The organism is Occallatibacter sp. (genome assembly GCF_049510455.1).
Classification (GTDB): Bacteria; Acidobacteriota; Terriglobia; order Terriglobales; family Acidobacteriaceae; genus Telmatobacter.
This window is the reverse complement of the sequence record NZ_JBEKYX010000013.1, coordinates 1-51,666: the sequence shown is the minus strand read 5'-3', so window position 1 is coordinate 51,666 and position 51,666 is coordinate 1. Positions and strand designations below refer to the sequence as shown.

Below are 51,666 nucleotides of genomic sequence, written 5' to 3'. Positions count from 1 at the left end.
AGGGTGCTGGCGACTAGCTTGAGATTGGGATAGAGGCTGGCGACTTCGCGGAGCATCTCTTCGTAGGCGTGGACGGGAAGTTCTGCGAAGTCTTCCGAGACGCCTTTGAGATGCACGCCGAGCATGGCGGAGAAGTCTTCTTCATTGCCGAGCAGGATGTCGATTTTTTTGACGAGGGCGCGGTTAACTTCCTGCGCTTTGGCCTTGCCGCCGATGGCTTTCCATAGGGAGTCGCGGTAGTTGAGGTCGAAGGAGACTACTGTGCCGGCGGCTTGGGCTGCGGTCATGGCTTCAAGAGCGACTTCCGCTGTGGAGGGTGAGAGTGCTGCGAAGATGCCGCCTGTGTGCAAAGCACGCGCGCCGTTTTCCGGGCCGAGGATAGAGGTCCAATCCCAGTCGCCCGATTTGATCTGGCTGATGGCGGTGTGGCCGCGGTCGGATGTACCAGCAGCGGCGCGCAGGCCGAAGCCGCGCTCTGTAAAGTTGAGGCCGTTGCGCGTGGCGCGGCCTACGCCGTCATAGGGAACCCATTTGAGGAGCGAGGCATCGACGCCGCCCTGAAAGATGAAGTCTTCAACGAGGCGGCCTACGGAGTTATCCGCGAGCGCGGTGGCGATGGCGGTGTGGAGGCCGAAGCAGCGGCTCAGGCCGCGGGCTACGTTGTACTCGCCGCCGCCCTCCCATGCGGTGAACTGGCGCGCGGTATGCACGCGAACTGAGCCCGGATCGAGGCGGAGCATGACTTCGCCGAGCGAGAGAAGATCCCAGCGGCGTTGGGTGGGGATGACGATGGGTTCCATAAGACTTTTCCTGAATCAATGTAACGCATTGGGGGTGGGGATGCGTGAGGCCTTTAGTAAATCGACTTAGTGAAATTCGGTGGATGGGTGCGGATAAGTGTGACGGGGTTGCGGGGCATCCTGTAAAGTGTGCAATTGGGAACAGAGGAGCGGGATGGCAAAGAGCCTCTTTGATTTAAGCGGGCGCGTGGCCGTGGTGACGGGCGGAACAACGGGCCTGGGCTATGCGATTGCGATTGGGCTGGCTGAGGCCGGCGCGGATGTGGTGGCGAGCTCGCGGCGCGCTGAGCAGGTGGAGATGGTTGCGGGTGAAATTGAAGCGATGGGACGCAGAACGGTGCGCCTGACGAGCGATGTGACGGATCGCGGCTCGCTGGAGGCGTTGCGCAATGCGGTGGTGGCGGAATTTGGCAAAGTGAACATTCTTGTCAATGCGGCAGGTGTGACGCATAAGGCTCCAACGTTGGAAGAGACAGAGGCGGAGTGGGCGCGGGTGCTGGATACCAACCTGACGGGAACTCTGCGGGCTTGCCAGGTTTTTGCGCCAGGAATGGTGAAGGCGCGGTATGGGCGGATTATCAACATTGCCTCGTTGAGCACCTTTGTGGGGTTTAAGGAAGTGGCCGCGTATTGCGCGAGCAAGGCAGGGATTGGTTCACTGACGCAGGTGCTGGCAATTGAGCTTGCGACGCATGGCGTGAATGTGAATGCGATTGCGCCGGGGGTGTTTCCTACGCCGCTCAATCGCGCGATTGTGGAAGGCACGGCGCGTGGAGCGGAGCTGAAGATGCGCACGCCGATGGGGCGGTTTGGCGAGGCGAAGGAAGTGGCGGGTACGGCGGTGTATCTCGCTTCCGAGGCGGCGGGGTTTGTGACAGGCGAGATTATTGCGGTAGATGGCGGGTTTTTGGCCAGCGCAGTAAACCAGTGAGCGTAAATCAATGAGCCTAATTCGATGAGTACGGATTGAAGCGATGAAGATTACGAATGCGTATGTGAATATCACCTCGCCGGGGCGGAACTTTGTGACGCTGAAGGTGGAGACGGATGAGGGAATCTACGGGCTCGGCGATGGAACGCTGAACGGGCGCGAGATGTCTGTCGCCAGCTACCTGACGGAGCATGTGATTCCGTGCCTGATTGGGCGCGACCCTTTTCAGACCGAAGATATCTGGCAGTACCTGTATCGCGGGGTGTACTGGCGGCGCGGGCCAGTGACGATGAGTGCGATTGCCGCCGTGGACGTGGCGCTGTGGGACATCAAGGGCAAGGCGCTGAATACTCCGGTATATAACCTGCTGGGCGGCAAAAGCAGGGATGGCGTGATGGTGTATTGCCATGCTTTTGGCAAGGACACGGAAGCGGCGCTCGACGATGTGGCGGCGCATCAGGAGTTGGGATACAGAGCGATCCGGGTACAGAGCGGCGTGGCGGGGCTCAAGGGCACGTATGGCGTGTCCAAAGGCGGCGGACGCTATGAGCCTGCGGAGCGTGGGCTACCGAGCGAATATGAGTGGGCTACGGAGCCGTATCTTCGTGCCACTCCAAAGCTCTTCCAAAAGGTAAGAGAAAGATTTGGTGAGGATCTCCATCTGTTGCATGATTGCCACCACCGGCTGACGCCGATTGAGGCGGCGCGGCTGGGCAAGGAGCTGGAGCCATATCATCTCTTCTGGATTGAAGATCCTACGCCGGCAGAGTTGCAGGAGGGCTTTAAGTTAATCCGCGAGCATACAGTAACGCCGATTGCAGTGGGCGAGGTGTTGAATTCGATCTGGGATTCGCATGATCTGATTCGCAACCAGTGGATCGATTACATTCGTACGACGATTGTGCATGGCGGCGGGCTGACGGCGCTGAAGAAGCTGGCGGATTTTGCGGATCTGTATCACGTGCGGACTGGATGCCACGGTGCGACGGATCTCTCGCCGGTGACGATGGCTGCTGCTCTCCACTTTGGCCTGGCGATCCATAACTTTGGGATACAGGAGCACATGCCGCATACAGAGGAGACGGATGCTGTCTTTCCGCATGCGTACATGTATACGGATGGATATATGCACCCGGGCGAGAAGCCGGGGCTTGGTGTGGATCTGGATGAGGCGCTGGCTGCGAAGTATCCGTATCACAGGGCATATCTGCCGGTGAATCGAAAACTCGATGGAACGTTAACAGATTGGTAGGGCGATGACGACTGCACGGAAACTGAAGATGGGAATGGTCGGCGGTGGGCCGGGTGCATTTATCGGCCCGGTGCATCGGATGGCTGCTGAGCTGGATGGGCGGATTGAGTTGGTTGCCGGAGCGTTTTCTTCTTCAGCGGAGAAGTCGAAGGCTGCGGCTGCGATGTATCGGATTGATCCTGCGCGCGCTTATGCTAGCTGGGAAGAGATGCTGGCAAGCGAGAAGCAGCGTGAAGATGGCATCGACTTTGTAGTGATTGCTACGCCGAATCATCTGCATCTGCCGATTGCGAAGGCCGCGCTACAGGCGGGTTTTCCAGTAGTGAGCGACAAACCGGCGACAGCGACCTATGACGAAGTTCTGGAGTTGGAGGGAGTCGTCGCGGCATCGGGGTTGCCGTACGCGCTGACGCATACGTACGCGGGCTATTCGCTGGTACGCGAGGCGCGGGCAATCTGCGCCTCTGGCGCGCTGGGGAAAATTCGCAAGATCGCCGTAGATTATCTGCAGGGGTGGCTGAGCACAGCCTTTGAAGAGACGGGCAACAAGCAGGCGGAGTGGCGCGTGGACCCGGCGAAGAGTGGGCCGGGTGGGGCAATTGGCGACATCGGCACGCACGCGTTTCATCTGGTCGAGTATGTCACTGGTCTTTCAGTGACGGGTATTCACGCTTCGCTCCGCTCGGTGATTCCTACGCGGAAGGTGGATGATGATTGCACTGCGCTTCTGAAGCTGGATAACGGAGCGGAAGGCGTGCTGCTGGTTTCACAGATTGCCACGGGCGAGGGCAACAATCCGAGGCTGCGGGTGTATGGCGAGAAGGCTTCGCTGCACTGGGAGCAGGAAGATCCGAATCATCTGCGCATCTGGCCGGCGAGTGGGCCGGAAGAGATTCGCCATGCGGCCGGCGCGTATCTTAGCGCCGACGCGCGAGCTGTCACACGCCTGCCGGGTGGTCATCCGGAAGGCTATCTCGAAGCCTTTGCGGTGCTGTATCGCGAATTTGCGGATTGGCTTGAGGCTTGGCGTGAGAATAAAGCTGAGATTCCAGCCACGTTGCCGGGGATTCGCGCCGGTGTGCGCGGTATGCGGTTTATTGAGCGAGCTATTGCGAGCAATGCAAGTGGTGGTTGGGTGGAGTTTTGAGGGATGGCGATGAAGACGATTCAAGGGCCAGGGATATTTCTGGCGCAGTTTGCAGGCGATGAAGCGCCGTTCAATACGCTGGCGAATTTAGCGCAGTGGGCTGCGGATTTGGGTTTTGTGGGTGCGCAGATTCCCACTTGGGACAAGCGGTTGTTCGATCTGCAGCGCGCGGCGGAGAGCCAGGAGTACTGCGACGAGATTCTGGGCACAGTGCGCGCGGCAGGTCTCGAAGTGACGGAGCTGTCCACGCATCTGCAAGGACAGTTAGTTGCAAGCCATCCGGCATACGACACGATGCTGGATGGATTTGCGCCAGCGGGTCTCGATGCAAAGGCGCGCCAGACATGGGCCGTGCAGCAATTGCATTGGGCGGCGAAGGCAAGCCGGCGGATGGGACTGACTGCGCATGCGACGTTCTCTGGCGCACTGGCATGGCCGTTCTTTTATCCTTGGCCGCAGCGGCCTGCGGGGTTAATGGAAGAAGCCTTTGCGGAGTTGGGTCGGCGCTGGCTGCCGATTCTGAATGCGTTTGATGAGGCTGGTGTGGATGCGTGCTTCGAGTTGCATCCCGGCGAGGACCTGCACGATGGCGCGACCTTTGAGCGGTTCCTGGATGAGGTTGGCGGCCACAAGCGCGCGAACATTCTCTATGACCCGAGCCACATGGTGCTGCAGCAGATGAATTACCTGGAGTTTCTGGACCTGTATCACGAACGGGTAAGAGCTTTCCATGTAAAGGATGCGGAGTACAATCCAACTGGGAAGGCCGGCGTGTATGGCGGCTACCTGCCGTGGATCGAGAGGCCGGGAAGGTTTCGTTCGCTGGGCGATGGGCAGGTGGATTTCGGCGCAATCTTCTCCAAACTCGCCCAGTATGACTATCCGGGCTGGGCGGTACTGGAGTGGGAGTGCTGCATCAAGCATCCCGAACAGGGCGCGGCGGAAGGTGCGCCGTTTATCGAGAGCCATATCATTCGCGTGACGGAAAAAGCATTTGACGATTTTGCGAACGCGGGTTCAGATAAAGAAAAAAACAGAAAGATTCTGGGGTTGGATTAGAACGAATGGATACGTTGCAGTTGGATGGACAGCCGCTGAGCCTGGCGGAGATTGAAGCTGTGGCGCTGGATGGATGCCACGTTGAGATTGCCGCAGCGGCACACTTGCGAATGGCCGAAGGTCGCGCGCTGATCGAGCAGATTCTGGCGGCGGGGCAAACTGTGTACGGCGTCAACACCGGCTTTGGCAAGCTGGCCGATGTGCGCGTGCCTGCGGACAAGCTGGCGCAGTTGCAGACAAATCTGGTGCGCAGCCATGCGGGCGGAGTGGGAAATCCGCTCGCGGAAGGCGAAGCGCGTGCCATGTTGCTGCTGCGAGCCAATGTGCTGGCCAAGGGCTTCAGCGGAAACAGGCCGGAGATTGTGGAACTGCTGGCTGCGATGCTGAATGCAGGCGTGACGCCGGTGATTCCCGAACGCGGCTCAGTGGGCGCAAGCGGCGATCTGGCTCCTCTGGCACACTTGGCGCTGGTGGTGATTGGCGAGGGTGAGGCTTTCTACAAAAGCCAACGGCTTGCAGGCGGTGAAGCACTGCGGCAAGCAGGTCTAAAGCCGCTTCAATTGGCCGCCAAAGAAGGCCTGGCGCTGCTGAACGGCACACAAGCCATGACGGCTGTCGGTGCGCTGGCTGTGGCGCGTGCACAGCGGCTTGTGCGGCTGGCCGATGTGGCAGGCGCGATGAGCCTGGAATCGTTGATGGGCACGCCGGCTGCCTTCGATGCGCGGATTCATACGGCGCGGCCGCACGCAGGGCAGATTGCATCAGCGGCGCACCTGATTCAGTTGCTTGCGGGCTCAGAGATTCGAGAGTCGCACCGCACAGGCGATACGCGCGTGCAGGATGCGTATTGCCTGCGCTGCATGCCGCAGGTGCATGGAGCGGTGCGCGGCGTGCTGGACCATGTGACAGGCGTGCTTGAGACGGAGGCGGGCTCGGCTACCGATAATCCGCTGATTTTCCCGGATGGATCGCAGTTGGAAGAGAGCGTAATCTCTGGCGGAAATTTTCATGGCGCACCGCTGGCGTATGCGTTTGACTATGCTGCGGTGGCGCTCACAGATCTGGCGAGCATCACGGAGCGGCGCATCGATCGGCTGTTGAATCCGGATATCAATGAAGGATTGCCTGCGTTTCTCGCGGGCGATCCGGGGTTGTCTTCGGGATTCATGATGGCGCAGATTGTGGCGGCTGCGCTGATCAACGAATGCCAGGTGTTGGCCCACCCTTCTTCGACGGGGAGCATTCCTACAGACGGTGGCAAGGAGGATCATGTGTCGATGGGCATGACCGGTGCGCTGAAGCTGCGGCAGATTGTGGAGAATGCGGAGCGCGTGGTGGGCATTGAGCTGATGTGCGGAGCGCAAGCGCTGGAGTTCCGCAGGCCGTTGAAGTCGAGCGCTGCTGTTGAGGGCGCTTACAGTGCGGTGCGCGCGGTGGTGACGCGGCTCGGCGAAGACCGCGTGCTGTCCGGCGACATGGAGGCGATGGCGCGTGCGGTGCGGAATGGGGCTTTCCGTGAGTGGTGCTGATTAGCCGTGTGAAGCGAGGAAGGCATCCACTTCTTCGCGTGTGGGCATAGCGGCCTGAGCGCCGTTGCGCGTGACGGAGATGGCTGCGGCAGCGGAAGCGAAGCGCGCGGCCGCAGCAGATGAGCTGCCTTCGAGAAGTGAGACGGCGAAGGCGCCATTGAAGCAGTCTCCAGCACCAACAGTGTCGATGGCTTCGACGTGGAAGGCGGGAACCCATGTAGGTTCTTCGCCGGATGCGGCAACATAAACGCCTTCCGCGCCGCGCTTGAGTGCGACGCCGTGAACACCGCGTGCCAGCAATTGTTTGGCTGCGGTTTCTGGTGGAAATCCGCTACCTGTATAAAGTCCAAGCTCGGTTTCATTAGGCGTGAACCATGCGAGCTGAGGCCAGATGGCGTCTGGCAACGAGGCAGCAGGTGCGGGATCGAGGATGACAGGGACTTGTGCTGTGGCGCAGAGTTCGCATGCGGTCAGCACGGTATCGAGCGGGATTTCGAGCTGCAGCAGAACGATGCCTGCGGATTGGATGAGCTTGGTGTGTTGTCGAATGAGCTCAGGCGTAACTGCGCCATTGGCTCCCGGAACGACGACAATGCTGTTCTGCCCGTTGTCAGCGACCTGAATCTGCGCGACCCCAGAGGGTCCGGGAACGTGGGCGACAGCCCTGGTATCGACGGCGGCGTTTGCGAGATTGCTGTGCAAGGCTTCGCCGAAGACGTCATTGCCGACGGCTCCGATCATCTGCACATGAGGGCCGAGGCGCGCGGCTGCAACGGCCTGGTTTGCGCCCTTGCCGCCGGGAGTGGTGGAGAAATCCGTACCGGTGAGGGTTTGACCTGCGAGTGGAATGCGCGGCGTGCGGGCCACGAGATCCATGTTGATGCTGCCGATGACGACGATAGGTTTCGTGTGCATCTTGTGAACCTTTTAGTGGAGTGGCGCGAGCGCGATGGAGCCCAGACCGAGCAGGAAAAAGACAAACATGAAGAAGAGAAGAAGCTTCGCGGAGAACGGCGAGCCAGCGAATTCGCGCCAGATGAAGACACCCCAGAAGGCGGAAACCATAGTGGCGCCCTGGCCGATGGAGTAGGAGACGGCGGGGCCGACGAAGTGAGTTTGCGAGGCGACGAAGTTGGCAATGGCTCCGGTGGCCCAGATGGCTCCGCCGATCCAGCCTGCGGCGTGCCAGCCGAAGGGAGCGGACCAATAGCCGCTGAGTGACACGGGCGGCTTGCCGTCGAGCGGGCGGGCCATGAGCGCGAGATTGGCGGGGATGGTGCTGATGAGGACACCAATAGCAAAGAAGAGCGCAGTGGCGTAGGGGCCAGGGCTGAGGCCGGATTCCGGCGCACTCATGGCATGGGCTACAAGCGGGTAGAAGGATCCCATCAGCAGGCCGGCGATAAGCGAGAGCACAATGCCGCGCGTGGAGGTGGCTTTCAACCCCACGAACGAAGACCTGTCCGTGGGGACCCCGGTGGCGCTTTGCTCGCGGCGGCGATAGGCGGCTGCATCGAGCAGGATGGCTACGGTGACGAGCGCGACACCGCCGAAGAGTAGCAGAGGATTGGCGGCGGGGCGAACGATGTAGCTGGAGATTGTGCCAACGATGAGCGCAAGGCCGATGCCGACAGGGAAAGCGACTGCGAGTCCAGCGACATCGATGGCGGCAACGAGAAGCAGGTTGGCGATGTTGAAGATGACTCCGCCGGCGGCGGCCCAGAGGATACGACTTGCGCTTGTGTGCAGTACGTCCGACAGAAACGGAAGACCAGTGTGGCCAGCGCTGCCCGCAGTGAGACCCCAGGCGATGGCTCCGGCGGCGAGGCCGATCACGTAATCCCAGTAGAAGAGCTGAAAGCGAAAACCGGGTGCGAGCTTGAGCGTGTTCGCCCACGATCCCCAGCAGATCATGCTGAGGATCATGAGCAGAAGCGCGGCCTGGTAAGTCTCGGGAATGAACATGGCTTATTTCGCAGACTTAATGGCTTCCGTGAGTGCGGGAACGACTTCAAAAAGATCGCCAACGATGCCGTAATCTGCGACTTCGAAGATGGGCGCGTCAGGATCTTTATTGATGGCAACTATACACTGCGAAGCTTTCATGCCGACGAGGTGCTGGATGGCGCCGGAGATACCGACGGCGAGGTAGAGCTTGGGCGCAACGGTCTGGCCGCTGCTGCCAACCTGGCGTTCCATGGGAAGCCAGCCGTTGTCGCAGATGGGGCGCGATGCGGCAAGCTCCGCGCCAAGCGCCGTGGCGAGATCCTGCACCAGCGGGAGGTTGTCGGCTTCCTTGATGCCGCGGCCCACGCTGACGATGAGCGGGGCGGAGCCGAGATCGACGGTTTGCGCTGATGCGCGGAAAGGTTCGCCGGGCTTGGTGCGGATTTGCGGTTGCTCGATGGTTGGCGCGAAGGTGGCGATTTGTGCTGAGCCTGCGGCAATGGCATCTGCGCGAAATGCACCGGCTTGAACGGAGATGAAGCATGGGCCGTCGCCTGTTTGCTTGTAGCTGCCACTGAGGCGGCCTTGCAAAAGCTGACGTGCGAAGACAGGACCTGCGGAGATGCCGGTGATGTCACCGATGAGGACCTGATTCATGCGCGCGGCAAGCGCGGGCGCGTAGTCGCGGACCTGATAGGTGTGCGGGAAGACGATGTACGTTGCGGGATTAGCAGTTAGGAATTGATGTAGCGCGGCGGTCCAGCCGTCGGGCGTGTATTGCGCCAGCAGCGCGTGCTCAATCCGCGTGACTCCAGCGACTTGCTTTGCGGCTGCTTCTGCGGCGAGAGCTTCTGTAGATGCGCCGATGACAACGGCGTGCAGCGGAAGGCTGGTTTGCGTGGCGAGCGCGGCTCCTGCGGCGAGTGCTTCCCAACTGATGCGGCTGATCTGGCCGTTGTTCTCTTCGAGAATGACAAAAATAGCGCTCATATCACACGCACCTCGAACTTCAATTTTTCTACCAGTGCCGCGGCGGCTTCTTTCGCGCTGCCGGACAGGATTTGTGTGGAGCGCTGCTTGGACGGGAGCGCGATCTGTTCGAGTGTGACGGTTGGCGCGGATGATTGCCCGAGATCGGCGGCGCTGACGGCGCGCAATTCCTTGGTCTTGGCCTTCTTGATGCCCATCAGCGTGGCGTAGCGCAGCTTGTTGCCGCCGGATTGGATCGTCAGAACGGCGGGTGTGGGCAGCTCGATCTCCTGAAACCAGCCGGCTTCAAGCTCGCGCTTGACCTTGAGGCCGGAGCCGATGGCTTCGACGTGCAGGATGAGCGAGGCGTGGGGCAAATTGAGCAGCTCGGCAAGGATGACACCGGTCTGGCCGAGGCCAAGGTCTTCGGATTGCAGGCCGGTGAGGATAAGATCGGGTGATTCCGGCTTGATGGCTTCTGCGATTAGTTTTGCCACGCCGAGAGCATCGCGTGAGCCGAGATCGTCCGCGGTGATGTGGATGGCGCGGTCAGCGCCTTTGGCAAGAGCTTCGCGAATGGTGGTGCCGACTCGCTCGGGGCCTGCGCTGAGAACGATGACTTCGCCGCCGTGAGCTTCTTTGAGGCGTAGCGCTTCTTCCAGCGCGTAGGCGTCTGGTTCATTCATGGCGAACTGCAGGCCGGATTCTTCGATCCACTTGCCGGATGCATCGATGCGGACGGGTGCATCGCGATCGGGGACTTGTTTGATGGCTACGATGATTTTCATTGCTGCTGGGGCTCCGAATTATTAAGTTGTCTGGTCGGCCACTACGCAGAAACTAGCGCGAAAAGACCTACGATTTAGAGATTGGCCAAATGGTGTAGTGCATAGAACATAGAGTACTTTCCGATTGTCTGCCACACGTCAAACTGAACGACGAAGGATAGGAACATAACAAGCACTCCTATGCTGATGTATCCGGGCGCAGTGAAAAGCGGATGAACTCTTCTGTTTCCGACGGAAAGGTAAATCCCGGCAATACAACTTGTCATTCCGAGTAGAAACAAAGCCTCGCAGCACCAGACAATTGCCGTGCCGTGCCCGAGACGATGCAGTTCAGACTGCTCCTTGAAGAACGCGATCTGTGCGCATATGAAGACGAGGATCGTGGAAAAAATCGGGAAACTGTAGGCTCGGAATTTCTGTAACCACTGGATCATCTGTCTCGCTCCATTCTCCTACACAGGGGTGATTTGCTACCTACTTCGTGCTTGTCTCCGTAGGTTCAGATAGTCCACGCGCAACAAGCTGCGCTATATCGAGCAACTGCGGCGGCGTATCAGTTGCCGCAAGCGCATCGCGGAACATGGTGTTGCAAAAAGGACAGGCTGTGCCGACGGTTGTTGCCCCGGTGGCGACGAGTTCCTGCGCACGAACATGGCTGACGCGCTCGCCGGATTCCTCGCCCAGGAATGCAAGACCGCCGCCTGCGCCGCAGCAGAAGCTGCGCTCCTTGTGGCGCGGAGCTTCTACGAGTGTGCCACTGATCTGCACGAGCTGGCGCGGCTCTTCATAAACGTTGCGATAGCGGCCTAAATAACAGGGATCGTGATACACAATTTTTTCATCGCTGGATTTCTGCGGCAGCAGATGCGCAAAACGTGCCATGAACTCGCTGTGGTGTTCGATTTCAGGCGGTGTGCCGTAGGCTTTCCAATCTTCTTGTATGGTGCGGACGCAGTGCGGGCAGATGGCTACGATCTTTTTGACGTTGTTCTGCGCGAGGGTTTCGAGATTAGCTTCCGCGAGTTGTTGAAAGACGAGGTCGTTGCCGAGACGGCGAACGGGATCGCCGGTGCATTTTTCTTTTTTCAGCACGCCGTAGCTTGTGCCCAGGTGATTCATCACGCGAGCAAAGGCGGAGATGATCTCGCGTCCCTTGGGATCGTAGCCGCCCATACAACCAAGCCAGAGGCAATACTCTTGTGTGCCGTCGAAGATGGGAAACTGTTCCTTCTGGATGAACTTGTCGCGTTCGAGCGCAGAGATGCCGAGAGCATTGGAGCCGCGCTCCAACTGGTTAAACAGCTTGCCGCCGTAGTCGTTCTCCCACGCGCCGGTGTTCACAGCGCCGCGGCGCAGGCCGATGATGATGGGCAGATGTTCAATGCCGACAGGACACTGGAACTCGCATGCGCCGCAGGTGGTGCATTGGAAGACGGCTTCCTGCGAGTTGTATTTGCCGAGAAGAGGTTCCTCTGTCGTTGGGCCGATGTCGTTGAGATACGAGCGCAGGCCGAGAATAATTTCTTTTGGATTAAGGATCTTTCCCGTGTTATTGGCAGGGCAGTGTTCGGTGCAGCGGCCGCATTCCACGCACGAATATGCCTGCAGGCTGACGATCTTGGTCAGGTCCTGGCCGGCGACCAGGCCGAAGTCATCGTCATTGGCGAGCGGTGGAATGTCACTGAATTTTTCGCGCGAGAGAAAGACCGTGACAGGGCTGAGAACAAGATGCAGGTGCTTGGTATGCGGAATGAGCGGCAGAAAAATCAGCAGGGAAAGCGTGTGCAGCCACCAAAGCACTCGCGCCGTTGGCGATGCATCCGTGGTAAAGAATGCGCCCAGATACGTGACCATGAGCGCGAAGATGAGGAAAGCGATGAAGCCCGATTCGTAGGATAGCTTTTCGCCAAGCCATCGCGGGCGCACGAAGAAGCGACGGACAAAAAGACCGGCGATACTGACAGCGCACGTGAGCGCGAAAGCGGCGGCGAGGTAGAAGTAGAAGCGCCCGAACCATCCTGAAAATCCCCGGCCTGTCGGGTCAAGAAAGCCAATTCCAAGGCCCACAGCTGCGTGATTGAGGGTAACCAGCGCGAAGGCAAGAAAACCCCAGAAGACGAAGGCATGGGCGATGCCGGGGAGTGGTCGCTGCGCGATGACTTTGGATTGAAGGAGGACTTCGGAGAAGAATTCCCAGATGCGACGGCCGAGCGGCGCGAGATGAAAGCCGGGATCATTTTTAGACTTCAGGATTTTCCGAAGGATAGGATCGAAGCGCTGAAAGAAAAGTCCGCCGCTTGTGATGACCAGCGCGGCGAAGAGGAGCTTTTCGAGAAGTGAGAAGTGCTGCGGCTCAGCCAGCGTGGCATGAAGAGAAAACATAAGCGTCCGTGAACACGATACAGGGGACGAGGCAGGAGGGACAAGGGACGCGAAAGCAGGGGCTTCCATCAGACAACGCCGCGGACGATTTTATATTCCGTAGGCAGGTTTCAGAACTGCCGCGGCGCGCCTGACGATGCCGCCTTGTTCGTTCTTCAATGAGCGCGGATTGTAGTAGTAATACCAGGCGATTCCCGGATAGTAGTGCTTCAGCATGGGCGCGCACATGGCTGGACAAGGAGGGATGCGCTCGGAGAAGACCTGCAGCACCTGGAGGCCCCGCTGCTGACGGAACCATTTGGCGGCTAGCATCTCCGAGTGAAGACCGACTTCCGCATCAGGCGTTTCGGCACGACCGAATTCCTTAACGATCTCTTTGATGGTGACGTTGGGATTTACCTTTACGTTTGTCTGGCCATTCCGGTCACGAAAGAGCCACGCGGTGATGTTGATGCTGCCCAGCAGCAGATCGCTGGTGAGGCCTTCGCTGCGGCGGTATGCAAGCGCTTCAGCGGGCAGGCGAGGGTCGCAGGGCAAGACGTCATCCGGCCATGAAGACGGAGTTTTTGGCACTGCGAACCTCCGCGAGCGGAATCTTACTACTGAACTGTGTCAGCAGCGCACAATTTTCGACGAAACGATGCCTTTCGTCGCGTTGCGGGTGTCGATGACAAGCTGCGACTGCTCGACGATGGCCTTGTAGTCGTAGCTGGTGTGGTCGGTGACGATGAGAACCGCATCATACTGGCCAAGGTTATCGAGCGGCGTATTTGTCATGTTGAGGTCGTAGTGCCGTCCGCGGCCTACTTTGGCAAAGTAGGGATCGTTATAGCGGACGTGCGCGCCTTTTTCGCGGAGTAGCTCAATGATGGTGAGCGAAGGCGACTCGCGCAGATCGTCGATGTCGCGCTTATACGCCAGGCCGAGGACGAGAATCTTTGAGCCTTTGATCGCCTTCGAGTGCTCATTGAGCGCGCTGGCGGTCTGCTCAAGGACGAAGTACGGCATGTTGGTGTTGACTTCGCCAGCAAGCTCGATAAATCGCGTGCGGAAGTCGAATTCCCTGGCTTTCCATGAAAGATAGAAGGGATCGATGGGGATGCAGTGGCCGCCGAGTCCCGGTCCAGGATAGAAGGCCTGGAAGCCGAAGGGCTTGGTCTTTGCGGCGTCGATGACCTCGTGAATATCTATGCCCATGCGCATGCAGAGCTGCTTGAGCTCGTTGACCAGCGCGATGTTGACGCAGCGATAGATGTTTTCAAGCAGCTTGGTCATCTCTGCAACGGCGGGGCTCGAGACAGGCACGACATGGCGGAAGATGGAGCCGTAGAGCGCCGATGCCAGTTCTACAGCGGCGGGACCGCAGCCGCCTACGACCTTGGGAATATCGTGGCGGGCGACAGTGTCGTTGCCGGGGTCTTCACGCTCTGGCGAAAAGGCCACATGCACGCCGGAGCCTTCAGAGCAGGCAACTTTAATGCCGTGTTTGTTGCCTTTTTCAAGCAGCGGAACGACGATTTCCTCCGTGGTTCCGGGGTAGGTAGTGCTTTCAAGAATGATGAGCTGGCCCTCGTGGATCCAGGGCGCGATGGACTGAATGGTGCCGGTAACGTAACTCAGGTCCGGCTCATGGTACTCGTTGAGCGGCGTGGGTACGCAGATGATGACGGCGTCCATCCCGGCGATATGCGAGTAATCGGAGGTCGCGCAGAATCCGGATTTTTGCGCCTCTTGAATGGCCTCGGGCAGAATCCGGACGATGTAGGATCCGCCTGCATTGAGGGTTTCCACCTTATCCGCGGCAATATCGAAGCCGGTAACGCGAAAGCGCTCTGCGGAGAAGAGAAGGGCCAGCGGTAGACCAACGTAACCCATTCCAACAATCCCCACGCGGGCTTCGCGGGAGGTAATGCGTTGCTTGACGCCGGCAAGCGAGCCGGCCAGTGTTGTAGCCATACTTAATTGATTCTACGACCTGAGGAGTGTTATCAAATTAGGACCGCCTAATCAAAACGTATCCATTTAGAACATTTTCGAGTAATATCCTTTCATTACCCCAGTGCAGCATTGTTTCAATTACCCCGAGGAGGGGTTTGACTGTCTTGGCACGCTTTCTTGTGACGGGGGCCGCTGGCTTTATTGGCCGGTCGATTGTGGCGGATTTGTTGCGGCGCGGCGAAACGGTGCGCGGCATCGATAATTTTTTAACCGGAAAAAGGGAAAACCTGGTCGGTCTGGAAGGAATAGAATTCCTTGAGGGCGACCTTACGGACCCTTTTGTCTGCATGCGGGCTTGCGCGGGTGTGGAGATCGTGTTTCATGAGGCGGCGCTGGCCTCGGTTCCTCGATCTGTGGCGGACCCGGTGGGCACAAACCGTAACTGCGTGGATGTCACAGTGAATCTGCTGGAGGCGGCTCGCGAAATGGGCGTCCGGCGCGTGGTCTATGCAGGATCTTCTTCTGCATACGGAGACACGCCCACGCTGCCCAAGCACGAAGAAATGCCGGAGCATCCGCTTTCTCCGTATGGCGTCGCAAAGCTGGCGGGGGAGCACTACGTGCGGTCGTTCACGCGTGTGTATGGGCTTGAGACGGTTGTGCTGCGGTACTTCAATGTCTTTGGTCCGTATCAGGATCCAGCTTCCTATTACTCCGGCGTGCTGGCGGTATTCTGCCGCAAGATGCTGGCTGGAGAGCAGCCGACGATCTTTGGCGATGGCGAGCAGAGCCGTGACTTTACCTACATTGACAACGTGGTGCATGCCAATCTGCTGGCTGCCGAAGCGCCGGTGGAGCGCGTCTCCGGGCAGGTGATGAACACGGCCACGGGCTTCCGTAATACGTTGAATGAAACCTTCCGCATATTGCGTGAGCTGACCGGCTATCGCGGCGATCCGGCCTACGCCCCGGCACGTCCTGGAGACATACGCGACTCGCAGGCTGACATAAGCCGCGCCGTGGAATTGCTGGGCTATGCGCCGGTGGTGGATTTTCGCGAAGGGCTGCGGCGGACCGTGGAATGGTATCGCGCGAGCGGAATTGCAACGAAGAATTTAGTGCGGAGCAGGAAGCGTGTACGACGTGGGGCGAGCGCGGCACCGGCCTTGGCATGAAATGCCGGGCGGCGTAACGATGAATCGATGTTTTAGCTTGGAGAGTTTAGGAACTGAGGATTTTGGGATTGCCTGAGACCGCACAGCCACAAGGCGCTTCGCAGCCGGCGGCCAGCCGCGCGAGCCACTCGATGTCACTGCGCGCAGCCGTGGGGATCGTGAAGGCGCATCGTTGGTTTGTGCTGGGAGTGGTGGGCGGCCTGCTGCTGCTATGCCTGCTCTATTGCCTGATTGCGCCAAACCAATACGAGGCGAAGGCTCGCGTAGCGCTGCGCGTGGATGCCGGAGAAGTAATGAATGCGGGTGCAAGGGAGCAGGCGCCGTCCACTTCCGCACTGATGGGACTGGCCGAGGTGGAGACGCTGGGCCAGGTCTTTCGCAGCGATCAGCTTGCATGGCGTGTGATTCTGGAGCGCAAGCTGTACGCAGAGCCCGCATTTAGCGGATGGTTTGACCGGCGGTTTCCGCATTTCAATCCAGCCGCGCCCGACCCGGAGGCGCAGGCGTATCTGCTGGAGCGCTTTCAGCGCAGGCTGCATGTGGGTACGGTTCCGCGCACGCTGCTGGTGGAGATTCGTTTTCGCACGCACAACGCTGCGGTTTCCGCCGATGTGGTAAATGCGCTGATTCGCGCATTTACGCAGCAGGAGTCGGAGTCACGCCGGGCCGACACGGGGCAGGCTGCCGGATGGCTTGAAACGCAGCTTGCGGAGCTGAAGGCAAAGGCCGACGAACAGGACCAGAAGGTAGCGGAGTTTGAAAAGAAGAACGGGATTCTGATTGCGCCGGAAGACCCAGGCAAAGAGCAGTCCGGTCAGCATCTCTCTGCCATGACACAGGTGGATGAGCTGTCAAAGGAACTCGTGGCGGCGACTTCCGAGCGGATTTTGCGCGAGGCCGAGTACAGGGCTGCGATGCAGGGCGATCCCGAGCTGGCGCTGGCTTCTGACCCGCATCTTGAAAATGAAAACAGCAATCTCTCGGCTTCCATCTTCAGGCAGATTCGCGCACATCGCAGCGACCTTCAGCAGGAGATGGCGCAACTGAGCCTGGAGCATGGGCCGAACTATGGCAGAGTAGCGGAGATTCGCCAGCAGCTTGCGGACCTGGACAAACAGTTGCAGGCCGAGAACGCGAAGCTGCGCGAAAGCCTGCACGGCGCATGGCAAACGGCTATCGATCGCGAGCAGATGGTGAAGCGGAGTCTCGATGCGCAAACTGGAGAGGGTTTTTCAGCCGCTGCCGCAACGGCACAGTATGAGGCCATGCGGCATGAGGCCGACGCAACGCGCGAGCTATACATCGGCACAGAGCAGAAGGTGCGGCAGGCCGGCCTGGAAGCGGGCGCGCATCCGGCGGATATATGGGTGGTGGACCCCGCTCGTCCGCCGGCCAAGCCCGTCGCGCCGAATGTGCCGCTGTATATGGCCATCACGCTCTTTGTTGCTCTGTGGCTGGCATTTGGAGGCGCATTCCTGATGGAGTCCTGGAAATCGTCTGGTGCGGCGCGCGTAGTTGCGCTTCTGCTGGTTTGCATGGCGTGTTTTACAGCGCGCGCGCAGGGACCCACGCCCACCACCTCCGGACTGCCGCAGGGAGTGACGAAGATTTCTCAGAGTTCGGACACAAGGATTACGCCGAACCCGCAGGAAGCGCCTGCAGTGTGGAACGGCACCGGCACGAATGCAGGCCCTGCTCCGACGCAGCCCGGAATGGGCGCGGCTCCTGTGCCAGGGAAACTCGGGCCGGGCGATCTGCTGGAAGTGAGCGAATTTCACAGTCCTGAGTTTCATTCCACGGTACGTGTCTCGCAGGCCGGCACGGTGACACTGCCGATGATCGGCGAGATCAAGTTGGGCGGCCTCACTGAAGCGGATGCCTCAAAGGCAATCGCCGCTGTGCTGGTGGAGAAGGGAATGCTGCTGCATCCCCAGGTCTTCATCCTGGTCACGCAGTACGCAGCGCAGGATGTGAGCGTGCTGGGCGAGGTGACGCGTCCGGGTGTCTATCCATACACGGCGCACCACCGGATGCTGGACCTGATTGCGGCAGCCTCCGGAGTGAGCCCGGCCGCAGGCAGCGTAGTGGCTATCTACAAGCGAGACACGCCTGATACGCCTCAGCTTGTGGCTCTGATCCCGCAGACGGAAGATAAAAATGCCGCGCGCGCAGCAGAGCGCAATCCCGAGCTCGAACCCGGCGACACAATCCAAATAAGTCGCGCGCAGCTTGTGTATGTCGTGGGCGATGTGATCCGCCCAGGCGGTTTTACTGTCGATCCGGCACAGCAGTTAACGGTGCTGCAGGCGCTTACCCTGGCATGGGGGCCATCACAGAATGCGTCTACGCAGAAGGCGCTTCTCATTCGCGAACAGGCCGGCGGCGGACGCGCGGTGATGGAGTTGAACCTGAAGCGCATGTTGCGCGGACAGGACCCGGATCAGCCGATACAGGAGCGCGACATTCTCTTCGTTCCGGATTCGATGGCGAAGAATATCTTGAACCGGTCGCTGGAATCCATGGTGCAGTCGGCTGTCGGCGTCAGCATTTATGCGGGTCTTGTGTACTCGCAGAGGTTCTAGGCATGCGCAGGGCGGCGTGGGCGCTGATGGTGATCTTCACCTTTGCCGTTCCATGGGAGTATTCGCTTGATCTCGGTGAGCCCATCGGCAATGTAGCGCGAGTGGCTGGAGTACTGCTGCTCTTCTTTATGATTCCCGCGGCAATGCAGGCAGGGCGTATACGCACGCCTGGCGCGTTGCAGTGGCTGGTGATGGCTCTGTTTCTCTGGTGGAGCTGTTCGTCGATGTGGAGCATCGACGTGGATGCCACGCTGGACCGGCTTCGCGGCGCATTCCAGGTAGTGATGCCGGTCTGGCTTCTATGGGAGCTGGTGGAAAACCCCGAAGATTTGCGCGTGCTGATGCGTGCTTACATTGCGGGAGCATGCGTTCTGGCCGCGTTGACGCTGGCGAACTTCGCATCGCCCGACGCAGCGGATCAGGCGCGCTTTGTAGCCGATGGACAGGATCCGAATGATGTGGCACGCTTTCTCGATCTAGGTTTGCCGATTGCCGCTCTGCTCCTGAACTCAGAGCGTCGCCGGTGGGCAAGGCTGCTTGCGCTAAGCTATCTTCCGCTGGGATTTCTGAGCGTGTTGTTGACCGGTTCGCGTGAGGGGCTGTTGGCGGGCTTGCTGGCATTGGCCGGAAGCGCTGTGGTGCTCTTTCGTCGCAGGCCGGAGCGTCTGATGCCCGCGCTCTTTGGCGTGCCGCTTCTCATTGCATTGATCTGGGCCGTGGTGCCTGCGGCAACTTTTGATCGCCTTGCCACGATTCCAGAACAGTTTCAGGGAGGCGATCTGAATCAGCGGCTCAATATCTGGACAGCAGGGTGGCAGGCGTTTGTACGCAGGCCCCTCTTCGGATCAGGCGCGGGCACCTTCGTTGCAGCTTCAGGTCTCGCGCCCATTGATACTGCGCATAACACGTTGCTTTCGCTCGTGGTCGAGGGCGGCATCGTTGAGCTGACTATCTGTGCAGCCATCGTGGTGGCATGCGCGTGGAGCGTGCGACGCATGGCGGGCGCATTGAAGAGCGGTATGGGCACAGCGCTTGCCGTATGGTGTCTCACGCTTCTCGCCGCCACCGTGGAACAGAACCGCACCACGTGGATTCTCCTTGGGCTAATCGCCTGCGCTGGGCGGCTCGCCGTGGAGGCGCCCGATGAGACGGCACGCTGCTTTTCCGCGGAGACTGAAGTACACTCCGCGCATGTGTTGGTGGAACCGGCATGAGCGAGGCGATCATGCCGCCGCAACACCAGATCGGCACATTCCGCCGCGTATTTCATGCGGCAACCACGGTTGCGGTCTTCAGCATGGCGGTGAAGTTGGCGGCAACGGCCAAGGAGTTTGTGCTGGCTGGTGTATATGGCCGCTCGGACGCGATGGATGCGTATCTCATCGCCTCCATGATTCCGAATCTGCTGATCAATCTCTTTGCGGAATCCATGAATCAGGCGTTGATTCCCACGCTTGTCCGCGTGCGGATACAGGAAGGCGCGGAGCAAGCGCAAAAGCTGCTGGCGCATACCATGATGCGACTGGTTTTATTGCTGGTGGGCGCTTCCATTGCGATGGCGCTTCTGGCTCCGGTGGCGTTTCCTCTCATCGCGTCAAACTTCGCCGCGTCAAAACTGGAGTCTTCGATTCATATCTTCTGGATGCTGCTGCCGGTGGTGCTGCTTGCAGGCGTTGCCAGCAACTGCACGGCGGTTCTGAACACAATGGATCGCTTTGCCATCCCAGCGCTGGCTCCAGCACTGATGCCACTGGGCATTATTGCGTCCGCGCTCCTCTTCGGACGCCAATACGGAGTGTGGGCAGTAATCTGCGGAAACCTGCTCGGAGTCGCGGCCTACGCGACGTTCATGGCATGGATCATGAACGGACACGGCTACCGGTTTGCGCTGAGCCGGGGCGGGGAATCGCAGGCCGCGCGCGAGGTAGCGCGGCAATATGGACCGGTATTGCTCAGTTCCGTGGTGGCATCAGGCGGCCTTCTGGCGGATCAGGCAATGGCCGCAATGCTCCCTCCAGGCAGCGTCTCTGCGCTCGTCTATGCCGGGAGATTTGCCTCTGTAGCGGTGACGCTTCTGGCCGGCGCGTTGGCTTCGGCCCTTACGCCGCACTTCTCCGTTCTGGTTGCCGATGCGGACTGGAGCGGCTGCCGCAGGTCTCTGCGTCACTGGGCGGGCATCACAGCGCTGGTTTCCGTGCCCATTGCGATTGCGCTGATTGCAGGCGCGCCGTTCTTGGTGCGGCTCACACTACAGCATGGTGTATTTACAGCGCGTGATACCGCTGCTGTGGCTCCCGTGATGGCCATGTACGCCCTGCAGATTCCATTCTTCGCCGTAAGCCGCGTCTATTACCGGTTTGTACTTGCCATGCGTAGAACCGATCTGATTCTCTATTGCGGCATCATCAACCTGGTGCTCGACATTGTGCTGAATATCGTGCTGATGCGCTGGATGGGACTCGCTGGAATTGCTCTGGCCACATCGTTGTGGACGGCTTCAACACTTGCCTTCCTGTGGTACTGGTCGTATCGGCTGCTCAACCAGCGCCTGCGTGTGACTGCACCGATAAGAAAGGACGGCATGGATCGTCGAGCATGACAAAAATTCCGCAACCCGCTCAATATCTGCTTCGCGTGGACGATCTCTGTCCCACGGTGCATGAGCGTCGATGGCGGCGGCTTGCGGCCATCATTCGCGAATTCGGTATCCATCCCATTCTCGCCGTGGTGCCTGACAATCAGGACTCTGAGCTGCGCAACTCCCCGCCCGATCCGGCCTTCTGGGCGCAGATGCGCGCAATGCAGGCTGCCGGAGCGGCCATTGCAATTCACGGGTACAGGCACCAGTGCGTGCAGCGGGGCAAAAGCATGCTTCCATTTCACAGCCATACCGAGTTCTCCGGCAGGCCAGCGGAAGAACAGCGCCAGATGCTGCGCATGGGACTCGAAATGTTGCGCGCCGAGGGATTGAATCCGCGTCTGTGGGTTGCGCCCCGCCACGGTTTTGACTCGAACACTCTGGCAGCTCTGCGCGAAGAAGGCATTGGATACCTGTCGGACGGCATGGCGCTCCGTCCATTTCTCCGTGAAGGCGTAGTGTGGATTCCGCAGCAGATATGGTCGCCCGTCGAACGGAAGAAGGGCCTATGGACCATCTGTCTGCACCCCGGCGCCACAACACGCCCGGTAGCAGAAGATCTCCGCGCCTTTCTCAGCCGCAACGCCGCGCATTTCACCTCATTTGACCGCGTGGTGAAGGACTACGAGGCCCACGAAATGAGCGCCAATGAACGAATCTATGAGGCCGCTGTTATGGGGCGTCTGCGGCTACGCCGTTCGGTGAAGAAGCTCGTTCGCCAATGGCAGGCGTAAAGACAGGCAAGCCTTTGCTCATCGAATGACGAGACCAGCGTGTTGCAACCGGATGCTCATCGAGCAGCCTTGCGTAAAGATCTTCCCATTGGCTCAGCACCGACTGGATGCTGTATCGCGCAAGGATGCTCTGCCGTGCGGCATTGCCCATTGCCAGCCGTTCGCTTGCGCTCATGGCCATCAGGCGGCGCATAGCTTCATTCAACTCATTCTGGTTTCCCTGGGGCACAAGAAGGCCGGTTTGTCCGTCGAGAATAATCTCTGTTGCCCCGGCAACCGCAGTCGAGACGCATGGCAGGCCGCAGGCTCCAGCCTCAAGCAGGCTCATGGGCAGGCCTTCCCAGCGCGAGGAGAGCGCAAAACCATCGGCGGCCTGCATCCAGCGCAGCAGATTGGATTGGTGACCGGGAAAGCGCACAGAGCTTTCGATCCCCAGGCTCCGAGCCAACGACCAGAGCGCTTCAGCCTGCGATCCGATTCCCGCAATTACCAGCCGCGCATGCTGTGGCAGCGTTGCGATGGCTTCGACAAGCGCAGGGAAGTTCTTGACTGCCTCCAGTCGTCCGGCCGCAAGCCACAGGAACTCATCACGCAGGCCAAGTTCGGCACGGAGCTCGGCACGCGCGGTGGAATCAGGCTTCCACATTTCGGTGTTGATGCCGTTAGGCAATATCTCCAGATGGTTCGCGCTGACCATGCGCGCTGCGGTCCAGGCCAGCCCCGCGCCCTCGCTCACCGCGGTGATCTGGTCCGTGAGCCAGTTACTGAGCCGGTAGCCAAGCTTGCGCCCTTGCGTGCCGATTCCCGCCGTATGGATTGTATCGACGACCACACGCACCGGTGCCGCAAGCCGCGACCAGCGCGCCAGCCACGCGGCATGCGGCAGGTGCGCATGGAGAATCTCCGGGCGTGCCTGCTTCAGCCATGCATTCAAGCGTATCCAGCCCTGTGGATCGGCCAGCCCCTTTCGCATGTGCAGGCTTAAAAACTCCACTCCCGCGGCATGCAGCTCTCCGCAGGCTTGGCCGCATGTGCCGGAGAGCGCCACGACCGTAACGCGCCAGCCGCGCGCTGCAAGGCCCGTGGCGAGCAGAACCACCTGCCGCTCGGCTCCGCCAATACGGTTCAATGTAGGAAGAAGAAATGCAATGTGCTTCATGCGCGCGCACCTGCCAGAACTTCGTTGATCAGGCTTTCGAATCGCGGAAGAGCGTTTTCCATGCGGTAGTCCTGAAGCCATGAATGTGAAAAGCGCTTACCCGGCGTGATGGATTCGAGCGCGAAGATCAAGGATTCTACGATTGCCTGAGTTGAAATCTCACGAGTGATCCATGCGCCAGGCTGGCTGCTCAGAAGCTCCGCTATGCCGCCCCGCGTTGGCGTAGTCACAATGGGCAGCCCGGCTGCCGCGGCTTCGAGCAGTGCGTTGGAGATGCCTTCATAACGTGAGGACATCACAAAGGCGGTTGCGCCGCCGAACCACGCATGAGAGTTCGTCACATAGCCGGCGAAATGCACCTGCTCTTCGATACCAAGCTCACGGCTCATCGCCTTTAACGCGGCATCCTCCGGTCCCTGGCCGAGAATCGCCAACTCGGCGGTAGGAAAGGATCGCTGCACTTGCAGAAACGCGGAAAGAAGCATGTCGAAGCCCTTCTCATGCGTCAACCGTCCCATCGCAAGAAGCCGCGGTCCGGGCCCGAGCCAAAGATTTTCGGAGACGGGAGCAAAAAATTTGTCTTGCTCGGGCGCGGACTTTGAAAGAACCGGATTGGGTAAAACCCGCAGATTTCGCGTTGTCCCAATCAAGGTACGCATCTCCTTTGCCATTGCCTCACTCTGGCACACTAGCTTGTCGGCGTGCGGATACAGCATGCGATACAAAGTGCGCGTGAAATTTCCCGTGCCGGTCTCCGGCGAGGTCATCTGATTCTGCCGGATGATGCACCGCGTGCGGCGCGGAAACAACGGACGCAGAAGCAGCACCAGAAAATTCACATGAAACATGTTCGAGAAGATCAGGTCGGGTTTCAGTTGCCACACCAGCCGAAGAAGTGGCCAAACAGCTGAGCGAACGCGCGTCGCTCCTAATGCGTGCATCGTAACGCGCGCGGGCAGTTCCGCAGCGCCTGAGGCCGCATGCGCAGCTAGCCCCGTCACCAGCCCGAGATGCACGCGAAAGCGGCTCTCCGGCAGGCCACAAGCAAGATTGGCCGTAACCCGTTCTGCTCCTCCTCCTCCCAGATGCGGAATGAGGAAAAGCACAGTTCTCTGAGTTGTCATGATATGCTATGTATCAAAATACACCACAGTAATAAGAAGTTGAAAGCTGTAGTAACTTTCTGGGGCAAACTTTGCCTCTGTTGTTCTGAATTTGCCTTTTCATCCCCGCCTGTTTGTTGGTTTATCTCTGAGCCAATGAGGGCAAATGGAAATTTTTGGTGGGAATGAGGCGGCGTCTCTCAATCGTCAGCCACTTATAGTCCTTGGTGTCACCCATCCACAGTCATGCCTGCTTCTCTCGGGCCGCGTGCGGGGATTGCTCCAGGCGGGTTTTCGAGTTCGTCTTGTCTCCAGCCCGGGCCGCATGCTGGACCGCTTTGCGGCAGTGGAGGGGATTGAAACAGACGCCGTGACGATGCGGCGCGGCATCTCTCCGCTGCTCGACCTGATCGCGCTCCTCCGCTTGTGGTGGCTGCTCGCCCGGCTGCGGCCGGATCTCACAGAATTCAGTACGCCGAAGGCCGGCCTGCTGGGCAATCTGGCGGCCCTGTTAGCGGGCGTACCGGCAAGGATCTATTTTCTGCGCGGCCTCAAGCTGGAAACCTCAAGCGGGCTGCGGCGGCGCATTCTGCTGGCCGCCGAACGACTGGCTTCGTGGAGCGCACATCATGTTCTCTGCAACAGTCCCAGCCTGCAAGCCAAAGCAGTAGCCATGCACCTGGCGCCAACGAAAAAATTCCGGCGTGTTGGAGACGGAAGCAGCAACGGCGTGGACACCCGGCGGTTTGCGCCGGGGCCATGCACGCTGCGGGAAAAAGTGAAAATAGCTCCGGACGCGCCTGTGATTGGATTCGTCGGCCGGCTTACACGCGATAAGGGCATTCCAGAGCTGATAGAGGCCTTTGAAAGCGTCCTGCGGTCGCATCCGCGCGCGCGGCTGTTGCTGGTGGGCTGGTTTGATACCTCAGAAGACGCGCTCGACCCCGAGATGCGGCGCGCAATTGAAAACCATCCGGCCATTGTCTGTACGGGGTTTGTGCCGGATGCCGCACCGTGGTATCGCGCCATGGACATGATGGTTCTGCCCACCCTGCGCGAAGGATTTCCGAATGCAGTGCTTGAAGCAGCCGCCTCCGGATTGCCGGTAATTACTACCCTCGCTACCGGCGCCCGCGATGCCGTGATTCCAGAGGTGACAGGATTACTGGTGCCACCCGGCTATCCGGAGGCAATTTGCGAGGCAATACTTCAGCTCATCGGCGATGAGCCGCGCCGGCGCACAATGGGAACTGCCGCGCGGCGATGGGCGATTGACCGATTCTCTGAAGAGCGCGTCATGAGCCTGACGGTAGCGCTGTATCGCGAGATCATGAGCGCGGATGCCGGGATCGTGCCCAGCGAGGCCGCGCTTGCGGAAATAGAGTAGTGAATCCTGCTTATTGCAGCGCGTGTGCCGCGTTTTCGGCAGCGCGCAGAATCGGCTCCGGCGCAATGCCAAGCCACAGCGTAGCTCCGACAGTGAAAAGCAGAGCAGCGCCAACAGCCACGCCAATCTGCGGCACCGGCAGAGCGGCCTGACTCATTCCGTTTTCTGGCTTCTGCGCAACGGTCACAGCAAGCCGCAGATAATATGCCGCCGCCACGCCGGAGTTCAAAAGGCCAATGATCGCCAGTATCACCGCGCCGCCACCCACGGCGGCAGAGAAGGAATAAAACTTTCCAAAGAAGCCGCCGGTAAACGGAATTCCGATGAGCGAAATCAGGAAGAAGATCAGCAGTGATCCAAGCAGCGGTGAGCGATACATCACGCCGCGGAAGTCCGCCACCAGCGGCAGGTGTTCGTCATAGCCGCTGATCAGCGTGACCACCGCGAAGATACCGACATTCATGGCCGCGTAAGCAGCAATGTAGAAAGCCGCCGCGGCAATTCCGTTGCTGGCAAGCCCGGCAAAGGCCGCAAGCAGATAACCCGCATGCGCAATGGACGAGTAAGCCAGCATGCGCTTCACATTCTGCTGGCGCAGCGCAGCCAGGTTGCCAATCGTCATGGACGCTGCAGCAACAACCCATAGCAGCGGCATCCACAGCGACCGCAGATCGGGCAGCATCTCATACAGCACACGCAGCAGCAGCGCAAAAGCGGCTGCCTTGGGAGCGGTGGAGAGCAGCGCAACCACAGGCGAAGGCGCGCCTTCGTATACATCCGGCGTCCACACATGGAAGGGCGCTGCAGAGACCTTGAACAAGATGCCGACCAGCATCAGCATCAGCGCCAGCACGATGAACGTGTGATTCTGCGCGGATGCAGCCTTGCGTGCGATTTCGTAAATCTGCGTGGTGCCTGTTGCGCCGAAAAGCAGTGCAATGCCGTAAAGCAGAAATCCCGTAGCAAAAGAGCCCAGCAGGAAGTATTTGATAGCCGCTTCCGGCCCTTTACCCGTGTGCTTGCGGTAGCCCGCAAGAATGTAAGTGGAGATGGACGAGATTTCGAGTGCGATGAAGACAACCAGCAGCTCCACTGCGCCTGTAAGTAAGCACATGCCGGACGCGCCAAAGAGAACCAGCGCATAGAACTCGCCCTGATGGTGGCTGTCACGGGGCAGAGTGTCATAAGCCAGCAGCAGCGCAACAAGCACAATGCCGCAGATCAGCACATGAAAGAAGATCGTAAATGGGCTTGTCTCCACCGCACCAAAGAAAGCTGTTCCGGGATCAAGACGAAGTTGAATCAGGCTGACCCAGAGCGCGAGCATCGTTCCCGGAGCAGCAACCCATATCAGCCCGCGCCGCTGTGCGCGTGGAGGCAGAGCTGCATCGATGAGCATGACGAGAATGCCGGCCACCACAAGGACAACTTCCGGAAGAATACGTAGCAGGTCAGTGTTCATCGCGCGGCCTCCTTGCTGTCATGGAACGTCACGGCGAGTTGTGGCAATGGGATTCGCTGCGAGGACGATGTCTGCTGAGTCGGAGCGAGCTTCATAGTACTTTCAATCGTTGGTAGCCAGAGTCCAGGCGCCAGTCCCATCACCAACATTAGAAAGGCAAGCGGCGCAAGGACGACCCACTCATTCCAGCGCAGATCCTCAGCTGGCTTTTCCGTAGCGAGCGCGCTCTCCGGTCCATAAAACACACGCTGCACGAGCCACAGCGTGTACGCCGCGCCAAGAATCACGCTGACGGTAGCCGCGGTGGCCCAGCCCTGACTGACGCCGATAAAGGTGCTCGAAAGAATCAGGAACTCGCCGACAAAGCCATTCAGCATAGGCAGGCCTACCATGGCGAGCGAGGTGATCACGAAGAAAACAGCCGTGCGCGGCAACTTGGCCGCCACGCCGCCGAATGCGGCAATCTGGCTGGATTCATACCGGGAATAAATCACGCCAAGCAGCACAAAAAGTGCGCCTTCCATCACGCCTTGGTTCAGCGTCTGGTATACAGCGCCGGTGCGGCCGGTAAGCGTAAGCCCATAGATGCCGAGCGTAGTAAGGCTGAAGTGGCCGACAGTTCCAAACGCGATGAGCCGCCAGAAATCGCGCTGCACCAGTGCAAGGCACGCGCCATACAAAATGCCGATGACAGTGAGCGCAATCAGAACCGGCGCAATATATTTTGCCTGAGCAGGGAAGAGCGCCACATGGAAGCGCAGCATGGAGTAAAGGCCAAGCTTGCCCGCGATAACCATGGCCAACGCAACCGGCGCTTCGCTGAATGCATCCGCCAGCCACCCGTGCAGCGGAAAGATCGGCACCTTGACCGCAAATGCAAAGAGGAATGCCAGCGCAACCCAGAAAAGTCCGTTTGCAGGCAGCGCGCCGCCCGCGATGGCGGATTGCAACTCCGCGAAATTAAAGGTCCCGGTCTTCGCATAGAGCCACAGAATGGCGACAAGCAGCGGTGCAGAAGGAATAAAGGTAAAGAGAAAGAATTTTGTCGCAGCCTTTGGACCTTCCTTGCGGCCATACATGGCAATCAAGATCGCCATTGGCACAAGCGAAAGCTCCCAGAAGCCGTAGTAAAGCATCAGATCCAGCGCGACAAAGACGCCGAACATCGCCGTCTGCTGCACCAGAAAGAGCGCATAAAAAATCTTGCTGCGCGTCTGGATGACATTCCAGCTTGCCAGCACGCCGACGGGCGCAAGCAGGCCCGTCAGCACCACAAGCCAAAGGCTCAGGCCGTCAATGCCCACGTGATAGTTGATAGCGGGGTTCGAGATCCACGGCTGACTCACTTCAAACTGGAAGCCCGGCTGACCCGCCAGAAAATGCGCAGGCAGATGCAGCGTCAGGCCAAAGCTCACAAGCGCAGTGAGCAGCGCGATCCCCGCTGAAAGCTTGCCTCGCTCCGGCAAAAGCGCAATGAGCAGCGCGCCGGCAAGCGGCACAAGCAGAATGAGCGTGAGGATGTAGTTGTCGATTGCGTTCATTTCCACCCCGCCCATTTAATGTCAATTCCATGCGCGCTGAGGTAATAAGGCAACAGCGCAAACAGCAATAGCGCAGCCGCACCCGCTGCAAGCCATGCAGCATACGAGCGCAGATTGCCCGACTGCCACTTCTGCAGAATCGCTCCGCTCAGCAGCGCAATGCCCCCAAGCAGCCATACGATGCCGCCGATGATGGCGAACTCAACGACCCACTCAAGCAGGAAGCGTGAAATCATCAACAGCGGCTTCACGATGAGCGTGTTGTAAATTTCATCAACGTAATACTTGTGTTCAAGAATGCTGGCGAAACCCGTCGGCTTGGCATTGATATTCTCAATCGCCTTCGAACCGGGCTTGTACATGACATGCGCGATGAGCCAGCCAATCAGTCCCATTGAAACCGCAATTACGCTGAATGCCCACTCAGGTATTCCGCCGGATGCTTCGACAGCACGAGAGCCAACCACCGGCGCAAGCCACGCGCCGAACTTCTCCATGCCAATCCAGCCGCCGCCAATCGAGAGCAGCGCGAGAATCACCAGCGGCCCCAGCATTGACCAGGGGCTCTCATGCGGATGCAGCTCCGGAGCTCGCTGCTTGCCAAAAAATGCAAGATACCAGAGCCGGAACATATAGAACGAAGTCAGCAGCGCAGTGAAGAGCCCAACCGCCGACAGCACTTTTCCCAGCGTCCCCTGCTGAAATGCCGCGTAGAGAATCGCGTCCTTCGAGTAAAAGGCCGATAGAAACGGCGCGCCAGCAATCGCAAAAACTCCCGCAGTCATCGTCCAGAAGGTAACAGGCAGCTTCTTCCTTAGTCCGCCCATCTTGCGCAAGTCCTGCTCGCCACCAATACCGTGAATCACCGAGCCCGCTGCAAGAAAGAGCAGCGCTTTGAAGAAGGCGTGCGTCATCAGGTGGAAGACGCCTGCTGAATACGCCATCACGCCGCAGCCAAGAAACATATAACCAAGCTGCGAGATGGTGGAGTAGGCCAACACGCGTTTGATATCCGTCTGAACCAGTCCCATCGTCGCCGCAAAGAGCGCCGTAGCCGCGCCGATGATGGCCACAACGCTGAGCGCAACCGGCGAGCGATCAAAGATGGCGTGCGAGCGGGCAATCATATACACACCCGCAGTGACCATGGTTGCCGCGTGAATCAGCGCGGAGACCGGCGTCGGACCTTCCATCGCATCCGGCAGCCAGACATACAGCGGAATCTGCGCGCTCTTGCCCGCAGCGCCAATGAAGAGGCAAATGGCGATGCATGTCAACACGCCGCCGGTCCACCCGGGGTTTTCAGCAATCTTCGCTGCAATCTCGCTGAAGGTCAGCGTGCCAAAGTTGGCAAGGAGCAGAAACATGCCAATGAGGAAGCCGAAGTCGCCAATGCGGTTAACGACGAATGCCTTCTTGCCCGCGTCCGCTGCGGATGTCTTCTGAAACCAGAAGCCGATAAGAAGGTATGAAGCCAGGCCCACGCCCTCCCAGCCGACGAACATCAGCAGTGCATTGCCGGCCAGAACAAGAACGATCATGAAGAACAGGAACAGGTTCAGGTAAGCGAAGTAGCGCCAGTAGCCTTTCTCATGTGCCATATAACCGGCGGAATAGATATGGATGAGAAAACCTACGCCGGTGATGATGCATAGCATCGTCAACGAAAGCTGATCGAGCACGAAGCCGAAATCGATGTGAAGTGAGCCGACACTGATCCATGTTGGCGCGCCGTGCTCAATAACCGGAAACGCAATTGCGCCGGACCAGAGCAAATAAGCCGCATGCGCGACGATCGCCAAAGATCCCAGCGGCGCCAGAAGCGCGATCACCGTGACCAGTGCCTTGGGCAGGCGGCTGCCAAAGAGCCCGTTCAGCAGGAAGCCCGCGAAAGGCAGCAGCGGAATAAGCGGTAAAAATAGCATTGGTCCGTTCATAGTTTCATCAGGTCGATTCTGTCGACGGCCAGCGTGGCGCGAGCGCGGAAGATAGCAATAATGATGGCCAGGCCCACGGCAGCCTCCGCCGCGGCAACCACCATCACAAAGAAAACGAAGATCTGTCCCTTCACCAGGTGCCACTGATGCGCAAAGGTGACAAAGGAGAGATTCACGCCGTTGAGCATGAGCTCAATCGACATGAAGATGGTGATCAGATTGCGCCGAACCAGAAACCCTACAATTCCCAGAGAGAAAAGCGTCGCGCTCAGCAGCAGGTACCACGATAAAGGGACCACAGAAAGCGATATCTGGTTCACTTGCCGGCCTCCTGATCTCCGTGCCCCTTGCGCGCCAGCGAGACTGCGCCAAGGATGGCGACGAGGATGAGCACGGATGTGACTTCAAAGGGCAACAGCAGCTCGTGAAAGAGCACGCGGCTCAACTCCTCTGTACTGGTGATGCCATCGCTGAGCGAAACCGAACCGAGGCCCTCCGCTTTAAGAATCACGGTTGCAATCACGGCAAGAATCGCAGCCACGGCAGGGAAGCCGAGCGCAATCGCTGCCTTGCTTCCAAGCGTGCGCTCTTCGCGGCCTGCGTTGAGCAGCATGATGACAAAAGTAAAGAGCACCATGATGGCGCCGGCATAGACAATAATCTGCGCCGCGGCCAGAAACTCCGCGCCGAGCAGCAGATACAGCACCGCCAGTGAAGTCATCACCACCACCAGCGAGAGCGCGCTGTTAATGGGATGCTTCTGGAGCAGGAGATTGAGTGCTCCCGCCAAACACAATCCGGCAAAAACAAGAAAGAGAATCAGGTGCATCGTTCCATCGCATCATGCAGCGGCTCCAAGATTGAGCCGGTCGAGGAAGAGAGGCAGCGAAGTAACTTCGTCGCAGTAAAAGTTCTCTCCGATTGTAAATGAGCATTACGCGCCAAAAACGCATCCTTCGCACGCAACGCTATTGCTTCAACGCAAGCCAGAGGCTTGTTCCCACAATGTTCAAAATTGCAAGCGGCAGCAGATAGCGCCACCCGAAGTTCATCAGTTGGTCGTAACGGAAGCGAGGCAGCGTGCCACGCACCCAGATGTAGAGAAACAGGAAGAAGAAAACCTTGATGACAAACCAGAAGAGGGGCAGCACTGCATTGAGAATCTGGTTTTCAAATGGTCCGATCAGATTCCCGAAAGGGCTGGTCCATCCACCAAAAAACATCAGCGTGGCCAAGCAACTCACCGTAATCATGTTCGCGTACTCGGCCATGAAGAAGGTGGCAAACTTCATCGAGCTGTATTCCGTGTGATAGCCGGCAGTCAGTTCGCTTTCCGCTTCCGGCAGGTCGAAGGGCGCGCGGTTGGTCTCCGCATACGCTGCCATTAGATAAATGAAGAACGCAACAAACTGGAATCCACCAAACATATTCCACGAGAGAATCCCGTGAGCAGCCTGGCTCTCCACAATCACGCGCAGGTTAAGCGATCCGGCCAGCATCACCACGCCGACAAGCGACAACCCCAGTGCCAGCTCATAGCTGATGAGCTGGGCCGAAGAGCGCAGCGAACCCATCAGCGAATACTTGTTGTTCGACGACCATCCAGCCAGCGCAATACCGTATACGCCAATCGAAGTGATCCCGAGAACGACGAGCAAGCCAATGTTGACGTCTGAAATCTGAAATATGTGAAAGCCCTGCGGCGCAATCTCCGGGTTGCCGAATGGAACGACGGCAATCGAGATCAGCGCGCAGCCAAGTGCAAGAACCGGAGCCAAAAGATACAGCGGCTTGTAGACATTTGTGGGTATCAGGTCTTCCTTCAGGAAGAGCTTTGCACCGTCCACCAGCGGCTGCAGCAGACCAAAGGGCCCAACGCGGCTGGGCCCCCAGCGGTTCTGGATGCGGCCGACGACCTTGCGCTCCAGAAGCACCGTGTACGCCACGGCGGTCAACAGCACCACCGTGACTACCAGTACCTTAAGAATGCTCCAAAGAACAAACCACCAGATCGTCACTTGACTTCAGCCTTTCGTCCTCAAAAACGTTTGGTTCAGTCCGCTGCGGTCTCAGCCAGCTCGCGGGATTCATATTGATTCAATTCGCTCAGGTACGTGCTATGTCTGCCAAGCTCACCGGAGGTGAATAACCCATCATGCGCAGGCGCAATCAGGTCTCCGCCGTTCGTCGTAATCGCAGAAACCGGCACAAAGCCCGGCTCAGTGGAAACATCATTCCCGGCAAAAAGATTCAGCCGGTCAAGCTTGTATGCAGGCACCAGCCGCTCGATCTCATCCAGCACAGCCAGCGGGTCAAACGGGCTGACCTTTGGCTCAAGACCATTCGCAGTAAGCCACACAGCGTGCCGGTCGGCCTCACCCGACTGCGCTCCGCGCGACTGACCAAAGTCTCCAACCGCGCCGCCCTTGCCAAAGGGAACAAGACTCTTCACGTCCACGCCCATACTGCCGGCCAGTCGAACCAGAATTTCAAAATCGGGCTTCGTCCCTGCAATATCCGCAGCCTTCTTCACCAGCTGCACATCACCAAAAGTATTCGTAACCGTGCCGGTCTTCTCATACAGGCTCGCTGCAGGGAAGACAACATCTGCCAGCGCCGTAGTCTCCGTCGTAAACAGATCAAACACGATCACAAACGCGCCATTCAGGTTTGCAGGATCAACGCCAGCCCTCTTCGCAGGGTTAGCGCCGACAACAAGCAGCGCACCAAGCTTGCCCTGTCGAGCCGCATCAAAGATTTCCGATTGCGACTTGCCAACCTTTGTTGGCAATCTGGGGTACTCAGCCGCAAAGGACCCGGCCTCGCTAACAGGTACATAGCCAGGAAGCAGATCCGGCAGCATGCCCATGTCCGCTGCACCGCGTGAGTTAGCATGATCGCCCAGATAGGCAAAACGCACATTCCCGCGATTCAATCCCCAGGCGACTAGAGACTTCAACTGCGCGCCCCGGAACTCCTGCCCGAAGATAACCAGCAGCGACTCCTCCGCCATCACAGCCTTGGCAAACTCGCTCTGCTGCTGATCCAGCAGCGCCGTCACATCCTTGTAGCCATTCGGCGGAACACCCTGCGAGGCCTTCGCCTGCCGCTCCAGCTTGATCGTCTCGTGATTCACAACATACAGCCGCGCATGATTGAGCCGCACATTGGTGCGAAGATTCCACGCCAGCAGTGGATGCTCCTCCGTCGGGTTGCCACCAATCAGCAGAACTGCTGGAGCCGTTGCCGTCTCGCGCAGTGTGGCAATCTTGCCCTCATGCCCGGCCAGTGCCTGCACAAAGCTCACATAATCGGTGGTGCGATCGTGATCAATATTGTTCGTGCCCAGAACCGTGCGCGCAAACTTCTGCAGCAGATAGTTCTCTTCATTTGTGCTGTAGTTGGAGCCGATCACACCAATCGCATCTCCACCCTTCGCATCGCGGACTTCCTTCAGCTTCGTCCCAGCCACACGCAGCGCATGCTCCCACGTCGTAGGCTCCAGCTTGCCCGCCGCATTGCGAACCATCGGCTTGGTCAAACGCTCCGTAGACTCGACAAAATCAAATCCAAACCGTCCCTTGGCGCAAAGAAAATCGCCATTGATGCCGCTCTTGTCGCGGTTATCCGCGCGCACAATCTCCGTGCCGTCATTCGACTGCTTTACGCCCAGCGTCACCTTGCATCCATCGCCGCAATGCGTGCAGACGGTTGAAATGTGATTCATCTCCCAAGGCCGCGTCTTGTAACGGTATGAGCCCGAAGTCAACGCACCCACCGGGCATGCATCAATGCACATGCCGCACTGCTCGCAATCCAGATGATCGCCGCCATTCGGCGCAATCACCGCACTCACGCCGCGGTTCTGAATACCAAGCGCCCACACATCCATGCCCTCGCCGCACATACGCACGCAGCGGTAGCAGAGAATGCAGCGCGGTCTGTCGAAATAAACAGCAGGGGACCACTTCTGCTCCTCGCGATGCTGCTTGGCCTCGACATACAGGCTCTCACCCGCGCCGTACTTGAACGTCATGTCCTGCAACTCGCACTCGCCGCCCGCATCGCACACCGGGCAGTCCAGCGGATGATTCCCAAGCAGCAGCTGAATCGTAGCCTTGCGCGCCTGCGCAATCTCCGGCGACTCCGTAACAAAAACCTGTCCCTCAGCCACCGTCGTAGTGCAAGCCGTCTGCAGCTTGGGAACCTTTTCCTGGCGCACCACGCACATGCGGCATGCGGCCTGCAGGCTCAACCCTGGGTAATAACAGAAAGCCGGAATCTCAATGCCGGCCTTGCGGCAGGCGTCGATCAGCAGCGTCCCCGCGGGAGCTATCAGCTTCTTTCCATCGACTGTGAACGTTACGTCAGCCATTCGTATCCTTAAGCTGCTTGATGCGCAGGCGGTTCGGCGGCTTGTTGCTGGTCCGGGAGCGTCACGTCGAGCTTCTCCACGACAAAATATTCCACATCCTCAAAGTCTTCTGGCTGGAACTCGATTTTTGTCGTCAGTGCATCGGGAACGGCTTCGCCTTCTTCGACCATGCCTTCTAGATGAAACTCCAGTGCCTCGCGCATCTGTGTCCTCATCTCATCCAGCGTATCTCCCGTCGAAATACACCCGAGCACGTCAGGGGAATGGCCGGAGAAGTTGCTGCCCTTGCACTTCGCAAAAACGACCAGATAGGTTTTCGTCATTTCAACCCTGCTTGCTTGAGGATACTTGCAACGTCCCCTTTGGATAGGTCCTTCGAGCCGTGAAATGGAACAGTCACCGTGCCCTTTTTCTCTGAATGATGAAATTGCATATGGCTACCCTTCTGCCGTGCCAGTTTCCAGCCGTCCTCTTCAAGAATCCGGATAATTTCCCGTGCTTTCAATTAGGTTTCCTATCATGAAATCCACTTACACCACAGCCAGTTCAACATGCTTCGCAAACGGGCAAGGCTTCCCGTTCAAATGATCCTCAAACTCCTTGCGGAACTTCTTCACAAATCCGAGCGTCGGCATTGCAGCCGCATCGCCCAACGGACAGAACGTACGCCCCATCATGTTTTCGGCAAGATATTGAATGTTATCGATGTCCTTTTCCGTGCCAAATCCCGCATGAAAACGCGTCAGCGACTTCTTCAGCCAGTCCGTTCCTTCGCGGCACGGAATACACCATCCGCAGCTCTCATGTGCATAGAAGCTGATCGTTCGCAGCGCAAACTCCACGATGCAAGTCTGATCGTCAATGACCACAACTCCACCAGAGCCAAGCATCGAACCGGCCTTGCCCACCTGGTCGAAATCCATGCCAAGATTTTCAATCTCTTCCGGCAGCAGAACCGGAGTCGAAGATCCTCCCGGCACAACCGCCTTCAGCTTGCGCCCGCCGCGCACGCCGCCGCCAACCTCATAGATCATCTTCTTCAGGTTGTAGCCCATCGGCAGCTCATAGATGCCGGGCCGCTCCACATGCCCGCTCAATCCAAACAAGCGCGTTCCACCATTGCGCTCCGAGCCCACTGCCGCATATGCCGGTCCACCCATGCTGATCACATGCGGAACAGAAGCAATCGTCTCGGCGTTATTGATTACAGTTGGCCCACCATACAAACCAACCACAGCAGGGAAGGGCGGCTTGATACGCGGCACACCACGCTTGCCCTCAAGCGACTCCATCAGCGCCGACTCTTCGCCAACCTCATAAGCGCCCGCACCACTCTGCGTAATTACATTGAACTCAAAGTCCGAGCCGAGAACATTCTTGCCCAGGATGCCCTTCTCATAGGCATCGGCAACGGCCTTCTCCATGATCTCCAGCAGATAACGATACTCGCCGCGCAGATAGATAAAACCAGTCTTTGCACCAATCGCAAGACCCGCAATCATCGTGCCTTCAATCACCGCATGCGGATCGTACAGAAAAATCAGATGGTCCTTACATGTGCCCGGCTCGCTCTCATCGCCGTTCACCAGAACATACTTCGGCTTGGCAGACTGCTTGGGAACAAACGACCACTTCAGCCCCGTCGGAAAGCCCGCACCACCGCGCCCGCGCAGGCCCGAGGACTTCATCTCATTAATGACCCACTCCGGCCCTTCGGCAATGCACTTCTTCAGCGAATCGTACCCGCCCAGCTCGATGTACTTATCGATATTCGCCGCGCCCATACCAAAGCGCTTTGTCACAATCTTCACTTCATCGGGATGCGAGACCAGCCTAGGCATTCTTCACGCTCCCGTTCGCTCCTGAGTTTCCAGCTTTGCCCTTATATTCAGCAAGAATCTTCGGCACATCGTTCGGAGTCAGCTCATCATGAAACGCATAGTTCACCTGGATCGCAGGCGCCCAGCAGCAGACCCCAATGCACTCCACCTCTTCGAGCGAGAAGACACCATCCGGCGTAACTCCCTTGTGTCCAATGTGCAGCTCGTCCTGAAACCGCTCATACAATTCATACGCCCCGCGCAGCATGCAGCTGATATTCGTGCAAACCTGGATGTTGAATTTGCCCGCAGGCTTGAATCGCAGCATCGAGTAATACGTAGCCACATTGCGAACATCGAGCTGCGTGATCCCAATGCGCTCCGCCACTTCCGCAATCACGGCATCGGAGAGATACCCAACCTCGTCCTGCGCATACAGCAGCATGGGAATCAGCGCCGAGCGCTTCACAGGATACTTGGCCACAAGCGTGTCAAAGCGCGCCGAAAGTGCAGGCGAAAAGATGGACATTGTCTCCGTATTTGAACCATTCGGGCTCATTGCATCAACTCCCGTGCCCAGCTTTCCGCTGCCAAATCCATCTCTTCCTCACCCGCCGCGCTCTTAAGCTGCCCAGCCTCGGTCAATTCCAGCATTCCGCTCTGCCCATCTTCGCGCTGCCAGTGTACTTCCGCTCCGCTGCGCTTCAGATCCATCCACTTGTCGCCATGCCGAACCGTAATCTGCTCCTCGCCTAGTTCCACCGTAGCCTGCCGGTTTCCCTTCAGCCCATGCGCCGCGGTGTAACTGCGAAGCAGGGAAGCGAGCGATACCCAAAGTTCCACATACAACTGCTCGCTGTGGTCAGTGACCGCCACTAGCGATCAATCTCCCCCAGCACAATATCAATCGAGCCAATTACCGCCACCACGTCCGCCAGCATCCGTCCCTTGCACATCGTTTCCAGCGCCTGCAATGAGGCAAATCCCGGATACCGCATATGCACGCGATACGGCTTGGCCGTGCCATCGGAAACCACGTAATACCCCATCTGCCCGTGCCCCGATTCAATCTGCTGATACACCTCACCCGCCGGAACCGCAAAGCCCTCAGTCACAATCTTGAAGTGATGAATCAACGCTTCCATCTGCGTCTTCATTACCTCGCGATCCGGCAGCACAATCTTTGGCGCATTGGCCTTGTAATGGCCCTCAGGCATGCCGTCAAGCGCCTGGTGGATGATCTTCACGCTCTCGCGCATCTCTTCCAGCCGCACAATATAACGCGCCCAAACATCGCAGCCGTCCGACACCGGCACATTGAACTGAAACTTCTCGTAGCTTGAGTACGGCATGTCGCGCCGCAGGTCCACATCAATCCCTGAAGCACGCGCCACAGGTCCCGTTACCGCCAGCGCAATCGCATCTTCCTTAGAGAGGTGCCCGATATTCTTCAGCCGGTTGATAAAAATCGGATTGCCCGTCAGCAGATTCGAGTACTCATCAATTTTTTCGGGGAAGGTTTTAATAAATCCGCGAATCCGCTCATACATTCCCAGCGGCGGCTCCATCGCCAGCCCGCCAATGCGAAAGTAGCTGGTCATCATGCGCTGACCGGCCACCATCTCAAAGATGCGCAGAATATCTTCACGCTCGCGGAAGGTATACAGAAATACCGTCAGCGCGCCAATATCCATCGCATGCGTGCCCAGCCAGATCAGGTGCGAATTGATGCGCGTCAGTTCCGTCAGCAGTACGCGAATCCACTGCGCCTTCTCCGGAATCTCCAGCTCCAGCAGTTTCTCAACGGCCAAACAGTAACAAAGGTTGTTCGCCAGCGGCCCCAGGTAGTCCACGCGATCCGTCATCGGAACCACCTGCTGATAAAACTTCGCCTCGCAGGTCTTCTCAATGCCCGTATGCAGGTAGCCGATTTCGGGATACAGCCTTACAACAATCTCGCCATCAATCTCCAGCACCAGCCTCAACACGCCATGTGTCGAAGGATGCTGCGGGCCCATATTCAGCACCATGTGCTGATCGCTTGAACCCTCGGCAACAGGAGCTTCCAGGATCGGCGTACCTACGTCGAAATCCGCCATTAGCGATACCCCTCCACCGGATAGTCCTTGCGCAGCGGATGTCCCACCCAGTCGTCCGGCATCAAAATACGCCGCAGATTCGGGTGGTTCTCAAAACGAATGCCGAAGAGGTCAAAGACCTCGCGCTCATAATAGTTCGCGCCCGGCCAAACGTGCGTGATCGATTCCACCGAAGCGTCAGCCTCATCCACCAGCACGCGCAACCGCACCACTTCCTTCAGCGAGTGCGACTGAATGTGATAGCTCAACTGAAATCGCGGCGTCGAAGGATACCAGTCCACCGCCGTCATATCCTGAAATGCGTTGTAACCAGCAGCCTGCACGGCCTTTAACGCAGGAACGATATTGTCGCTCGCAACCGTCAGCGTCAGTTCTCCGCGATCAAACTTGGCATCGGTAATCAACTCGCCCAACGCTTTCACCGCCGGATGCTCCGGAAGTGCTTCGCGCACGGCGGACGTGCCCAACAGCGTCGTTTTAACAGCGGTCATTAAAGGTCCGCCTTGTCCAGGCTCCAGTCAAGGATGCCTTTGCGAACGATATAGAAGATTCCCACGGCCACAAAACCCAGGTAAACGATCATCTCCCAGAAGCCGAAGAACCGAGAGCCGGTAATGGCGGGCAGCTTTCTGTAAATCACCGCCCACGGCATCATAAATACAGCTTCCACGTCGAACAGGATGAACAGCATCGCCACCATGTAAAAGCGCACGCTGAAGCGCCCGCGCGCGTCGCCCACAGCTTCCACGCCGCACTCGTAAGCGGCGAGCTTGGTTTTCGAATTGCGATGCCGGCCAATAAACCACGAGCCCACAATCATGCTCGTGCCCAGCCCGAACGCGACCACAATCTGCATCAACAGCGGCAGATATTGCCAGGGATAAGGAATGGGATTCATCGCATCCGCCCGGAAAAGATAGGGTTAAAGTCGGTTGTCACAGGAAAGAGAGTCGGAGTTCCTGTGCGAATAAGGTCCTGATCTGAGATTAGGTTTTCAGGCTCCATACGTCAAGGCAATCATTGCCGACACAACATCTCAATTCAATCCTGCTCACACTTCATTCCCGTTATGAACGCACCGTGAATTTCCCATCCTGGCTCACATGCGCGATGCGTTTTCACAACGGAACAGTACTTTGGTTATATGAAGAAAAATCCTGTTCAGTCGAAGAGCTGAATGAGGAGAATCTCATCATGGCCGCGACCACCACTTCCAGCTTCCTGCTCCAGGCCGCCGAATCTGCTGCGTCGGCTCTTCCCCTCCACGCAGGCCGCCGTCGCCGCATCGACCCTGATTCCGGCCGCGCCCTTGAGATCCTGGCCCACGCCATCGAGTATCTCGCCGATGAGTACGTCCATCACGGCGGCCAGCTCAAAGGCAGTGATGGTGAGGTTCAGGCCATGCAGCTTCTCATGGCCGCCAACCGCAGCATCTACACAGCCTGCCCTGAGATTCCCACTCTCGAACAGCGCTGCGTGAATCTTCTTCGCCGTCTCTGGAATTGAAACCGGAGATCAGTTGTCAGAGATCAGAAAGTGCCCCCAGAGCCGTAAAGAACTGACCCCTGATCCCTGACCCCTGTCTTTTCTTTACTGTCCCGCCGCCAGCACACCCAGCAGCAGCAGCCACGCCAGCCCCATCGTGTGCCAGTACCAGGCCGTCGCGTCCACGGCAATCTGCCGTACCTGCACCTGTTTCAAAAGGCTCAGCGCGCACAGGCAAAACGCGACAAACACCACGCCAAGAAGCAGGTGCAGCGCGTGCAGCCCGGTAATCAGGTAGAAAAAATAGCTCGCCGGAGTGGCCCACCGGTCAAACGCAAAGCCCTCAGCCGTAAGCTGCCGCCAGGCCTCCATCTGCCCGGCCACAAACAGCGCGCCCAGAATCAGCGTTGCCGCCAGCCACGGACGCGCCCGCTTCACAGCCGGCTTGCCCAGCCCAAACCACTCCTCCAGCGCGTCCATCTCATGAAAAATCCCACGCCGCGCCATCTCCATCGTCAGGCTGCTCAGCACCAGCACCGCGGTGTTGAGGTAGACAATCGGGGGCAGAAAAATCGGTCGCCAGTCTCCAATCATCTCGAAGCTGCGCGGGTCCAGGTGCCTGCTGGTCTGCCTGGCAAAGAAGAAGACCACCAGCACAGCAAACGCCATCATGTCCGCGGACAGTCCAAAGAAAACAAAGAAGCGGAAGCGGTGCAGCCGGTCGCGGGCGCTGCCTCGCGGCCCGTGCCAGTCATCGTCGCCTCCGCCACCTCCGCCGCCGGTGGGCCGCCGGTCTACAGGCGGTTTCCCGCCGATTCCTGGCTCCTTCCGTTCAATCTCCGGCGGTGTACGAGTGAAGGTAACTGGCATGGCTGGGCCTCAGTTGAGGCGGCGAAACCGCACAAGGTTTTGACGCATGAATCTTCGCATGGAATGGCCGTCTCTGCAATTCCATTGGATGCATTTCCCACAACGCGGGCTTTTCAGTCGCCGATAATCGTGATCGCGACACCAGCTTTACAGTACTAACCACTAGCAGCGAATCACGAATCACTGTCCTCAGGAAACAGCTCCGGCTGCGGCTCACGTCGTCCACGCTTTCCGGCTCCAATCAGGCTCACCACCTCCAGCGTCGCAATCGCGGAGCGGGGAACATAAACCCGCTGCGTGTTCGATCGCTGATCCGGAGGCGTCAGCAATAAACCGGCGCCATCAATCAGGCCACGATCGTTAGCCGCAAGCCCCTCCAGCTCATCACCATCCGTCAGCCCTATCCGGAGCCACAGCCCAGCCGCCCGGGGCCGTACAGTGAACCGCTTGTGCAGCAGCCGCTCAGGGTTGGGGTCGCTGGCAGTAGCTCCGCCCGGCAGATCGCGCACATAGCAGACCCATTTCACCGACTCCCACGCAAACCGCAGAATCTTCCCGCCAGGGTCCAGAATTTCCATCTCCTCCGTCCCAGAAATAAAGCCCGCAGGAGCATACCCCGCAAACCAATCGCGGGCGAACCTGCGTACAATCACCGGTTTGCGTTGGGAAGGCACTCGTCAGGATTGTCGCATGCAGAAAGCGCGAAGGAACAAGTGAAGAGGGACAAGGGACCAAAACCGCCACGAGCAAGCCAGAAGCAGTTCTCTTCTTTTCAGCTTCTCGCAGAATCAACAAAACCAGCTGAAGCCAATTGCCCCAACTTGTCCCTTATCCCTCTTCCCTTGTCCCTTCCTTCACCCATCTTGGTGCAAAAGATAACTAGCCAAGCCCAGCCCGTTGTGTTAATGTACAGCTTTGTAATGTGTGCCATGCGAGGCGTAAGAGTAAGCCTATCAGGCACTTGGAGCAAAAACAGGAATCTTCGATGCCCGATTATGTCTACCTGCTGGAAAACCGGCTTTCCGCTGACCAGCAACATGCGCTGCGTTCTCTCCGGGAAATTGCCCGGGAAGCTGAACTGATCCTCTTCCTAACCGGCGACGCCGTCCGTGATCTGACCAGCGGCCATGCCGTGCGTGACCTTGAAGTGGCAGTTCAAGGAAATTCACTCAAGTTAAAGAAAAGAATAGAGAAGTCTGGCGCCAAAATCTGGGGTGAAGATGAGGCCACCCGGACCCTGTATCTCTGTTTTCCGGGCACCGTCCGCGTCGATCTCGTCAGCACGCACCGCGTCGAATACCCCAAACTCGGCCATCCCATTTATTGCGCCGCTAACATTCAGGATGACTTGCGCCGCCGCGACTTTACCGTCAACGCCATGGCCATCTCCCTTAATGAGGGCTCGTACGGCCTGTTGATGGATCCCCTCAATGGCGCTGCCGACATCGAGGCTCGCCTGCTCCGCCTGGTCTCCAATTACGGTTTTATTGAAGATCCTTCGCTGCTCATTCGAGCCACGCGGTTCAAGGTTCGCCTTGGCTGGGAGCTCGATCCCCGCACCCAGCAGCGTTATGAAAACGCCAGGGCCGACGGCGCCATCGAATACCTTTCCAAGCTGGCCCGCAGCCGCGAACTGGAGCAAATCGGTCACGAAGACGACGGCCTGAAGGTGCTTGAAGCATTTGAAGCAGAAGGCTGGATGCAGGTCCTCTTTCCGCAATGGACGCATGCCAAGGTGGACGCCGCAAGGCTTCATGCTTTGCATGACCTGCGCGTCGAGTTACTGATGCTGGGCGTCCATGCCGACATGTCCGCCGCGCAGATGCAGCTGCTCACGGCCAAGCTTCAACCCAAGGACCTCGCCGCGCTCAAGAAGGTGCTCCTGCGTCCCGGTTTCGTGGAAGAGTGGAATGGGCTGGATGCGGCCGCCGCGGCCTTTTCCAAAGTGCTGCTTGCAAAGGAAAATAAAACCCCTTCGGCGGCCTACAGGCTCTTCACCAGCTATGACCCGGAAGCCATTCTCTGGCTTGGATTTACCAGCAAGGATGCGGTCGTCAAGGAGCATTACAACCAGTTCCTCAAGGTCTGGCCTGAGACCCGCAAGCAGATTCCCTTTGCCTTGCTGCAGGAGATGCGCATCCGTCCGGAGCTGCCTGGTTACAACGATCTTCTGCACGCCATCTTCCTTCAACTGATTGACGGCAAGCTGACCACTCCAGAGGATCTCAAGTCATATCTTGAGCCGCACTCCCCGCCGCCGCCGCCGCCGCCCGTCACCATCAAGCGTCCCCGCGGACGTAAAGCCGCTGAGGCACGTTCCCGGGAGTTTGAAGAGGACGAGGAGGAGGATACTGGCCACAGATCCTCTGACGATGATCTGGACGATATGGGTGGCGAGGATGAGGTTGGTCTAGGCCTGTCGAGGACTGATCCGACCGGCGAAGGCGAAGAAGAACTCGGCCACGATCACGAAGACGAGGAAGAGGAAGAAGAAGACGAACCGGCTCCTCCCGTCAAGCGCGGCAAATCTGCTCCCGCTCCCAAAGCAGCCAAACCAGCTACCACGCCGGAAAAACCCGCCCCGGCTCCTACTCCAGCTCCGGCCAAAGCCGAGAAAGTGCCATCGCACGCCCCAATAAAGTCGGAAGCCCCGGTGAAAGCTCCCGTTAAGGCAGCAAAGCCGGCTCCCGCACCGGTAAAGGCCCCGGCTATAGTTGCCAAGCCTGCGCCTCCCGTAAAAAAGGTTCAGCCGAAGCCGGCATCGAAGCCGCATGTCAAAGCTCCAGTCAAAAAGGCTGCGGCCAAGCCTGCTCCCAAGCCACCGGCAAAGAAATCTCCGCTGAAAAAAGCAGCAGCAAGGGTGACGCCTGCCAAGCCGAAGAAGGTCGTGCCGCACGCCAAGCCCAAAGCCGTAAAGCCAAAGCCTCACAAGAGCGCCAAGCCGGTAAAAAAGCACGCCAAAAAGCGCTGATCTCAGCGGCTCGCAGTTCGAATGCCGCCCCCATTAAAGCATCTCTCCCGAAGATATAAAATTCGGACGCCCCAGCCTGGCCGCGTATTTGTTTTTGCGGCCAGGCGGGGGGCGCTCTACAGCAAGAGGAGAAATGTTCTAGGATTCTACGCGGAGTACGGCAAACGACTGCCAACAGTGTATTTGCAGGGTTTTCTGAGCCCAAAAAGAAACCGGAAGACTCAGCTCCCGGTTTCCTCGTCCTTTGTTTTCCAGCCCTTGTTTCTAATGCAACTTCAGCGTTTCCCGCTCGCGCTTTGTCTGCAGAGCCGCCATATCCTTGCCGTTCAAATCCAGCGGTGTTGCCGGCGTGGGCGGGCAAGCCTGGCAGTTCCGCAGATCGTTCAGAATTTCACCCTTGTCTCGCGCATACTGCCCCGCCAGCCGCGTGAGCGCAAAGGTAATAATGTCGGAGTGGTGCAGATGCGCAAATGCCGGATCGCGCCGCATGTTCAGCCATAGCCGATGCACAAGCTGCACATCTTCCGGGCTCAAGTTTGGCGCGTGAGGTCCAATGTAAAAGACCTTGAACTGGCCCTTCTCGTCCACCACGTAGAAGTTGAACTGCCGCTTGGGCTGCGGCAGCGCCTCCCACGCCTGACCCAGGTAGTAAGCCTGTTCCTCTGCGGTCATCTTGCTTGAGATTCCCGAAACCACGGAGTCAATTTCAAGCGAAGTGGCGCTTTGCGCCAGCGCCGCAAAAATATCGCCCGCAGGTACTACCAGCAGGGAAACCGTCTTACCAAAGCTCTCCGCCACGGAGATCGCCTTGGTAAACAGCATCTGTTCGTATTCGGTAAAATTCTGCTCTTCAGGGGTAATAAACTCCGGTCCGCCCACCGCCATGATGCGAGCGTTCAATACCACCACATCCTGGCTTTCGTCGTGCGCATGCTTTGCCAAAGTCCACTTCAACGCAAACGGGTTCGCAGCATCCCGCATCGTCACCATAATGCCGCCCGATCGAATGCCTACCGAATCGCGGCTCACCTTATCCTGGTGCTCCAGTTGGAAATGATCCTTCATCTGGCGCTCTGCCAGCGCATGTTTCTTCTTGTTAATGCGCTCGCTGATAGTGAAGATGACGAAGAAGGCCGCTGCAAAGGCTATGCCGCTTACAGTAGCCACAGACTTCGTGAAGAGGTTTACAATCGCAATCGAAAGTAGCACGAAGAAGACTGAAATCAGCCCCACCGGCACTTCCGTCTTACCAATCTTGATATTCGGTGGAACCTTCCAGCCGCGCTCGCCGTGATACTTCCAACGCAGCACCAGCATTGCCAGGCTGTTGAAAGTGAATGACCAGATTACGCCAAAGGCATACGCCTCACCCAGCATGTCAATGCTGCCCATGCTCACAATAATCGTGAACATCTGCAGGGCAAAGACCAGGTTCACAATCCGGTGGCTCGTGCCAAATCGCTTGTGAGGCCTGCGGAACCAGTCCGTCAGCACTCCATCTTCAGCCACGCGCATCAGCACGCCTGTCGAACCGATCATTGACGTATTGATAGCGCCTGAAAGAATCAGGAAGCCCACCACCACCACAAAAATGCGGAACCCGATTCGCAGAACCTCCGGCCCCACCATGTACATTGCCAGGCCGGCAATCAGGTTGTCTTTGTATATGGTCGTTCGTTCCAGCGTCGGAATCAGGATGGAAGCCAGAAGCGTTGCGCCGCCCGTAAAAATCAGGCTGTAGATCGCAATCACAATCGCCGCGCGCTTCAGGTTCTTCAGCTTCGGGTGCGCAATCTCGCGATTCACCTGCGCCAGGCTCTCTTCGCCGCTCATCGCCAGAATCGAGTGCCCAAAGGCCATCAGGATGCCGAACATTCCCATATACTTGAGAATGCTCGTGCCCTTCAGGAATCCCAGCGCATCGTCGCTGAAGTTCAGGTGCGCCGGAGTCGGCGGCGGCGGAAGCTGAATACTCGCCGGGTTCGCCACATACTTCTGAATAATCGAGAACGCGCCCCACGCCAGCAGAATCACCACCATCACGGTCGTAATCTGCATCACGCGCAGGGCCTTGTCGCTCGACTCCTCAATGCCCTTGGTGTTCTGCCACCAGTAGTAAATTGTGACAATCGCCGCAAAGACAGCTGAGGTATGGTTGACAGGGAAATAGTTAGGAGCGCCATTGGGGCCAATCAGCGCCTGAGGCAGCAGGTGATGATTCTGGCCGACCAGCATCAGCTCATTCATCAGGCCCACAATGTACTGTCCCGCCGAAACCCCCGAGATCGGCCCCGTGAGGATGTAATCGAACATCAGCGCTGAAACGCTCAACTTGGCGAACGTCCCGCCCAGTGCCTCTTTCACCACGCGGTACACGCCGCCGCGCGTAAACATGGAGCAGCTTTCCACGTACACTGCGCGTACGGCAAAGCTGAACAACATGATTCCCAGGATGAACCAGGGCGCAGCAGCGCCTACGGCATGCTCGGCGATGCCGCCTGCATAGAACGCGGAAGACCCAAGATCATTGAGGACAATGGCGGCGGCGCGCCAGAAGGAAATGAACGTCAGCATCACGCTGGATGCTACGATCAGCCGCACCCGGTCGGGCGGAGGAGCTACGGTCGTTCGAGTGGAGGCCATCACAAAGGGCCGGTTCTACTGCACCGGCGCGTTTCAATCTCGTAGGCGCTAACGATTTCTTATGATTGCTTGCGCCCTAGGAGAGTCTAGGGCTGTTTGGGGCGGGTGTCAATGGCCCAAGCGAAAGGGTTTAGACGCTGGCAGTTGCAGAATGGTGACGCGCGTCAATCTTTCCCAAAAAGCTCTTTGCCGTCCTCGACGAAGCTGATCAGGATCACAATTGTCGACCCCGCCAGCCCCACAAAGAACATTACTTCCAGAACCCTCATCGCAAATAAAGCAATCGCCATGACGTCATTCTACCTCCGAATTCAATTTCTCAGCCATACTCCGCTAAACTCATCCCTGTATGCCAGTTCCCAAATGGATGCCGTGGGCTGCGGCTGTTGTTTCTGCGGCGCTGCTCGAACTGCCGTTTCCGCTTGCCGGGCCCATGCCGGCCTGGCGCGGTCTGATCGCCTTCGTCGCACTCGTCCCGCTACTGTGGGCTATCCTTGCCCCAACCGAATCCCCGCGCCCGCTTCGTCATTCGTTCCTGCTCGGCTATCTCTGCGGCGTCCTCTGGTATGCGGGCAACTGCTACTGGATCTACGACACCATGTTGATTCACGGCGGTGTTCCACCCGCCGGCTCTGTGGGGTTGCTATTTCTTTACTCACTGGTCCTCGGCCTCTACTTCGGCCTCTTCGCGCTGGGCGTCAAATTCATCGCAAGCCGGCTCAGCATAGGCCTCGCACTCATCGCCGCGCCGTTTCTTTGGACGGCACTCGATCTAGCCGCTGCGCGCATCACATCCGTGCCGTGGGATCAGCTTGGGTATTCACAGGTGGACAACGACTTTTTTACCCCGCTTGCCACGTTGACCGGTGTTTGTGGCATCACTTTATTGCTTGTGGGCAAGAATGCAATTCTCGCGTACGGCATCCTGCGACCGTTCAAAAGTAGGTGGTTGCGGCTTTGCGCCATTTTTCTGGTTATTCTCGGGATGAATGTCTCGCTACGTCCGGTGCTTCCTGCTCTTGCCGAAAATACCACCGCCACTGCCATCCTCCTCCAACCCAATCTCGACGTGAGTGTCGATAATCGATGGAACTCACCTCAGTTATGGAACGACCACATCAGCCAGTTCGCCAGCCTCGCGAAAGACCACTGCCAGCCGTCCACCGCGGGACTCCCACAAACCAACGCGCCGGAATTCCGTGCCGCTTGCCCCACGCAGCCGCCGCCAGGCCTCATTGTCTGGCCGGAAGCTCCGTCTCTCTCTTTTTACGAAGCCGACTCGCGCTTCACGCAAACCATGTCCTCCATCGCTCGAGACAAAAACGCCGCCCTCATCATCGGCGGCATCGGGGCCGATGTGGTCGGCAACAACGAATACAACTACAATTCCGCCATGCTCTGGGCAGCCGATGGCTCACGCATTGGCCGCTACGACAAAATCCACCTCGTTCCCTACGGTGAATTTGTCCCCTACCGCGACCTCTTCTTCTTCGCCCATAAGCTCACATCCCAGATCGGCGATTTCTCCCGCGGCACGGACCGCAAGACCTTCCTACTCACCGATCGCAACGGCCAGAATCATCGCTACGGCATCTTCATCTGCTACGAATCCGTCTTCGCCGACGAGATCCGCCACTTCGCCCTGAACGGAGCTGAAGTCCTCGTCAACATCTCGGACGACGGCTGGTACGGCGACACATCAGCGCCCTGGCAGCACCTGAACATGGCCCGCATGCGCGCCATTGAGAACCGCCGCTGGATTCTTCGCGACACCAACACAGGCGTCACCTCGGTCATCGACCCCTACGGCCGCGTCCGTCAATCGATCCCGCGCCACACGGTCGGCGCGCTCGTCGCACAGTACGGCTTTAACTCCGAGACCACCTTCTACACACGCCACGGCGACGTATTTGCATGGCTGTGTGCCATATTGAGCCTCGGAATTTTGGCCTGGGCTGGAGGACGACCGTTGTGCCAGCAGATTGCTAGCAAAAATTAACCAAGTAGGTTAGTATCTTTATGGAAAAGCGCACTCCGCATTGTCCGTTGTTGCGAATCAAAATACTGGTCGAAGCAGGCAAGGTGCGGACCACGCAAACGGCGCTAGCAGGAGCCGTGGCTTTGGGATTTGGGTACTCTGAGATGCTGGCCGTGGTGTTGGCGCTTAAACCGGGGGATTTCTACAAGAGCATGACCACCTACGCCGATCACAGAATCTGGCAGGATGTCTATCGCCCCAGGACCGAGGCCGGCGATGTGTATCTGAAGCTGACTGTCATCGACGATGTGCTGATTGTCTCGTTCAAGGAGTTATGACTATGAAATGTCCTGTTTGCGGCGCGGCCGAGCTGGTTCACGATACCCGTAACATCCCTTTTAGCTACAAGGGCGAGACTGCCATTTTGAAGACGACAGGCGATTTCTGCCCGGCTTGTGGCGAATCCATTCACGATAGGGAGGATTCCGAGCGCGTAATGCATGAGATGCGGCATTTCGTGCGGCAGGTGAATTCCGCCATCGTCGACCCCGCGTTTATTGCCAGAGTACGCAGGAAGCTCGATCTCGACCAGCGCCAGGCAGCCGAAATCTTTGGCGGCGGCGTCAATGCCTTTTCCCGGTACGAGAACGGCAAGACCAAACCGCCCTTGTCACTGATCAAACTGCTCCAAGTGCTGGACCGCCATCCCGACTTGCTAGAGGAGATCAAGGTCGCCTAGTACGGCGGAAGGCGCATATCGAATTAGAGTGGCTCATGCTCTGTCGCTTCTTATACGAGGCTTATACCGGGCCATATACGGACTCTGTAGTGGCGTTGCTTATACATGCTTACAGGAGTGCCACCCATAGCCTATACACGTACGCGCGCGTATAGATACCACCCCCACGCGTACGTGCGCGCGTCGCGCGTGTAAGTCATTTAAAATGAATAAATTATGTGTTGACTTCGAGGGTCGACTAGCGCAAAATGGCACTGCTGAACAATGTAATTGAGGTGTGCCATGGCAAGAATTGATTATTCATTTCGGTCTTCTAAGCGAGCATTGAATCTGGATTGTCGAGTCAAAGATTTTTGGGAAGCAAAGAAGAAGACTTTTTGCTTCAGTGAAGAGATAAAAATTTCCTGGCGATTTGATTACACCCTGAGGGCTCGCGTTAGCGTATTTCCTCATCGTGCCAGCCTGCACTCTTCAAACTCTCAATTCGCTCTCGACAAACTCTACGCCGGACAAACTCAGCAGATTAGTTTTTCTTTCGGCCATGAGATTCTTAGGCTTGAAATACCATTGATCAATTCAAATGAAACAATCAACGAACAGTTGCCTTGGAATCAGACCGGTACAGGTAAACCATGTATTAGTTGGGAACACTTCGTCTCCTTTTACAGAATTAACTGCTTGGTTGTTTTCGATCCACCGCCTACTGGTCCTCCGCCTGTTGAACGTGATTGGAGTGGGTTCTTATCCGGAGGACTACCAAGCCTTGGAAAAAGGAGATAGGCTGGAACAAGATTTCGGATGGGAGCTCGCCTGCACCACAGGGCGCGAAACCTGCGGCATCCACTGCAATGATATTCTGGAAGGCAGTAAAGATAACGCAGATTCACAGTCCAAACCAAAGTCAGGTCAAACGAGCAAAAATGACGTTGAACGATCTCGAGTTCGCCTATGCTCCCGTGCGCGATCAGGTGCGCGACCTGCGGGAGTATCTTTGACCCTGCACGCATCCGCCGCGAGCTCTCTGAAGTAGAAACCAAGCTAGCCAATCCGGCGCTGTGGTCCGACCCCGCTGCTTCACAGCCGATCATGCGCGACCGCAAGCGCCTTGAAGGCCTTGTTGCCCATGATGAGGAGCTTGTCCGCCGCTCCGGCGATATCGAGGCTTACTTCGAGCTAGCCCGTGAAGGTGAGGATGTACTCTCCGACCTGGAGCGCGACATCAAGTCTCTAAGCACCTTCGCGGAGGAACTTGAAGCCAAAACCATGCTCTCTGGCGAAGCCGACCCGCTCAATGCCATCGTCACCGTCCATCCCGGCGCGGGCGGCACGGAATCGCAGGATTGGGCAGAAATGCTTCTCCGCATGTATCTGCGCTGGGCTGAGCAGCAGGGCTTTAAAACGGAGATGAACGACTACCAGGATGGCGAAGAGGCGGGCATCAAATCCGCTACCTTCACGATCACCGGCGATTACGTCTTCGGCCAGCTCGCTGGGGAGAGCGGCGTTCATCGTCTTGTTCGCATCTCGCCATTTGATTCTGCCAAGCGCCGTCACACCTCCTTCGCTTCCGTCTATGTCTCGCCGGAAATCGACGATTCCATCCACGTCGACATCAAGGCCGATGACCTCCGCATCGACACCTACCGCTCCGGGGGCAAAGGCGGCCAGCACGTCAATACCACGGACTCTGCCGTTCGCATCACCCACCTGCCCACCAATATCGTGGTGCAATGCCAGAACGAGCGCTCGCAGCACAAAAACCGCGAAAAGGCGATGAAGATGCTGCGCTCGCGCCTGTATGAGTTCGAGCTTGCAAAGAAGAAGGCTGAATCCAAGAAGCTAGAAGACTCGAAGCTCGAAATCAACTTTGGATCGCAGATTCGGTCTTATGTTCTGCAGCCGTATCGCATTGCCAAAGACCACCGCACCAAGGTCGAAGTGGGTGATGTGGATAAGGTTCTCGACGGCTACCTCGAACCTTTCCTGCGCGGTTATCTGCTTGCCAAGCGCCGCGGGACTGCTAACGGCGGCGGTTCGGACGACGATCTCGATCTATAGCTTCAGAAAGTTCGCTCTATTCCCACAATGAATGCCTCATTCTTCTCCCTAGGGCGTGTCATCTAATTGGTTATATGCGCGGAGCCTGGGCAGATTTTAGCTTGAGGTCATGACTGTAAGGCGCTATGGATTACGGGACGATCAGTGGGATCGGATCAAGGATTTGTT

General features: G+C 58.1%; 47 protein-coding genes. 18 read left to right on the top strand and 29 right to left on the bottom strand.

All coding sequences use genetic code 11. The features are described from left to right. The coding region (locus ABSG47_RS04200) for a sugar kinase (RefSeq protein ID WP_424166796.1) at positions 1-800 on the bottom strand (800 nt) is incomplete at its 3' end. 154 nt (positions 801-954) lie between these two features. On the opposite strand from ABSG47_RS04200, the gene ABSG47_RS04195 reads away from it, so the two are divergent. Genes ABSG47_RS04195 through hutH form a run of 5 tightly spaced genes read left to right on the top strand, consistent with a single transcriptional unit; the run spans position 955 to position 6,718 of the window. Next, entirely contained in the window at positions 955-1,731 is a 777-nt protein-coding gene (locus tag ABSG47_RS04195) for an SDR family NAD(P)-dependent oxidoreductase (RefSeq protein WP_424166794.1), read from the top strand. A gap of 43 nt (positions 1,732-1,774) precedes the next feature. Next, positions 1,775-2,983, top strand: coding sequence for a D-mannonate dehydratase ManD (gene manD, locus ABSG47_RS04190; protein ID WP_424166792.1), 1,209 nt, complete (start codon positions 1,775-1,777; stop codon positions 2,981-2,983). A gap of 4 nt (positions 2,984-2,987) precedes the next feature. Then, positions 2,988-4,130 carry a Gfo/Idh/MocA family protein gene (locus ABSG47_RS04185; RefSeq protein ID WP_424166790.1) on the top strand — a complete coding sequence of 381 codons (1,143 nt, stop codon included), beginning with the start codon at positions 2,988-2,990 and terminating at the stop codon, positions 4,128-4,130. Positions 4,131-4,139: 9 nt separating this feature from the next. Next, on the top strand, positions 4,140-5,189 hold the full coding sequence (locus tag ABSG47_RS04180) for a sugar phosphate isomerase/epimerase family protein (RefSeq protein ID WP_424166788.1): 1,050 nt from the start codon (positions 4,140-4,142) through the stop codon (positions 5,187-5,189). 5 nt (positions 5,190-5,194) lie between these two features. Next, positions 5,195-6,718 (top strand): histidine ammonia-lyase, encoded by a 1,524-nt coding sequence (gene hutH, locus ABSG47_RS04175; RefSeq protein ID WP_424166785.1) that lies wholly within the window; start codon positions 5,195-5,197, stop codon positions 6,716-6,718. On the opposite strand, the gene rbsK is transcribed toward hutH, so the two are convergent. The 7 genes from rbsK to ABSG47_RS04140 form a co-directional block, all read right to left on the bottom strand. After that, complete coding sequence (gene rbsK / locus ABSG47_RS04170) at positions 6,719-7,633, bottom strand: ribokinase (RefSeq protein WP_424166782.1); 915 nt, start codon at positions 7,631-7,633, stop codon at positions 6,719-6,721. It lies immediately after the preceding gene. 12 nt (positions 7,634-7,645) lie between these two features. Next, entirely contained in the window at positions 7,646-8,683 is a 1,038-nt protein-coding gene (locus ABSG47_RS04165; RefSeq protein ID WP_424166779.1) for an AcrB/AcrD/AcrF family protein, read from the bottom strand. 3 nt (positions 8,684-8,686) lie between these two features. Next, the gene (locus tag ABSG47_RS04160) at positions 8,687-9,655 is read right to left on the bottom strand and encodes an electron transfer flavoprotein subunit alpha/FixB family protein (RefSeq protein WP_424166776.1); all 969 of its coding nucleotides are present in this window, start codon (positions 9,653-9,655) and stop codon (positions 8,687-8,689) included. Next, entirely contained in the window at positions 9,652-10,422 is a 771-nt protein-coding gene (locus ABSG47_RS04155; protein WP_424166774.1) for an electron transfer flavoprotein subunit beta/FixA family protein, read from the bottom strand. The genes ABSG47_RS04160 and ABSG47_RS04155 overlap by 4 nt, the downstream gene beginning before the upstream one ends. Before the next feature lie 474 nt (positions 10,423-10,896). After that, a complete protein-coding gene (locus ABSG47_RS04150) occupies positions 10,897-12,804 on the bottom strand; it encodes a (Fe-S)-binding protein (RefSeq protein WP_424166771.1) in 1,908 nt (635 codons plus the stop codon). 90 nt (positions 12,805-12,894) lie between these two features. Continuing rightward, positions 12,895-13,377: a hypothetical protein gene (locus tag ABSG47_RS04145; protein WP_424166768.1), complete on the bottom strand. Its 483-nt coding sequence runs from the start codon at positions 13,375-13,377 to the stop codon at positions 12,895-12,897. A gap of 39 nt (positions 13,378-13,416) precedes the next feature. Then, positions 13,417-14,760: a nucleotide sugar dehydrogenase gene (locus ABSG47_RS04140; RefSeq protein ID WP_424166765.1), complete on the bottom strand. Its 1,344-nt coding sequence runs from the start codon at positions 14,758-14,760 to the stop codon at positions 13,417-13,419. A 146-nt stretch (positions 14,761-14,906) separates the two neighbouring features. On the opposite strand from ABSG47_RS04140, the gene ABSG47_RS04135 reads away from it, so the two are divergent. From ABSG47_RS04135 to ABSG47_RS04115, 5 genes are all read left to right on the top strand, one after another. Then, positions 14,907-15,917 (top strand): SDR family oxidoreductase, encoded by a 1,011-nt coding sequence (locus ABSG47_RS04135; protein WP_424166762.1) that lies wholly within the window; start codon positions 14,907-14,909, stop codon positions 15,915-15,917. A gap of 68 nt (positions 15,918-15,985) precedes the next feature. Beyond that, positions 15,986-18,499 (top strand): polysaccharide biosynthesis/export family protein, encoded by a 2,514-nt coding sequence (locus tag ABSG47_RS04130; RefSeq protein ID WP_424166759.1) that lies wholly within the window; start codon positions 15,986-15,988, stop codon positions 18,497-18,499. A 2-nt stretch (positions 18,500-18,501) separates the two neighbouring features. Next, a complete protein-coding gene (locus ABSG47_RS04125) occupies positions 18,502-19,713 on the top strand; it encodes an O-antigen ligase family protein (RefSeq protein ID WP_424166756.1) in 1,212 nt (403 codons plus the stop codon). Further along, a complete protein-coding gene (gene murJ, locus ABSG47_RS04120; RefSeq protein ID WP_424166753.1) occupies positions 19,710-21,098 on the top strand; it encodes a murein biosynthesis integral membrane protein MurJ in 1,389 nt (462 codons plus the stop codon). Before ABSG47_RS04125 ends, murJ begins: the two co-directional genes overlap by 4 nt. Beyond that, a complete protein-coding gene (locus ABSG47_RS04115; protein WP_424166750.1) occupies positions 21,095-21,871 on the top strand; it encodes a DUF2334 domain-containing protein in 777 nt (258 codons plus the stop codon). The genes murJ and ABSG47_RS04115 overlap by 4 nt, the downstream gene beginning before the upstream one ends. Here ABSG47_RS04115 and ABSG47_RS04110 read toward each other — a convergent pair. After that, positions 21,810-23,030 carry a glycosyltransferase gene (locus ABSG47_RS04110; protein ID WP_424166747.1) on the bottom strand — a complete coding sequence of 407 codons (1,221 nt, stop codon included), beginning with the start codon at positions 23,028-23,030 and terminating at the stop codon, positions 21,810-21,812. The two genes, ABSG47_RS04115 and ABSG47_RS04110, sit on opposite strands and share 62 nt — an antisense overlap. Further along, positions 23,027-24,154: a glycosyltransferase gene (locus tag ABSG47_RS04105; protein ID WP_424166744.1), complete on the bottom strand. Its 1,128-nt coding sequence runs from the start codon at positions 24,152-24,154 to the stop codon at positions 23,027-23,029. Before ABSG47_RS04105 ends, ABSG47_RS04110 begins: the two co-directional genes overlap by 4 nt. 145 nt (positions 24,155-24,299) lie before the next feature. On the opposite strand from ABSG47_RS04105, the gene ABSG47_RS04100 reads away from it, so the two are divergent. Further along, positions 24,300-25,520 (top strand): glycosyltransferase, encoded by a 1,221-nt coding sequence (locus ABSG47_RS04100; protein WP_424166741.1) that lies wholly within the window; start codon positions 24,300-24,302, stop codon positions 25,518-25,520. A gap of 10 nt (positions 25,521-25,530) precedes the next feature. Here the strand turns inward: ABSG47_RS04100 and ABSG47_RS04095 are convergent, their stop codons facing one another. From ABSG47_RS04095 to ABSG47_RS04025, 15 genes are all read right to left on the bottom strand, one after another. After that, on the bottom strand, positions 25,531-26,982 hold the full coding sequence (locus tag ABSG47_RS04095; RefSeq protein ID WP_424166738.1) for an NADH-quinone oxidoreductase subunit N: 1,452 nt from the start codon (positions 26,980-26,982) through the stop codon (positions 25,531-25,533). Then, positions 26,979-28,523 (bottom strand): complex I subunit 4 family protein, encoded by a 1,545-nt coding sequence (locus ABSG47_RS04090; protein WP_424166735.1) that lies wholly within the window; start codon positions 28,521-28,523, stop codon positions 26,979-26,981. Before ABSG47_RS04090 ends, ABSG47_RS04095 begins: the two co-directional genes overlap by 4 nt. Further along, the gene (nuoL, locus tag ABSG47_RS04085) at positions 28,520-30,460 is read right to left on the bottom strand and encodes an NADH-quinone oxidoreductase subunit L (RefSeq protein WP_424166732.1); all 1,941 of its coding nucleotides are present in this window, start codon (positions 30,458-30,460) and stop codon (positions 28,520-28,522) included. Before nuoL ends, ABSG47_RS04090 begins: the two co-directional genes overlap by 4 nt. Then, positions 30,457-30,759: an NADH-quinone oxidoreductase subunit NuoK gene (gene nuoK / locus ABSG47_RS04080; protein WP_424166799.1), complete on the bottom strand. Its 303-nt coding sequence runs from the start codon at positions 30,757-30,759 to the stop codon at positions 30,457-30,459. Before nuoK ends, nuoL begins: the two co-directional genes overlap by 4 nt. Before the next feature lie 17 nt (positions 30,760-30,776). Beyond that, on the bottom strand, positions 30,777-31,289 hold the full coding sequence (locus ABSG47_RS04075) for an NADH-quinone oxidoreductase subunit J family protein (protein WP_424166729.1): 513 nt from the start codon (positions 31,287-31,289) through the stop codon (positions 30,777-30,779). A 139-nt stretch (positions 31,290-31,428) separates the two neighbouring features. Continuing rightward, positions 31,429-32,478 carry an NADH-quinone oxidoreductase subunit NuoH gene (gene nuoH, locus ABSG47_RS04070; protein ID WP_424166726.1) on the bottom strand — a complete coding sequence of 350 codons (1,050 nt, stop codon included), beginning with the start codon at positions 32,476-32,478 and terminating at the stop codon, positions 31,429-31,431. A 35-nt stretch (positions 32,479-32,513) separates the two neighbouring features. After that, a complete protein-coding gene (locus ABSG47_RS04065; protein ID WP_424166723.1) occupies positions 32,514-34,835 on the bottom strand; it encodes a molybdopterin-dependent oxidoreductase in 2,322 nt (773 codons plus the stop codon). A gap of 8 nt (positions 34,836-34,843) precedes the next feature. Beyond that, on the bottom strand, positions 34,844-35,158 hold the full coding sequence (locus ABSG47_RS04060; protein WP_424166720.1) for a type II toxin-antitoxin system HicB family antitoxin: 315 nt from the start codon (positions 35,156-35,158) through the stop codon (positions 34,844-34,846). Continuing rightward, a complete protein-coding gene (locus tag ABSG47_RS04055; protein WP_424166718.1) occupies positions 35,155-35,340 on the bottom strand; it encodes a type II toxin-antitoxin system HicA family toxin in 186 nt (61 codons plus the stop codon). Before ABSG47_RS04055 ends, ABSG47_RS04060 begins: the two co-directional genes overlap by 4 nt. A gap of 25 nt (positions 35,341-35,365) precedes the next feature. After that, a complete protein-coding gene (gene nuoF, locus ABSG47_RS04050; RefSeq protein WP_424166715.1) occupies positions 35,366-36,676 on the bottom strand; it encodes an NADH-quinone oxidoreductase subunit NuoF in 1,311 nt (436 codons plus the stop codon). Then, entirely contained in the window at positions 36,669-37,184 is a 516-nt protein-coding gene (locus ABSG47_RS04045) for an NADH-quinone oxidoreductase subunit NuoE family protein (protein ID WP_424166713.1), read from the bottom strand. Before ABSG47_RS04045 ends, nuoF begins: the two co-directional genes overlap by 8 nt. Positions 37,185-37,210: 26 nt before the next feature. Then, a complete protein-coding gene (locus ABSG47_RS04040; protein WP_424166710.1) occupies positions 37,211-37,531 on the bottom strand; it encodes a transcriptional regulator in 321 nt (106 codons plus the stop codon). Next, positions 37,531-38,754, bottom strand: a complete 1,224-nt coding sequence (nuoD, locus tag ABSG47_RS04035; protein WP_424166708.1) for an NADH dehydrogenase (quinone) subunit D — start codon at positions 38,752-38,754, stop codon at positions 37,531-37,533. The genes ABSG47_RS04040 and nuoD overlap by 1 nt, the downstream gene beginning before the upstream one ends. Further along, positions 38,754-39,245 (bottom strand): NADH-quinone oxidoreductase subunit C, encoded by a 492-nt coding sequence (locus ABSG47_RS04030; RefSeq protein ID WP_424166705.1) that lies wholly within the window; start codon positions 39,243-39,245, stop codon positions 38,754-38,756. Before ABSG47_RS04030 ends, nuoD begins: the two co-directional genes overlap by 1 nt. Beyond that, positions 39,245-39,652 carry an NADH-quinone oxidoreductase subunit A gene (locus ABSG47_RS04025; protein ID WP_424166702.1) on the bottom strand — a complete coding sequence of 136 codons (408 nt, stop codon included), beginning with the start codon at positions 39,650-39,652 and terminating at the stop codon, positions 39,245-39,247. Before ABSG47_RS04025 ends, ABSG47_RS04030 begins: the two co-directional genes overlap by 1 nt. Before the next feature lie 296 nt (positions 39,653-39,948). Here ABSG47_RS04025 and ABSG47_RS04020 point away from each other — a divergent pair, with 296 nt between their 5' ends. Further along, complete coding sequence (locus ABSG47_RS04020) at positions 39,949-40,260, top strand: hypothetical protein (protein WP_424166699.1); 312 nt, start codon at positions 39,949-39,951, stop codon at positions 40,258-40,260. Between the two features lie 84 nt (positions 40,261-40,344). Here the strand turns inward: ABSG47_RS04020 and ABSG47_RS04015 are convergent, their stop codons facing one another. Next, positions 40,345-41,109, bottom strand: a complete 765-nt coding sequence (locus tag ABSG47_RS04015) for a cytochrome c oxidase subunit 3 (protein ID WP_424166697.1) — start codon at positions 41,107-41,109, stop codon at positions 40,345-40,347. Between the two features lie 173 nt (positions 41,110-41,282). Further along, the gene (locus ABSG47_RS04010) at positions 41,283-41,762 is read right to left on the bottom strand and encodes a DUF6982 domain-containing protein (protein WP_424166694.1); all 480 of its coding nucleotides are present in this window, start codon (positions 41,760-41,762) and stop codon (positions 41,283-41,285) included. A gap of 332 nt (positions 41,763-42,094) precedes the next feature. Here ABSG47_RS04010 and ABSG47_RS04005 point away from each other — a divergent pair, with 332 nt between their 5' ends. Beyond that, positions 42,095-44,080, top strand: a complete 1,986-nt coding sequence (locus tag ABSG47_RS04005) for a tRNA nucleotidyltransferase/poly(A) polymerase family protein (RefSeq protein ID WP_424166691.1) — start codon at positions 42,095-42,097, stop codon at positions 44,078-44,080. 264 nt (positions 44,081-44,344) lie between these two features. Here the strand turns inward: ABSG47_RS04005 and ABSG47_RS04000 are convergent, their stop codons facing one another. Next, complete coding sequence (locus ABSG47_RS04000) at positions 44,345-46,723, bottom strand: APC family permease (RefSeq protein ID WP_424166689.1); 2,379 nt, start codon at positions 46,721-46,723, stop codon at positions 44,345-44,347. Between the two features lie 164 nt (positions 46,724-46,887). Continuing rightward, positions 46,888-47,013 carry a hypothetical protein gene (locus ABSG47_RS03995; RefSeq protein WP_269431398.1) on the bottom strand — a complete coding sequence of 42 codons (126 nt, stop codon included), beginning with the start codon at positions 47,011-47,013 and terminating at the stop codon, positions 46,888-46,890. Positions 47,014-47,072: 59 nt separating this feature from the next. Here ABSG47_RS03995 and lnt point away from each other — a divergent pair, with 59 nt between their 5' ends. The 5 genes from lnt (at position 47,073) to prfB (ending at position 51,498) form a co-directional block, all read left to right on the top strand. Next, on the top strand, positions 47,073-48,722 hold the full coding sequence (lnt, locus tag ABSG47_RS03990; RefSeq protein WP_424166685.1) for an apolipoprotein N-acyltransferase: 1,650 nt from the start codon (positions 47,073-47,075) through the stop codon (positions 48,720-48,722). A 20-nt stretch (positions 48,723-48,742) separates the two neighbouring features. After that, the gene (locus tag ABSG47_RS03985; protein WP_424166683.1) at positions 48,743-49,039 is read left to right on the top strand and encodes a type II toxin-antitoxin system MqsR family toxin; all 297 of its coding nucleotides are present in this window, start codon (positions 48,743-48,745) and stop codon (positions 49,037-49,039) included. A gap of 2 nt (positions 49,040-49,041) precedes the next feature. Further along, positions 49,042-49,440 (top strand): type II toxin-antitoxin system MqsA family antitoxin, encoded by a 399-nt coding sequence (locus tag ABSG47_RS03980; protein WP_424166681.1) that lies wholly within the window; start codon positions 49,042-49,044, stop codon positions 49,438-49,440. A gap of 282 nt (positions 49,441-49,722) precedes the next feature. Continuing rightward, complete coding sequence (locus ABSG47_RS03975) at positions 49,723-50,220, top strand: hypothetical protein (RefSeq protein WP_424166679.1); 498 nt, start codon at positions 49,723-49,725, stop codon at positions 50,218-50,220. A gap of 140 nt (positions 50,221-50,360) precedes the next feature. After that, positions 50,361-51,498 (top strand): peptide chain release factor 2 gene (gene prfB, locus ABSG47_RS03970; RefSeq protein ID WP_424166677.1). Its coding sequence is split into 2 segments (ribosomal slippage): positions 50,361-50,432 and positions 50,434-51,498, totalling 1,137 coding nucleotides; the frame shifts between segments, so codons are not numbered across the junction. Positions 51,499-51,666 lie beyond the last annotated feature (168 nt).

Bases quoted from the DNA above. Each gene is read 5' to 3' on its own strand.
- ABSG47_RS04195 (WP_424166794.1), top strand. From the start codon at position 955: ATGGCAAAGAGCCTCTTTGATTTAAGCGGGCGCGTGGCCGTGGTGACG.
- manD (WP_424166792.1), top strand. From the start codon at position 1,775: ATGAAGATTACGAATGCGTATGTGAATATCACCTCGCCGGGGCGGAAC.
- ABSG47_RS04185 (WP_424166790.1), top strand. From the start codon at position 2,988: ATGACGACTGCACGGAAACTGAAGATGGGAATGGTCGGCGGTGGGCCG.
- ABSG47_RS04180 (WP_424166788.1), top strand. From the start codon at position 4,140: ATGAAGACGATTCAAGGGCCAGGGATATTTCTGGCGCAGTTTGCAGGC.
- hutH (WP_424166785.1), top strand. From the start codon at position 5,195: ATGGATACGTTGCAGTTGGATGGACAGCCGCTGAGCCTGGCGGAGATT.
- rbsK (WP_424166782.1), bottom strand. From the start codon at position 7,633: ATGCACACGAAACCTATCGTCGTCATCGGCAGCATCAACATGGATCTC.
- ABSG47_RS04165 (WP_424166779.1), bottom strand. From the start codon at position 8,683: ATGTTCATTCCCGAGACTTACCAGGCCGCGCTTCTGCTCATGATCCTC.
- ABSG47_RS04160 (WP_424166776.1), bottom strand. From the start codon at position 9,655: ATGAGCGCTATTTTTGTCATTCTCGAAGAGAACAACGGCCAGATCAGC.
- ABSG47_RS04155 (WP_424166774.1), bottom strand. From the start codon at position 10,422: ATGAAAATCATCGTAGCCATCAAACAAGTCCCCGATCGCGATGCACCC.
- ABSG47_RS04150 (WP_424166771.1), bottom strand. From the start codon at position 12,804: ATGTTTTCTCTTCATGCCACGCTGGCTGAGCCGCAGCACTTCTCACTT.
- ABSG47_RS04140 (WP_424166765.1), bottom strand. From the start codon at position 14,760: ATGGCTACAACACTGGCCGGCTCGCTTGCCGGCGTCAAGCAACGCATT.
- ABSG47_RS04125 (WP_424166756.1), top strand. From the start codon at position 18,502: ATGCGCAGGGCGGCGTGGGCGCTGATGGTGATCTTCACCTTTGCCGTT.
- murJ (WP_424166753.1), top strand. From the start codon at position 19,710: ATGAGCGAGGCGATCATGCCGCCGCAACACCAGATCGGCACATTCCGC.
- ABSG47_RS04115 (WP_424166750.1), top strand. From the start codon at position 21,095: ATGACAAAAATTCCGCAACCCGCTCAATATCTGCTTCGCGTGGACGAT.
- ABSG47_RS04110 (WP_424166747.1), bottom strand. From the start codon at position 23,030: ATGAAGCACATTGCATTTCTTCTTCCTACATTGAACCGTATTGGCGGA.
- ABSG47_RS04105 (WP_424166744.1), bottom strand. From the start codon at position 24,154: ATGACAACTCAGAGAACTGTGCTTTTCCTCATTCCGCATCTGGGAGGA.
- ABSG47_RS04100 (WP_424166741.1), top strand. From the start codon at position 24,300: ATGGAAATTTTTGGTGGGAATGAGGCGGCGTCTCTCAATCGTCAGCCA.
- ABSG47_RS04095 (WP_424166738.1), bottom strand. From the start codon at position 26,982: ATGAACACTGACCTGCTACGTATTCTTCCGGAAGTTGTCCTTGTGGTG.
- ABSG47_RS04090 (WP_424166735.1), bottom strand. From the start codon at position 28,523: ATGAACGCAATCGACAACTACATCCTCACGCTCATTCTGCTTGTGCCG.
- nuoL (WP_424166732.1), bottom strand. From the start codon at position 30,460: ATGAACGGACCAATGCTATTTTTACCGCTTATTCCGCTGCTGCCTTTC.
- ABSG47_RS04075 (WP_424166729.1), bottom strand. From the start codon at position 31,289: ATGCACCTGATTCTCTTTCTTGTTTTTGCCGGATTGTGTTTGGCGGGA.
- ABSG47_RS04065 (WP_424166723.1), bottom strand. From the start codon at position 34,835: ATGGCTGACGTAACGTTCACAGTCGATGGAAAGAAGCTGATAGCTCCC.
- ABSG47_RS04060 (WP_424166720.1), bottom strand. From the start codon at position 35,158: ATGACGAAAACCTATCTGGTCGTTTTTGCGAAGTGCAAGGGCAGCAAC.
- nuoF (WP_424166715.1), bottom strand. From the start codon at position 36,676: ATGCCTAGGCTGGTCTCGCATCCCGATGAAGTGAAGATTGTGACAAAG.
- ABSG47_RS04045 (WP_424166713.1), bottom strand. From the start codon at position 37,184: ATGTCCATCTTTTCGCCTGCACTTTCGGCGCGCTTTGACACGCTTGTG.
- nuoD (WP_424166708.1), bottom strand. From the start codon at position 38,754: ATGGCGGATTTCGACGTAGGTACGCCGATCCTGGAAGCTCCTGTTGCC.
- ABSG47_RS04030 (WP_424166705.1), bottom strand. From the start codon at position 39,245: ATGACCGCTGTTAAAACGACGCTGTTGGGCACGTCCGCCGTGCGCGAA.
- ABSG47_RS04025 (WP_424166702.1), bottom strand. From the start codon at position 39,652: ATGAATCCCATTCCTTATCCCTGGCAATATCTGCCGCTGTTGATGCAG.
- ABSG47_RS04020 (WP_424166699.1), top strand. From the start codon at position 39,949: ATGGCCGCGACCACCACTTCCAGCTTCCTGCTCCAGGCCGCCGAATCT.
- ABSG47_RS04015 (WP_424166697.1), bottom strand. From the start codon at position 41,109: ATGCCAGTTACCTTCACTCGTACACCGCCGGAGATTGAACGGAAGGAG.
- ABSG47_RS04005 (WP_424166691.1), top strand. From the start codon at position 42,095: ATGCCCGATTATGTCTACCTGCTGGAAAACCGGCTTTCCGCTGACCAG.
- ABSG47_RS04000 (WP_424166689.1), bottom strand. From the start codon at position 46,723: ATGGCCTCCACTCGAACGACCGTAGCTCCTCCGCCCGACCGGGTGCGG.
- ABSG47_RS03995 (WP_269431398.1), bottom strand. From the start codon at position 47,013: ATGGCGATTGCTTTATTTGCGATGAGGGTTCTGGAAGTAATGTTCTTT.
- lnt (WP_424166685.1), top strand. From the start codon at position 47,073: ATGCCAGTTCCCAAATGGATGCCGTGGGCTGCGGCTGTTGTTTCTGCG.
- ABSG47_RS03985 (WP_424166683.1), top strand. From the start codon at position 48,743: ATGGAAAAGCGCACTCCGCATTGTCCGTTGTTGCGAATCAAAATACTG.
- ABSG47_RS03980 (WP_424166681.1), top strand. From the start codon at position 49,042: ATGAAATGTCCTGTTTGCGGCGCGGCCGAGCTGGTTCACGATACCCGT.
- ABSG47_RS03975 (WP_424166679.1), top strand. From the start codon at position 49,723: ATGGCAAGAATTGATTATTCATTTCGGTCTTCTAAGCGAGCATTGAAT.